We start from the raw sequence: 55,649 nt of genomic DNA, 5'->3' as shown, positions 1-55,649 counted from the left end.
TCGCGCGCGCCTACTCGCCCGACCTGGCCGAAATCATCCGCGACATCAACAAATACAGTAACAACACCATGGCCCGGCAGCTTTTTCTCAGCATCGGCGAGAAATTCCGTGACAAGGCCGACGCCGACGATAGCAAGGCGGCGCAGCGCGCCATCCGCAGTTGGCTGGCGCGCAAGAACATCACCGCACCGCACCTGGTGATAGAGAACGGCTCCGGGCTGTCGCGGGATGAGCGCGTCAGCGTGCGCGAGATGAACACCATGCTCCAGGCTGCCTGGCAAAGCCCCTATGCGGCGGAATTCATCTCCTCGCTGCCCCTGGTGGCGATGGATGGGACCATGCGCAAGCGCCTGCGCAAGACCGGCATGGAAGGCCAGGCGCACATCAAGACCGGCACGCTGAACAACGTACGCGCCATTGCCGGCTTCAGCCGCGACGCCAAGGGCACGACCTGGGCCGTGGTCGCCATCCTCAATGACCCCAAGCCCTGGGGCGCGTCGGCGGCGCTGGACCAGATCCTGCTGGATATCTACCGCCAGCCGCGCTGAGCCACCATTGCCCAGCGCATAGCCAGCATCAAGCGCGCGCAGTGATCCGCCAGGCGCGGTGGATCTTTGCATTACGGGCGAAATCCTGATCCAGGGTTTCGCCGCTGATTTCCTCAACCCCGTAGCGCGCCGCCAACGCTTCCGCGAGCTGGAATTTGCGGAAGTTGTTGGAGAAATACAGCACGCCGCCAGGCGCCAGTCGGTTCATCGCCAGATCGAGCAGTTCGACGTGGTCACGCTGTATGTCGAACACGCCTTCCATGCGCTTGGAGTTGGAGAAGGTCGGCGGATCGATGAAGATCAGGTCGTATTCGCCCCGGTCGTCAGCCAGCCAGGCCATCACATCGCCTTGCTCCAGGCGCTGCTTGTCCGAGAAACCATTGAGCGACAGATTGCGCCGCGCCCAATCCAGGTAGGTCTTCGACAGGTCGACGCTGGTCGTGCTGCGCGCGCCGCCCTTGGCCGCATGCACGGTGGCCGTGGCGGTATAGCAGAATAGATTGAGGAAACGCTTGCCCGCCGCCTCCTTCTGGATACGCAGACGCAACGGTCGATGGTCGAGAAACAGCCCGGTATCCAGGTAATCGGTGAGGTTGACCAGCAAGCGCACTCCGCCCTCCTGCACCTCCATGAACTGGCCCTGGGTGGCCTGGCGCTCGTACTGGCGGCTGCCGCTCTGGCGCTCACGGCGCTTGATCACCACCTTGTCCTGGGCAATACCGAGGGCTACCGGGATCGCCGCCAGCGCGTCGAGCAGGCGAGCCTGGGCCTTGTCCGGGTCGATGGAGCGTGGCGGCGCGTATTCCTGTACGTGAACCCAATCGCGGTAGAGGTCGATAGCCAGCGCGTACTCCGGCATGTCGGCATCGTACAAGCGGTAGCACTCGATCTGCTCGCGACGCGCCCACTTGCCAAGCTGCTTGAGGTTCTTCTGCAGGCGGTTGGCGAACATCTGCCCGCCCTCCGAGAGCCTGGCCGGCTCGCTCGCCACCGCTGCGCTGGCCGAATCGGCGCCGCGTCGCTCCCCGGTTACGAACTGCTCGGGCAACACCTTGAACAGCAGCAACTTGCACGGCAGCGCGCCGTTCCAGAAGGCGTATTGCTTATGGCTGCGCAGGCCCATGCGCTTGCCCAGCTCGGGTGCACCAGTGAACACCGCCGCCTCCCAGTTCAGGCAGCTCTGGCGCAGACGCTCGCCCAGATTCTGGTAGAGATAGAGCAGGCTCGCCTCGTCTCCCAGGCGTTCGCCGTAAGGCGGGTTGCTGACCACCAGGCCACGCTGGTTCTGATCCGGGCGTGGCTCGAAGGTCGCCAGCTCGCCCTGGTAGATCTTTACCCAGTTACCGAGACCGGCACGCTCGATGTTGTTGCGCGCCGGCTGGATCAGGCGCGGATCGGCTTCGTAGCCACGAATCCACAGCGCGGGCTTGGCCAAGCCATCTGCGGCACGCTGTTCGGCTTCGGCCTGCAGCTTCTTCCAGAGCGCCGGCACATGGCCGAGCCAGCTGGAAAAACCCCAGCGCTCGCGCCGCAGGTTGGGGGCGACGTCCGCCGCCATCAGGGCGGCCTCGACGAGGAAGGTACCGACGCCGCACATGGGGTCGGCCAGCGCGCCGCCTTCGGCAGCGATGCGTGGCCAGCCAGAGCGAATCAGGATCGCCGCCGCCAGGTTCTCCTTGAGTGGTGCCGCCCCCTGCTGCAGGCGATAGCCACGCTGGTGCAGGCTATGCCCCGAAAGATCGAGTGACAGCACCGCTTCGCCACGATCCAGGCGCAGGTGGACACGGATATCGGGATTGAGCTTGTCCACCGAAGGTCGCGTGCCATCGTCACGGCGCAGCACATCGACGATGGCATCCTTGACCTTCAGCGCGCCGAAATGGGTATTGTCGATGCCAGAGCCATGGCCGCTGAACTCCACCGCCAGGCTGCCGGTCGCCTCCAGGTGTTCCGCCCAGTCGACGCTTTTGACGCCCAGGTACAGGCTTTCGGCGTCCTGCACCGGGAAGCGCCGCAACACCAGCAACACCCGGTTGGCCAGACGCGACCAGAGGCACAGCCGATACGCCACCTCCATGCTGGCAAAGCCCCTGACCGCGGCAGTCTGCTCTCGCACTTCTTCCAGGCCCAGGCCGGCAGCCTCTTCGGCCAGCAATCCTTCCAGGCTTTTCGGGCAGGTCAGGATCAGTTCGTAACGGTCCAGCATGAATCACCTAATCGTTTCAGGGGCAGTCGGGCTGCCCGGCATGTGTGACACAAGGTCGCGAAGCAACCCTTTGTCGGAATAAGTACAACCCGCAATCGCGAGTCTTTCGCAGTGGCAATGTGCCGTTCCATCCGACACAACCCCCATCACAAGGGGCCTGGCTGCCTGAACATGAGCGACGTAGAGCGAAAGCTTATGGCCCATACAGATGGGAGGTTACTGCGTTATGACAAAATGATCATTCACAGCGCCTGAACCATTCGCTAGAACTCTCTCCAGGCCGTTGTCGCAATGATAGCGGCAGGTGATCGCCACGCCGGCAGCGATCCGAACGCAGAACCCTGTTTCTGCACCGGTCCCCAAGCGGACCCACAGGACATAACAGTCAACAAGTGAGGGCAATACCCTATGAGAAGACTTAAGCGTGATCCTTTGGAACGAGCTTTCTTGCGCGGTTATCAGCACGGCATACACGGCAAATCCCGCGACTTGTGCCCTTTCACCCATGCTTCCACACGGCAGGCCTGGATCAACGGCTGGCGTGAGGGTCGCGGCGACAACTGGGACGGACTGACCGGCACGGCCGGCATCCATAGACTCAACGAACTCAACGCCGTCGGCTGACCAGGATCACCCCCGACTTCACCATGCCGTCACATCCAGGCGGCGGGCGCAAGCCCAAGGGCTCCCACAGGGAGCCCTTTTTATTTCCCTGATGCAGACGCGATGGCATCGACCGATTCGCGAATCAACGCCGGCCCCTTGTAGATGAAACCCGAATAGACTTGCACCAGGCTGGCACCCGCGGCGATTTTCTCGGCCGCATGGCGCCCTTCAGTGATGCCACCCGCCGCGATGATTGGCAGGCGGCCGGCCAGCTCACCGGCCAGCACCGCAACCGTATGGGTGCTCTTTTCCCGCACCGGCGCGCCAGACAAACCGCCGGCCTCATTGCCGAAGGGCAATCCCTCGACACCTTCGCGACCCAGTGTCGTATTGGTGGCGATCACCGCATCCATGCCGGTCTCCAGCAGGGCACGGGCGACTTCCACGGTTTCTTCGTCGGTCATGTCCGGGGCGATCTTGATCGCCAGTGGTACGTGCTTGCCATGGGCAGCGGTCAACTGCTCCTGGCGCTGGCGCAGTGCCGCGAGCAATTGCTTGAGCGAATCGCCGAACTGCAGGCTGCGCAGCCCGGGTGTATTGGGCGAGCTGACGTTGACCGTGACATAACTGGCGTGGGCATAGACCTTGTCCAGGCAGATCAGGTAATCATCCACCGCGCGCTCGACTGGCGTATCGAAGTTCTTGCCGATGTTGATCCCCAGCACACCCCGGTAATGCGTGGCCTTTACCCGCTCCAGCAGATGATCGACCCCCAGGTTGTTGAAGCCCATGCGATTGATCACCGCCGTCGCCTCCGGCAGGCGGAACAGGCGCGGCTTGGGGTTGCCTGGTTGCGGACGCGGGGTCACCGTGCCGATCTCGACGAAACCGAAACCCAGTTGAGCGAAGCCGTCGATGGCATCGCCATTCTTGTCCAGGCCAGCAGCCAGACCCACCGGATTGGCGAACTCCAGGCCCATGACCGTCACCGGCAGGCTGGCCGGCGCGCGGCACAGCAGCTTGTTGAGCCCCAGGCGACCGCCTGCCCCGATCAGGTCGATGGACAACTCGTGGGAAGTTTCCGGGGACAGCTTGAACAGCAGGGCGCGGGCCAGGTCATACATGACGAATCAGCTCGGAGTCATAAAATGCGGGCCGCGATTATAGCCACCAGGCCACACTCAGAGCGAGGCGCTCGACATCAGAGCGGCCGCAGTTCGAGCAATTCACCCTGATTATTGAACTCCAGCTCGAAACTGCCATGGATTCCATCATGACGCAGGAATGGCTTAAGGTGATGGGCCGGCAGGCTGACCTTGCGCCCGTCGCGGCTATGCAGCAATACCCGATTCGCCCGCCCCTGGTAGACCGCCAGAAAGCGTTCTGTGGTCAGGGCGATGTCCAGGACCAGACTCGGCATGGAGGCTACCTCATTGATGTTCGTTGAAATCTTGCCATACGTCGTTCGCGCCATGGCACGCCAAATGATCGCGTCCAGATGGATGGATGCACTTGCAGCCGGCCTCTGCCACACTACTCTCCGGGCTCATGGAGTACGCAGCGAGTCATGACCACTTCCAACACCTCCGGCACGCTCAGCTCGAAACTTTCGGCGCTGGTTCAGCGCTTTGGCTTGAGCGAGCGTGTCTCGCGCATGGTGTTCGAACGCTCGCGTCAGTTGCAACTACCATTTCGCGCGCTTCCGCCGTTCAAGGAGTGCATCTGGTGGCACGAAGGCACGCCTCTGCATCGCCTGGCGAACCTCCCCCGCGACGCTTTTTCCGGGCCGGTGCAAGAAGACAAGGCCGCCGCCCGCGCCGCGCTGATGCCGGTCATCGAAATGCATGAGGAACATGTCGAGCAGCTCGACCTGCGCCGGATCGACGGCCTGTGCGCGCCGCGTCCCGCCGACGTCGATGCCGCCCATGAAGCCAGCCTCGACCTGTTCGCCGCTGGCCCCTGCTGCCGCAAGGTGCGCATCATCAGCTACAAGGATTTCCTGCGCAGCATCGGCAAGGCACTGCCACGCTTCGCCGCCGGCGAGGCCGTCGAACTGCGCCAGGCCGACTGGCGCGGCGGGCGCCTGTTCTGGACCGGCGAGCAACATATCGAAGAATTCGCCAGCGCCCTCGCTTACGCCCGCCTGCGCGGCCTAGAAACCAACCTGCCGGCAGTCATCAGCCGCTACAGCATCAGCACGCCAGGCCTGGCCCAGTTGCGCCAGCGCTACCACGTACTGGCGATGCCGAGTGAGGCCTGGAGCGACCCGGCGTTCATGGGCCTGCTACTGGACAATGGCCTGCCCTATGCACGCCTGAACCTGCTGCGCATGCCAGGTGCTCCGGAAATCCTCATGCTGCCGAAAACCACGCCGGCATCGAACGCGCTGGGCGAAGGTCTGCGCCTCACCGGCGCACCTGACGTGGCCAGCTATCTCGAAGACCTGCTCGAGGCTCGCTAGGGCAAACAGATTGTGCACAGGTTCTAACGAAAACGGCCGCCATCGGGCGGCCGCATCTGCGCGATCGATCGTCAACAGGCGTGATGCACCTCCTGCGTGACGCCCCAGCCATCGAGTACCCCATCCAGCGGCGTGACCAGGGATTCGAGGTCCTGCTCGAAGTCATCGATACCGGCATGGGTCGCATACATCACCTTGCTCACCATCAGGTGCCAGGCTCCGTCCTCCCGCGGATGCACCTGGGCGTTGAGTGATTCGCCACGAAACTGTCGTGCGGCTTTCCTGGCCCGCGTCTCGTCCGGGAAAATGGCATGGAACTCGATCGGATGTACCCGTGCAAAGTCGAACCCGCCCTCCTTCATCCGCAACAGAACGTTGGTGCTGACATCATCTTGGAAGATTGTGCCCATGGTACGACCTCCTCTCAGGCGATGGATCGAACGCGGTCGCTGCTGCGACCTCGCGACACCGTACGCAGCCGGTGCCGCCCGAGAACCGGTGGTGCAAGTCCGGCCTGTCACGTCTGGTCTCAAGTACACCAGCATTGCTAGCTTAGCCTCACTGCTCGGCCCTTGCGCCTGAGCTCAAGGACCGGACGACAGATGGAGCCTATCACTCATTCTTGCGACCCACTGCGCCCGTGGTGTTTTCCAGCAGGCTTTGCGTGGCGATTTGCAGGAACGACTCCAGGCGTTTCTGCAACTGCGCCTGCTGCGGGTCGCCCTGGACCTTCTCGACCGTAGCGTTGGCGCCCAGCCGATAGTTGTAGAGACGCGGTTCTAGCCCCTTGGGCTGGATCAGGATCTTCGAGCCACTGACAATGGCCACCGTCTGGTCGCTGCCTGACGGCTTGATCACGCCCTCCCCCTGGTCGCCGTCAGGCAAACCGAGGATATCGCGGCCCCAGCACTGATGCTGCACAGCGCCCCCCAGTCGACCCATGATGGTCGGCACCACGTCGATCTGCGTACCGACGGTATCGCGCTGGCTGCCGAACTTGTCCTGGATACCCGGTGCGATCAGCAGCAGGGGTACATTGAAGCGGAACAGGTCCATCTCGGTCAGTTGTTCCGGGCTGCCAAAGCCATGATCACCGACCACGACGAACAAGGTGTCCTTGTAGTACGGCTCGCGCTTGGCCTTCTCGAAGAACTGACCAAGCGCCCAATCGGAATAACGCATGGCGGTCAGGTGCTCGTTATAGGAGCCCTGGTCGGTCACAGGCTGTACCGGCAAGTCTTTCGGCAAGGCATAAGGCGTGTGGTTGGAAAGCGTCTGCAACAGTGCGTAGAACGGTTTTTGAGGGTCCAGCTTGGCCAGTTCTACAGCACCACGATCGAACATGTCCTGGTCGGAAACGCCCCAGGTCGGATCGATGTACACCGGGTCGACGAAATCCTCGCGACCGATGAAGCGGCGCATGCCCTGGTTGCTGAAGAAACCGGACTGGTTATCCCACTGGAAATTGCCGTTGTAGACATACAGGTCATCGTAGCCACGCGCACTGAGCAACTGCGGCAGCCCGGAGAACTGGTGGCCCCCTTCCGGGGTGCGCATCAGGTACTCGAAGCTCGGCAGGTTGGGGAAACAGGCCATGGTGGCGAACATGCCCTGGTGGGTATGGGTGCCATTGGAGAAGAAGCGGGTGAACAGCAGCCCCTCCTTGCTCAGGCGATCGAAATTGGGCGTGATGTTCGCATCGCTGCCCAGCGCGCCGACCCAGCGGCCGGCGAAGCTCTCCATCAGGATCACCACCACGTTGCGGATCGGCAAGGTGCCATCGGCCGGCACAGCATAGTCCCGGCGTACCGCTGCGCTATCCGCGTCGACCAGTGTGTCGTGCTGGCCAAGCAGCATGTCGCGGGTGGTCTGCAACGCCTCGGCTTCAGGCAGGGTGGCCTTCCAGGCGTTGTCGCGATGGTCGGAGAAACTGTTCTTCGCCGCATCCACCAGGGTCAGGGTGCCATTCAATCCCAGGTGGTTGGCGAACATCGAATCAGTGGTGTAGGCATCGCCCCAACGCAGCGGGGGGCCTTGCTTGAGCGTGCCACGGGCGGCGATCACGCAGAACACGACGCACACCAGCAGCACTGGCAGGCGTGCGAACCAGACGGGAAACCTGCCGGCGGCGATACCGCGGGTGGCACGCTCGATCAGCACGAACAACCAGCCCAGAAGCGCCGTGGCCGCCGCCCAGGCCAACAGGTAGCGAACGACCGGGAAGCCGTACCAGATCATGCTCAGGACCGTGTGCAAATCCTCTTCCATGTACTGGAACACCAGGCTGTTGAGGCGCTGGTGGAACTCGCGGTAGAAGTCCATTTCGGCCACGCCGAGGAACAGGGTCAGGCTGGCGAACAGCGTCAGCCAGGCCACTTGCAGTCGCCGTGACGCCATCGCCCGGGGACTCAGCAGGGCCAGCAACAGCGGCGCGCAGGCATACACCACCAGGCGCAGGTCGAAACGCAGGCCATTGCCGAAAGCCTCGGCGAATGCCTGCCAGGGCGTGCTGCCGATCTGCTCATGGTTATAGAGCAGCAAGGCCAGGCGCAACGCCGAGTACATCAGCATGAGCAGCAAGGCGCTACCGAGAGTGAAAGCCAGGTGGCTGGAAATGGAGGGTGGCGTGCGACGGGCTGATTTCGACTGCGGGTTGAAAGGCATGCACAACGATCCGATCAGTGAGGGAATCCGCCAGACACAGCTCCGGCGGCCGGGCGCCGGATGATGAGGCAGGCAATGTGAAATTTCCGTTGAGAAACATCCTCATTCGAAATGGTGGAAATATCCAGCCACGATTACTCGTCACGCGGAACTTTCTACCCGCCCTTTTCTGTCATACAACCTCATCCCCAACGCCTGACCCAGAGCGGCCGGGCCCGGACCTGCCCCGTAAGGATCGCCAGCATGAAACCACTACTTCTCTGCCTTGCCCTGGTCGCCACCGGTACGGCGCAGGCAGCAGCCAACTACGGCGAGCGCCTGGAAGGCTTCGATTACCCCTACCCGCAACAGCGTTTCGATTTCCGCTCCCAGGGCCAGGCATTATCCATGGGCTACATGGACGTACCGGCCGCCGGCAAGGCCAATGGCCGAACCGCCGTACTGCTACACGGCAAGAACTTCTGCGGGGCCACCTGGGACAGCAGCATCAAGGTTCTCAGCGAGGCGGGCTACCGGGTCATCGCCGTAGACCAGATTGGCTTTTGTACGTCCTCCAAGCCCAGGGGCTATCAGTTCAGCCTGAACCAGTTGGCTGCCAATACCCATGCGCTACTCGCAGCCAAGGGAATCGGCAAGGTCACTCTGATCGGGCATTCGATGGGCGGCATGCTCGGTATCCGCTACGCCCTGAGCTACCCCGACGCTGTCGAACGGTTGTTGCTGGTCGATCCCATCGGCCTGGAGGACTGGCAGGCCGCTGGGGTGCCCTACGCCAGCATCGACCAGCTCTATCAGGGCGAACTCAAGACCAGCGCCGAGAGCATCAAGAACTACCAATTGAAGTACTACTACGACGGCCAGTGGAAACCCGAGTACCAGCGCTGGGTCGACATGCAGGCAGGCCTCTACGCCGGGCCTGGCAAGGAGATCGTGGCCTGGAACCAGGCCCAGACCTCGGAGATGATCTTCACCCAACCGGTGGTCCACGAACTGCAGAATCTGCAAGTTCCGACCATGCTCTTCATCGGCGGCAAGGACCGTACGGCACCTGGCGCCAATCGCGCGCCGAAAGCCATCGCCGACACCCTGGGTAACTACCCCGAGCTGGGCAAGGCGGCCGCAAAAGCCATTCCCCAGGCGACATTGGTGGAATTCCCGGCGCTGGGCCATTCGCCTCAGGTGGAAGACCCCGAGGCCTTTCACCAAGCCCTGCTGAAGGCGCTGGGGGCACGCTGATCCTCAACCTGCGGCCAGTTGACAGGTGGGCTGAAGCCCACCCCAACACAGCTCGAACCCCGCAAGAACCTGCAAGTTTGCTCAAAGCCCCCCGCCATTCGTCACCTCGCGCCAAGAATCCATGCCGCCAAGGAACATCGGCCGCGCGGCGTATTCAAAGCAGTGCGAACGCCCCCCGGCACGCTAAATCTTTGTAAAAACCGCAGCATGCGACGTTTTCCTATGTTTTTACGACAACTTGTGACTTTTCTGTCATCTGCCGCCATCAATGCACCACAGGCCGCGGCGAACCAGCCTTGAAGGCCTTCCAGCAGATTGGGCATCCATCGGAGACCAGACCCATGACCACGCTCCGCGTAAACGAAGCACTCCTCATCGCCGGCGGCGCCTTCCAGCCCTTCCAGTGCATCGCCTGGTCGCAACAGCAGGATGGCAGCGGCGAGTTGACCCTGACCGTCATTGACCGCACCAGTACTCGCGTCGGCTCCACCAATATCGACAGCAGTGCCTGCCGCGACCCCAAGCAACTGGCCAGCGCGCTGCTCAAGTCCCGCGAGCAACTGAGCCTGCAGGGCTACCGCCTCGAACCCTGGAGCATGCCGGAGTGATTCGGACACGGCGGGCAGAACGCTGCCCGCCGTGTTGATTACAGCCAGAACCTGATTCTCATGCCCCTTCCGCAACCGGCCGGATAAGCCGAGGACGCCAGCTTCGCTTTTCGCGTCCCCCCCTGGCAGCATTGATAGAGCGCTCTCGGCAGCGACATGGCCAAGGCCTGATTGGCAAGATCCGTGCGATGACTGTCCTTGTGGCCAATCACACCCGGCGCCACACTGCGTCCATCTTCTCGCGAGCGCTTGAACATGGATGCCTCCAGAACCATTGCCTCCCTCATTTATCCGAATGTGATGAGTCTCGACGTGGTCGGGCCTTTGCAAGTCTTCGCCTCGGCCAATGTCGAACGCCAGCGCCAGGGCCTGTCTACGCCCTATAACCTGGTGTTGCTGGCAGAACAGGCCGGCCCGGTACCGACATCGGCGGGCCTACGCCTGATCGCCGATCGCGCCTGGCGCGACGTCGAACCAGGCTTGCTGGATACCCTGCTGATTCCCGGTGGCCTTGGCGAAACCGAGCAATGCCACAACACGCCCCTGCTCGAGTGGCTCGGCCAGGTCGAGCCACGGATTCGCCGCCTTGGCTCGGTCTGTTCGGGAGCGCTGATCCTTGCCAGTGCCGGTCTGCTCGATGGGCGCCGGGCCACCACGCACTGGGCCGATGTCGAAGCGTTGCGCAGCCATGGCCGCATACACGTGGATGGCAACTGCCTGCACACCTTCGACCCGGCCGATGCCGACGACAATCATGTGTTCACCTCGGCCGGCGTGACCGCCGGCATCGACCTTGCGCTGGCCCTGGTCGAAGCGGACTTCGGCCGGAGCCTGGCACTCGCGGTCGCCCGGCGCCTGGTGCTGTTCCTGCGCCGCCCAGGAAATCAGGCCCAGTTCAGCGCATTGCTCGTTCCCGAGCCCAGCCGCACACCGAAGCTGGCCGATCTGCTGGCCTGGATTCCCGCCAATCTGGGCGCCAGCCTCTCGCACGAAGACCTGGCCCGGCAGGCCGGCATGTCTGCGCGCAGCCTGTCCCGCGCCTTCAGCAACGAACTCGGTATCAGCCCCGGCCAATATGTCGAACGCGTTCGCCTCGAAGCCGCGCGTGCCCTGCTTCAGGACGCCCAGGCCTCGATCGGCACCGTGGCCCGCCTGACCGGCTTCGGCCATCCGGAAAACCTGCGCCGTACCTTTCACAAACACCTGTCCATCAGCCCGCAGGAATACGCCGAACGTTTTGGCCGCTTGCCCTAGGAGACCGCCCATGCTTGAACTGCGCCCCAACTGCGAACGCTGCGGCTGCGATCTGCCAGCCGACGCCCGTAACGCCTTGATCTGCTCATTCGAATGCACATTCTGCCAGGACTGCGCTCAAGAGCACCTGCATGGTGCCTGCCCCAACTGCGACGGAGAACTGGTCCGCCGGCCGGTTCGTCCGGCGGTGAAGCTGGAGCGTTTCCCGGCTTCGACCACCCGTGTCGGGGGCACGCCATGATGCTGTTGCGCCACCCTGCCTTGCTGAAACTGTTCATCGCCCAGACGCTGTACTGGAGCTGTTCGATGATCGGCATCACCCTGACCGCGCTGATCGGCCTGCAACTGGCGCCGAGCAACAGCCTGGCCAGCCTGCCGCTGGCGCTGCTGGTGCTCGGCAATCTGCTGGCGGTACAACCGCTGTCTTCGTTCATGCAGAAGCGGGGTCGTCGCCCAGGACTGATGCTCGGTGCTGCGGCCGGGGTTATCGGCGGCCTGCTGTTCGCCGCGGGAGTCTGGCTGCAATCCTTCGAACTGTTCTGCCTGGCCGCCCTGCCAGTAGGGGTCTACCAGGCATCGGCGATGTACTATCGCTTCGCCGCCCTGGAGACGGTCGATGCCCAGCACAAAGGGCGCGCTGCCGCCTGGGTGATAGGCGGCGGGGTCTGTGCGGCCTTGATCGCTCCCAGCCTGACCCTGTGGGCGCGTAACCTGCTGCCCACGCCCTTCGTCGGCGCCTACTTGCTGCTCGCGGTACTGGCGCTGCTGGCCCTGGCGCTGCTGGCAAGCCTGCGCGAGGGTGCCGTTCCCGTTACCCCGCGCGGCGAAATAGGTGCCTTGCTGTCCAGGCCGGCGATACGCTCGGCGCTGGCGATTACCGCGATCGGCCACGGCCTGATGATCCTGGTGATGAATGCCACGCCGCTGGCCATGAGTTTCTGCGGCCTGTCGCTGGAGAACGGCGCCCGGGTGATCCAGTGGCACATGCTCGGCATGTTCCTGCCCGCGTTCATTGCCGGCCCCTTGGTCGACCGCCTGGGCGGACGGCGTGTCGCCCTGGCTGGCATCCTCATCCTCGCTGGCAGTTCGGCCATCGCCCTGAGCGGCCAGGCCATGACCCATTTCCTGGTTTCCTCATTGCTGCTGGGGACGGGCTGGAACCTGATGCTGGTAGCCGGCACCACGCTGCTCGGCAGCGCCCATACCGCAGAAGAACGAGGGCGGGCCCAGGGCCTGATGGAGTTGGCCAATGGCAGTGTGGCCGCCTGTGCCTCGTTCGCCTCCGGCGCCTTGATCGCCGGCTGGGGCTGGAGCCCATTGAACCTGGCCATGTTGCCGCTGCTGGTCATTACCCTGCTGGCCTTGCGCGGCGCGAAAGCCCATCAGGGAGTCGCTCTGTGATCCGAGGATCAGCACAACGGCAGCGCAGCCCGTGGACAAAGACTGGAGCCTGAAACGCACAGGGCGACCGAAGTCGCCCTGTTTCATCGCCTCACTGCATGACACTCAGTAGTAAGCATTCTCGCGATTGGTGTGGTCGGTGACGTCACGCACGCCCTTGAGCTCCGGAATGCGTTCGAGCAGGGTCCTCTCGATGCCTTCCTTGAGGGTGTAGTCGGCCTGGCCGCAGCCCTGGCAACCGCCGCCGAAACGCAGCACGGCAATGCCCTCTTCCACCACGTCCACCAGGCTGACCTGGCCGCCATGGCCCGCCAGTCCAGGGTTGATCTCGGTCTGCAGATAGTAGTTGACCCGCTCGTTCAGCGGGCTGTCCTCGTTGACCATCGGCACCTTGGCGTTCGGCGCCTTGATGGTCAGTTGGCCGCCCATGCGGTCGGTGGCGTAGTCGACCACCGCATCATCGAGGAATGGCTCGCTGACCGCGTCGATCCAGGCGGTAAAGCTGGCCAGTGCGACCGGCGTGTCTTCGGCCTTGGCTTCACCAGGCTTGCAGTAGGCAATGCAGGTTTCCGCGTATTGGGTGCCTGGCTGAGTGATGAACACACGGATGCCGATACCCGGCGTGTTCTGCTTGCTCAACAGATCGGCCAGGTAGGCTTCTGCCGCTTCGGTAATGGTGATGGCGCTCATGGTGACTCCTCGCAAACATGCACAAAGTGTACGCCAGTCCCGATGAGGGATAAAGCCCTAGTAATTTAGTAGGAATAATTCTGATTTGCTGGAAAAAGCAGCTGAAAGCCTCGAACTGCACGCAAGAGCCGTTCGCACGGATTCGGCTTTTACGTGCAGCTCGAGGCTTGAGGCCGCTCCTAGAGGTTCTCGTAGCGATTCATGTCGAGCACCCCGGACTCCACGGGCTCGGTCTCGTTGATGTAGACCGTCAGGTCATGGAAGTAGCGCCAGAACTCCGGGTTGCTGCGGCGAATGCCCCAGCGCTCGACGATTCGCTCGAAGCTTGCCTGGTCGCGGGACTGCTCCAGCGCCTCGACGAAACCTGGAACTTCCAGCGCGGGCACGTTGAACATGAAGTTGGGGTAGCTGCTGAACACTCCCGGATAGACTGTCACGGTATCGAGCCCGGGCTGGTAACGCAGCGACTCGCCCGTGAGGAACGCCACGTTGCTGTGCGCCCGGTTGCGCAGCAGGCTGTAGACCACGCGTGAACCGTCAGACATCTGCACGCGCAACATGGTCGCTTCCGGCAACTGGTGAATCACCTTCAGCCCCGCCGCTGGCCGCCCTGGCAGGCGGCTCAAGGCCTGCTCGGCATTGCGCAGCTCGGGTGGCAGGCCATTGCGATAGCAATGCGCACCCAGGCAGCGATTCAGCGGGTCGGATCGCACGTTGAGGCCGTCGTAGCGCTTGAGAAGCTGGTTGGCGAATACGCGCTTGGCGCCCTCCGTCGGCAGGAACAGGCCGGTCGGCGTCTTGAAGTCAGCCTGGCTGTAGTCCCACCACATCTTCAGCTTGCCGCTGTTCTGGTACCAGTCGTCCAGGTAGCCCTGGCGCGACTTGGGCGGCATCAGGCGGAGGAAGTTGAGCTCCGCGCCATTGCGGATCAGGTCGAAATACAGGCGTGTCTGGGCCTGGTGCGAAACGTTGCCGAACACATCGAAGTTGACCACCAGTTGGTAATAGGTGCGCTCCAGCAGCGGATAGTCCATCAGCCAGAGGGTCTGCGGGATTTCGCCGATCAGGCCTTTGCGCACTGTGGCACTGTCGTGATGGCGGAAGATCGACAACAGCGCATTGTCGTTACCGCTCCAGATCGTCGACCAGTCCGGTGCCGTGGCATCGGCGTAGGCATCGCGACGCAGGTCTTCGTAGGCGTTGCGCTTGTCCCGATAGGCCGCCCACAGCCCCAGCAGATCGCCAATGTCGTCGATCTGCCCCGGCATCGCCAGCAGTGGCGTGGCCTCGCCACGGTAGCTGGCATCGGTGATGTAGAGGTCGTGATCCGGGTCCTGGAACAGCGTCCAGAAGTTGTCACGGATTACGTCGGTGGCGATCTGCCCACGGCATACCGGGCCACGGATGAACGTGCGCACGAAGTATTCGGCGTTATCCAGCATGAACTGGTAGCGGGCGCGCACTGGAATCGCCTGGAAGGTCTCGAACGGGTTGGCCCTGCGCTGCAGGCCGTAGCCGGGCACCTGGTCGGTGTTCCAGTCACCGGAGTAGAACAGCTCCTTGACCCGTGCCATCTTCTTCGCGCTGAGCGGATAAGTGATGTGGGTCTTGTGCACGATCACGCCCTGGATCGGCCACAGGCGGTAATAGATAGTGGTGCCCGGGTCATCATTGGGCCGCCTGCTGGCAATCGGGTCGATAGGCTGGCCGCTGGGAGTGCGCGAACGCACCAGTTGGAAGAAATGCCCTGGCTGGCCACCTTCGAAGTACAGGTGGGCGAGGAACAGGTGCTCGAACAGCCAGCGTCCGACCAGCGCCTCGCGCGCGCCCGGTGAATTGAGCAGGTTCTCCCACTGCAGCAGTTGCGCCTGTTCCGCCGCACTGGGCTGTAGCGTCAACTCCTCGACCGGCGCCCCTTGCGCGCCCCAGGCTTGCAAGGTGGCATATTCGGCGTCGGTCAGGCCCGCCACGGCGAAGGGCATGCCGGCATGGGCGAAGCGCTTGGCATAGGCCTCGAACTCGCCGGGCAGCGGGCACTGGTTGTCGCGATTGATGGAGATATCCAGGTCGGCAGGCAGCTTGGCATTGGCCTCGGGCGGGTTGGCCCGTCCCAACTCAAGCATGCGCGCGATCAACGCCGCCTGGCCCTGCTGCGGATCGAGTACCGAGGTGAAGCCCTTGCGTCGCCAGGCCTCCTCGCCCAGGGCATCGAAGTACAGGCGCGTGGTGGGCTGCGCTTGCGTACGGGCGCCATCGTATACCGGTGACTTGTTCGCGCCGCGCAAAACGCCCTCGCCGCTGCCCAGGTTGAGCTGGCAAGGCGAGTCATAGCAGGCATGGCAGGCCACGCATTTATTGGTAAGGATCGGCTGGATATCCTGGCTGTAGGAAATCTCCCCGGCCCGCGCCACGGTGAAAACCCCACAAGCCACCAAGGCGAACAATGCGCGAAACCACATGAATCCGTTCTCCGCTAATCGAAGCGGCGATTCTAGCGAGATCGACGCATACGTGCTGGCCGGCTTTGCATTTACCCCCCGCCAGCAACATGAGCCAAATTCATACAAAGGCACGAGACGCCGCGCAGGCATCGGTCTTTGCTATCATCGCGCCCCTCGTTTTCCGCTGCTCCCCAGGTAGTTTCCATGTCCGACCGTGCCGCCCGCCTCGCTTCCCTTCAGCAAGCCCTCAAGGAACGCATCCTGATCCTCGATGGCGGCATGGGCACCATGATCCAGAGCTACAAGCTGGAGGAAGCCGATTACCGTGGCGAGCGCTTCGCCGACTGGCCGAGCGACGTGAAAGGCAACAACGACCTGCTGCTGCTGACCCAGCCGCAGATCATCGCCGCCATCGAGAAGGCCTACCTGGATGCTGGTGCCGATATCCTGGAAACCAACACCTTCAACGCCACCCAGGTGTCCCAGGCCGACTACGACATGCAGGCGCTGGTCTACGAGCTGAACGTCGCCGGCGCCCGCGTCGCCCGTGAAGTGGCCGATGCCAAGACCCTGGAAACCCCGGACCGTCCGCGCTTCGTCGCCGGCGTGCTCGGCCCGACCAGCCGCACCTGCTCGATCTCCCCGGACGTCAACGATCCCGGCTACCGCAACGTCACCTTCGACGAACTGGTGGACAACTACACCGAGGCCACCCGTGGCCTGATCGAAGGCGGCGCCGACCTGATCCTGATCGAGACCATCTTCGATACGCTCAACGCCAAGGCGGCGATCTTCGCCGTGCAGCAGGTGTTCGACGAAGACAACGTCGAGCTGCCGATCATGATTTCCGGCACCATCACCGACGCTTCCGGCCGCACCCTGTCGGGCCAGACCACAGAAGCGTTCTGGAACTCGGTGGCCCACGCCAAGCCGATTTCCGTCGGCCTGAACTGCGCCCTCGGCGCCGCCGACCTGCGCCCGTACCTGGAAGAACTGGCGAACAAGGCCGGCACCCACGTTTCCGCGCACCCCAACGCCGGCCTGCCCAACGCCTTCGGCGAATACGACGAAACCCCGGCGCAGATGGCCACGGTGGTCGAGGAGTTCGCTGCCAGCGGCTTCCTCAACATCATCGGCGGTTGCTGCGGCACCACGCCAGGGCACATCCAGGCCATTGCCGAGGCGGTCGCCAAGTATCCGCCGCGCGTGATCCCGGACATCCCCAAGGCCTGCCGCCTGTCCGGCCTGGAGCCGTTCACCATCGACCGCAAGTCGCTGTTCGTCAACGTCGGCGAGCGCACCAACATCACCGGTTCGGCCAAGTTCGCCCGGCTGATCCGCGAGGAGAACTACACCGAGGCCCTGGAAGTCGCCCTGCAGCAGGTGGAAGCCGGCGCCCAGGTGATCGACATCAACATGGACGAGGGCATGCTCGACTCCAAGGCGGCCATGGTGCGCTTCTTGAACCTGATCGCTGGCGAGCCGGACATCTCCCGCGTACCGATCATGATCGACTCCTCGAAATGGGAGGTGATCGAGGCCGGCCTGAAGTGCATCCAGGGCAAGGGCATCGTCAACTCGATCTCGATGAAGGAAGGTGTCGAGCAGTTCAAGCACCACGCCAAGCTGTGCAAACGCTACGGCGCCGCCGTGGTGGTGATGGCCTTCGACGAGGTCGGCCAGGCCGACACCGCCGTGCGCAAGAAGGAAATCTGCCAGCGCAGCTACGACATCCTGGTCAATGAAGTGGGCTTCCCGCCGGAAGACATCATCTTCGACCCGAACATCTTCGCCGTCGCCACCGGCATCGAGGAACACAACAACTACGCGGTGGACTTCATCGAGGCCTGCGCCTTCATTCGCGACAACCTGCCCTACGCCTTGAGCTCGGGCGGCGTGTCCAACGTGTCGTTCTCGTTCCGTGGCAACAACCCGGTGCGCGAAGCGATCCACTCGGTGTTCCTCTACTATGCGATCCAGAACGGCCTGACCATGGGCATCGTCAACGCCGGCCAGCTGGAAATCTACGACGAGATTCCCAAGGAACTGCGCGACAAGGTCGAGGACGTGGTGCTCAACCGCACGCCGGGCGGCACTGACGCCCTGCTGGCGATCGCCGACAACTACCGCGGCGGCGGCGCGGCCAAGGAAGTCGAGAACGAAGAATGGCGCTCGCTGCCGGTCGACAAGCGCCTGGAACACGCGCTGGTCAAGGGCATCACCGCGTTCATCGTCGAAGACACCGAGCAATGCCGCCAGCAATGCGCACGCCCCATCGAGGTCATCGAAGGGCCGCTGATGAGCGGCATGAACATCGTTGGCGACCTGTTCGGCTCGGGCAAGATGTTCCTGCCCCAGGTCGTGAAATCCGCCCGCGTGATGAAGCAAGCGGTCGCGCACCTGATTCCCTTCATCGAACTGGAAAAAGGCGACAAGCCGGAAGCCAAGGGCAAGATCCTCATGGCGACCGTTAAAGGCGACGTGCACGACATCGGCAAGAACATTGTCGGCGTGGTCCTCGGCTGTAACGGCTACGACATCGTCGACCTCGGCGTGATGGTGCCGGCGGAAAAGATCCTGCAGACCGCCATCGCCGAGAAGTGCGACATCATTGGCTTGTCGGGCCTGATCACGCCATCGCTGGACGAGATGGTCCACGTCGCCAAGGAAATGCAGCGCCAGGGCTTCACGCTGCCGCTGATGATCGGCGGCGCCACCACCTCCAAGGCGCATACGGCGGTGAAGATCGACCCACAGTACAACAACGACGCAGTGGTCTACGTCACCGATGCCTCGCGCGCCGTGGGTGTGGCCACGCAGTTGCTGTCCAAGGAACTGAAAGCCGACTTCGTGCAGCGCACTCGCGACGAATACGTGGTCGTGCGCGAGCGCACCGCCGCCCGTGCGACCCGCACCGAGCGCCTGTCCTACCTTGACGCCATCGCCAACAAACCCAAGTTCGACTGGGCCGCCTACAACGCGCCGAAGCCGAGCTTCACCGGCGTGAAAGTGCTGGATGACATCGACCTCAACGTGCTGGCCGAGTACATCGACTGGACGCCGTTCTTCATCTCCTGGGACCTGGCCGGCAAGTACCCGCGCATCCTCAGCGACGAGGTGGTCGGCGAGGCGGCGACCAGCCTGTTCAACGACGCCCAGGCGATCCTGCGCACGCTGATCGACGAGAAGCTGATCAAGGCCCGCGCCGTGCTCGGCTTCTGGCCGGCCAACCAGGTGCGTGACGACGATATCGAGGTCTACGGCGCTAACGGCGAGCCACTGGCCACCCTGCACCACCTGCGCCAGCAGACCATCAAGCCGGACGGCAAGCCGAACCTGTCGCTGGCCGACTTCGTCGCGCCTAAGGCAAGTGGCAAGACCGACTACGTCGGCGGTTTCATCACTACCGCCGGCATCGGCGCCGAGGAAGTGGCCAAGGCCTACGAGGCCAAGGGCGACGACTACAACGCGATCATGGTCAAGGCGCTGGCCGACCGCCTCGCCGAAGCCTGCGCCGAGTGGCTGCACGAACAGGTGCGCAAGGAGCACTGGGGCTACCAGCCGGACGAACACCTGAGCAACGAGGAACTGATCAAGGAAGCCTACAAAGGCATCCGCCCCGCTCCCGGCTACCCGGCCTGCCCGGACCACACCGAGAAGGCCACGCTGTTCAAATTGCTCGACCCCGAGGCTGATTACCACAAGGCCGGCCAGAGCGGCGTGTTCCTCACCGAGCACTACGCCATGTTCCCGGCGGCGGCCGTCAGCGGCTGGTATTTCGCCCATCCCGAGGCCCAGTACTTCGCCGTCGGCAAGGTCGACAAGGACCAGATCGAAAGCTACACCGAGCGCAAGGCGCAGGACATCGCCATCAGCGAACGCTGGCTGGCGCCCAACCTGGGCTATGAGGAATAGCGGCACAAGCACAATGCCTGGGCCACGGCCATTGGCCCTATCGCAAAGGAACCCACATGAGCGAACACTCGCCCTACCTGCTCGACCAGCTCGAATCCGCTGACCTGCTGGAAATCGACGGCCTGCATGCCTTCGACTTCAGCCTCGATGACGACCTGCTCGACCAGGCCGATGCTGCCGCCGAGGCCGACGAATCGTTCGCCAGCGACGCAATCGCCCTGCGCATCGACGTGCGCGACGGCCGCGACCTGAAGCACTGGGCCTTCAGCTACAACAGCCTGATGGAAGCCAGCCATGATGCTGCTAGCGATAGCTGGCTGATCGATGGCAAGCACCGCCTGAGCTGCCTGCAAGGTGTTGGCGTAGAAACGGATATCGAGTGAAAGCCTTCGACCAAGAGCGCTGAACGCTCTGCCTCCAACACGTTTTTCGGTTTTCCTGCGTTACTGAAACTGCGCGATCAACCACTCGACGAGCCGAGCGCAGGCCGCTTCCTTGGCCTTCTCCTCGTTGACGATCAGGTAATGCAGCGTATCCCTGAGCAACAACGCCTCCTCCACCGGGCGCACCAGCCGTCCTTCCTGCACCAGGTGGCCGACCAGGTGATGCCAGCCCAGGGCGACGCCCTGACCGTCGAGGACCATCTGCATCAACAGGTGATAGTCATTGCTGCTGAAACCGTGCGGGCTGTCGCTGGAGCGCATCTCGATACCCGGCGAGTTCAGCGCCAGCCAGACGTTCCAGTCGAGATGCTCGGTCATCTGCGCCCGGCCATAGGGATTGAGATCCAGCAATACGCTCTCACGCAGCCCCTCCAGCGAGCGCAGTTGGGGATGCGCCTGCAGGTAGTCCGGCGTGCACACCGGGTAGACATGCTCGTGGAACAGCGGGATACGCCGGTAGCCCGGAAGCAGGTCGAGCGTCTGGGTGATGAAGATATCAGGCTGGGTGCCAGGCTCCAGGGCCAGGAAATTCTGCGTGGTGATGACATTCAAGTCGATGTCGGGATGGGCACTGAAAAACTCCCGTAGCCGGCTGGACAGGCGCATGGCGGACAGCGCGGGCGAGCAGTACAGGGTCAGTGCCTGGCGGTCGACCCGCTCTCGCCGGATTCGCTCGGTCGCCTGGAAGATATTGAGGAACGACAGTTGCGCCGCATTGAACAGGCTTGCGCCAGCAGTCGTCAGCTCCATGCCGCGCCCCGTGCGCACGAACAACTCCGCGCCAAGGTACTGCTCCAGCTCACGGATTTGCCGGCTGATCGCCGCCTGGGTCACGCACAAGGCCTGCGCGGCGCGGGTGAAACTCTTGTAGCGGGCAGCCGCGACAAACGACCTCATCGCCTTGAACGAAGGCATCCCGATCAACGCCTGATCGGGCGGAGCATTTCTGGCCATAACTAAATCTACCGGACCGACCTGACGAAAAAGTCGATTCTACGCACTCGCGCCCAGCCCTTACACTTCAGCTACTGCCCACGAGCCATGCGAATCTGGCCAGGGCCTTTTAATAACAAGGGAGAACACATGCAGTACCGCAATGCGATGGAGGCCTTTGTCGGAGGCATCCGAGCGCTCCTGCCGCTGACGCCTGGCGTCGTCCCGTTCGGCCTGGTCGCCGGCATCCTGACCACCAACATGGGCATGTCGCCCGGCACCAGCCTGGGCATGACCGCACTGTTCTACTCCGGCTCGGCGCAGATGGTCGCGCTGCAATTGATGAACGACCAGGTGATTCCGCTGGCCATCGTGCTCACCTGCCTGGTCATCAACCTGCGCTTCATGATGTACAGCGCGTCCCTGGCCCCGCATTTCAAGCACCTGCCGCGACGCCTGACCTGGCCACTGGCCTACCTGAGTTCGGACCAGTCCTTCGCGATTTGCATCATCAAGCTGAGCTCGGGAGAGCTGGGGCGATTCGCCCATCAGTTCTATGCCGGAACCGCCGTCAGCATGTGGCTGGCCTGGATGCTGTCGGTGGCGGCCGGTGTGTTCCTCGGCAGTGGCGTACCACCGAGTTGGTCCCTGGAGTTCGCCATCCCATTGTCCTTCCTCGCGCTGCTGGTGCCGTCGATACGCAACTCGGCAGGCCTGGCCGCCGCCGTGGTCGGCGGGTTGGTCGCAGTGCTCGCCATCCATCTACCCTACAACCTGGGCATGATCCTGGCGTCGCTGTGCGGTATCGCCAGCGGCGTGATCGTCGAACGGCTGCGCCCCGCGCCAGCGCCGGTCCCGGTCGGCAAGGAGAGCGCAGAATGAGCACTGCCGCCCAATGGGCCCTGTTCGCCGCCGTCGGCCTGGGCACGTTCGCCATCCGCCTGTCGTTCATCGAACTGTCCGGCTGGCTGCGCCTGCCGCCGCTGCTCAATCGCGCCCTGGCCTACGTGCCCGCCAGCGTGCTGGCCGCCCTGGTACTGCCAGCGGTGGTCTTCCCCGGCGCTGGCGCCGAGGCCGATCTGCTCAACCCACGCGTCCCGGCGGCGATACTCGCCGCCATCGTCGCCTGGTTCAGCAAAAGCACACTCATGGCCCTGGGCGCCGGCATGGGCGCGTTGTGGCTGCTGCAATACCTGGGCGCATGACCGGAATGGGGCTTTCCACGCCTGAGCGCCCTGCAACTGGGCCTCGACGCCAATGGCCTGGCGAGCGGAGTAAATAGTTCGAACTCCCGTCGAGCCGGTCCGCTCCAACTTTTACAGGGCCGGACCGGCCCGTTCGACGGAGCGATACCCGCATGATCAAGCAAACCCTATCGGTACTCTTCGTGACCGCGGCCATAAGTGGCTGCTCGACCACCGTGGAAAACCCCGCGGACTACGTCACCTACCGCCATGAGCCGCTGGTCAAGCAGGTCAAGGACGGCATGACCAAGGAGCAGGTGCTGACCTTGGGTGGCCCACCGTCGAGCGAAGTGAACAACACCGTGACCCCGGGCACTTGCAACAATTACGTGCTCAATGTCGAAGGCAAGGAGCAGCCCTACTACGTCAGCTTCGACAGCAATGGACTGGTCGACAGCAAGGGCTTCATGACCTGCAAGGAACATCAGGTCAACAAGAAGAATCTATGACCCCAGCGCTGGCTACCAATGGAAACCGCTGCCAGGCAGCGGTTTTCATTGGTAGCGACAGCGCACTGTCGTTCAACGCGCCCCAGAGCGAACAATGCGGATCTTGTGGGTGAAGCCGACCTTGCGCGTCACACTGATCGCCCGGCGTGTCACCGTGTCGATGGTGATGTTCCAGAAACCGTCGCTGGGCACTTTGATCTTCGCCGGGAACTTGTCGAATGCGCCGCCGTGATAGGTGTGGCGACCGCCGTTCTTGAAGCTGCGAAAGTTGGCGTCATTCATCAGGCGGATGTTGCAGGATTGCGAGCACTCGATGACGACCACGTCATCCTCATTGAGATTCTCGCGCTGGTGTACGAATTTCATGGTGTTTCCGAGCGGTTGCGACTGAGGCGCGACAATATCACGCCTGTCCTTTGCCCGCCGTAGGCGTTAGGTTCCAAGCATTGCGAACGCATAAGGACATCCATCATGAGTAGGACGATCAGCAGCATCGCCATTCCCGCCGACAGCCGCATCGCCCGCTTCCTGCCCGATGCCGGCTTCCACGATTGCCATGCCCTGACCATACCACCGGTCCAGGGTAGCGCCCTGGCGCTCTACCTGCGCACGGTCAGCCTGACGCCAGGCTGGATCAACGCCCTGATGGGCCTGCGCAACCGCCTGGTGAGCCTGGTCGGGCTGAAAAATCTCGGTCATCTGGGCGACATCGATCCGTACAAGCCGGCTTCGGCCTATCGGGTAGGCGACCGGGTCGGCATCTTCACCCTGGTACACCTGAGCGAGGAGGAAGTGATCCTTGGCGACAGTGATCGCCACCTGGATGTCTGGGTCTCGTTCAGCAAACAACTCGGCAGCGCGGGCGAACGGCTGGCCGTGTCCACCGTGGTGCACCTGAACAACCGGCTCGGGCGCCTGTACATGAGGTTCGTCGCCCCGCTGCATCGGCGTATCGTCCCGGCCTCGCTGAGGCAACTGGCCGCCGACCTGAAGTGAGCGCCTCGCCACGGCGGTGACGCCCATCCGGGCCAGTGGTAGGATGCGCGCCCCATGCGCATCCATGAAATCCACCAACGCCTCGCCGATGTCGGCGCCAAACCCTGCCACAGCGGACGGATCAGCCGTGCCTGGCTGCAAGGCCAGCCACTGGACACCGGCACCCGGCGCAACCAGACCAAGGACTTCCTGCCGCTGAGCGTGCGCAACGCCCTGCCAGAGCTATCTGCGGAACTCGACGGGTTGGTGCGCCTGCGTTCCGAGCACCCGGCCGAGGACGGTTCCGCCCGCCTGCTGGTGGAACTGCGCGACGGCCAGATGGTGGAAAGCGTGCTGCTACCGCGCGGTGGGCTGTGCGTGTCCAGCCAGGTCGGTTGCGCAGTGGCCTGCGTGTTCTGCATGACCGGCAAGAGCGGCCTGCTGCGCCAGCTCGGCAGTGCCGAGATCGTTGCCCAGGTCGCGCTGGCACGGCGTTTCCGGGCGGTGAAAAAGGTCGTGTTCATGGGCATGGGCGAGCCGGCGCACAACCTCGACAACGTGCTGGAAGCCATCGACATGCTCGGCACCGACGGTGGCATCGGCCACAAGAACCTGGTGTTCTCTACCGTCGGCGACCCACGGGTGTTCGAGCGCCTGCCCCGGCAACGGATCAAGCCGGCGCTGGCACTGTCGCTGCACACCACCGATGCCGCCCTGCGCCAGCGTCTATTGCCCAAGGCGCCCCGGATCGATCCAGAGGAACTGGTGGCGCTCGGCGAGGACTACGCGCGCCGCTTCGACTATCCGATCCAGTACCAGTGGACCCTGCTCGACGGCATCAACGACAGCCAGGAAGAACTCGACGGCATCCTGCGCCTGCTCAGCGGCAAGTTCGCCGTGCTCAACCTGATCCCCTACAACAGCCTGCCGGACGATAGCTATGCCCGGCCGGCCGGCGAGCGCATCGTGCACATGGTGCGCTACCTGCACAGCCGCGGCATCCTGACCAAGGTACGCAACTCGGCCGGCCAGGACATCGACGGCGGCTGCGGCCAGTTGCGCGCCCGCGCCGTGGACGTGATCAACACCCGGCACCTGCACAAGGCCTGACCCAGGCTTGCGCTACAGCCTCAGCCAACGCGCCGAGATCGCCACGGCGAGCAACATGACGGCCACCAGGATGAATGCCGTCAGCAGGCTGGAGGCGTGGGCAATAAAACCGATTGCCGCCGGCCCCGCCAGGACGCCCATATAGCCCAACGTCGTGACGGCCGGAATGGCGATGCTGGGTGGCATGCTGCGCTGCTGACCGGCCATGGAAAACAGCGCCGGAACGATGTTCGAGCAGCCCAGGCCAACCAGCCCGTAGCCCAGCAACGCCACTTCCCAGACGGGAACCAGAGTCGCCACGCCGAAGCCGATACCGCCACATACGCTGCCCAGGATGATCGAGCGATGACGACCGAAGCGCGCGACCAGGCGATCGCCGAACAGCCTTGCCGTGGTCATCGTCAGCGAAAACACAACGAACCCCGTCCCCGCGAGCGATGCGTCCACCCCACGAACTTGGGATAGGAATACCGCGCTCCAGTCCAGCATGGTGCCTTCGGCGAGGAAGACGATGAAGGTCAACACGCCGATGAACAGCACGACGCCCCGGGGCCAGGCCAGTAAAGGCCCCTCGTGGGTAATGCGTTCACGGTGCCAGTGTCGCGCCGAGAAAAACGCCAGTGGCGCAATCACACCGACGCTCAGCAGCAGAGCCATGCCCGGGCCAATCCCGAAGCCCAGCAATAACGTCATGGCGGCCGCGCCGGCCAGTCCACCGATACTGTAGAAGGCATGGAATCCGGACATCATCACCTTGCCGCTGTCGCGTTCTACAGCAACGGCCTGCATGTTCATTGCACAATCCATCGCCCCCATGCCTGCACCGAAGACGAAAAGAACCATACCAAGGCCGAATGCTGAATGCGCCAGGCCAAGCAACGGTAAGGCCAAGCACATCACCAGCAAGCTGATGAGCATTACGCGGCGACAGCCGAGCCGCGCGGTCCAGGCACCAGCCAACGGCATGGCCAGCAGCGACCCGACACCCAGGCACAACAACACGATGCCGAGCGATGCTTCGTCGAGACTCGCATTCGCCTTGGCAAAGGGGACAATCGGCGCCCAGGCCGCGATGGCGAAGCCAGGCATGAAAAACGCAGCGCGCGTGGCATGTTGCTCCGCGCGAGGAGACGACGAGTGAGACATGGTTATTCCAATATGAAGCGAATACTCGAGGCATTCCCGTCCAGGTATGCCTACGGCCAGAAGCCAGCCAAACCTCAGACAGGGATGGGACCCATTCGATCACCGACACGTGCGCCCCGACAGATCGTTGCATCACGAAAGAGAGCATGACCGCGAAGTGAACGCTACGGCCCGGGGCGCAGCGCATCCTAGTCGAGCAAGGCCTCCAGTACCACGCGAATACGCTCCCGAGTCAGCGCGCCGCAGGTTTGCATGGGCTCGCGCAGCTCATCGCGAATCATGCCCTGCTGCGCCAAGGCCTCCTTCACCGCCGCAGGATTGGCTTCGGCGAACGCGGCCTGGATCCACGGCAGGAGAAGGAAGAAGGTGCGCCGCGCGGCATTCAGGTCGCCCGTCTCGACCTGGCGGTGCAGGCGCACGAACAGGTCGGCACGCACATGGGCCGAAGCCGAGATCGCACCGCTGCCGCCCAGGCACAAGGTGGAAAATATCTGCGTGTCCTCGCCGGTCAGGACGTCGACATGGTCATCGGCGATCAGCGCCATGGTGGTCTCGGGGTCGCCAGCACAATCCTTGATCGCGACGATCCGTGGATGACGGACGATACGTCGCAACGTTTCGCGCTCGATTCGCACGCCGCTGCGATAAGGAATGTCGTAGAGCACCACTGGCAGCCGAGCGGCATCGGCGACCCGCTGGAAGAAGACTTCCAGCCCCTGCTGGGACGGCCGGATGTAATAGGGTGCGGGCACCAGAACCCCGGCCAGGGGCCGCTGCTGCACATGCTGCTGGAAGTCCAGCAGCTCATCCAGGTTGTTACCGGCCAGGCCCATGATCACCCGCTGCGGCTCGACCCATTGCAGCACGGCATCGAGCACCGCCAGTTGTTCCTGGCGACTCAGGGCTGCCGCTTCGCCGGTGCTGCCACAGACCACGAAGCCAGCGACCTCGTCGGCCAGCAAACGACCGACGAGATCGCGCAGCGCGGGGAAATCGATTTCTCCTGCGTGAAAGGGAGTGACCAGGGCCACCCAGATACCGGTAATGCGAGACATGCGAAAACTCCTAGCGACTGACCGTCTGGTCGCCGTCAGGGAGGGTGCGGGAATCGAGCGAGGGAATGTTGCTACCTGGCGCCTGGTGTCCTGTCAGCCCATCTGACGGGACAGCGCGCCCCGGTCAAATGAGCGACTGTTTCTTCGATTTATCGGCAACGGCGACCCACGCGCAAGCCTGGGCAGCGAGGCCCGCAAGCGATGGCGAGTGGTCGAGGCTGGGGAACATGAGGTTTCCGTTGCGAAGTTCAGGATCGGGATGGTGCTCAATCCTGGCCGAACCTGTCAACCGCCGTTTACGCCATCAGGGCCGGGAGTTTTTGCGACGCGCGGGAAAGGCTTTATCATGGCCGCTCCTGCAAGCCGGACCGACCATGAAATTCGCCATCGCCCTCTTCGCGCCTCCCCATGCGCCCGCCTCGCGGCGCGCGTTGCGCTTCGCTCAGGCCGCCCTGGCCGGCGGGCACGAGCTCGTACGCCTGTTCTTCTACCAGGACGGCGTGCACAACGCCTCGGGCAATACCGTGAGCGAACAAGGCACGCTGGATGTGGCAGCCGAGTGGCGAGCCTTCATCGAAGCGAATCGCCTCGACGCCGTGGTGTGTATCGCCGCGGCGCTCAAGCGTGGCGTGCTCGACGCGGATGAAGCGGCGCGTTACCAGCGCCCGGCGGCCAACGTTCAGGCGCCCTGGACACTGTCGGGACTTGGCCAGTTGCACGAAGCCAATCAGCTTGCCGACCGCCTGATCTGTTTCGGAGGCCAGGCATGAGCCGTTCATTACTGATCATCAGTCGCCAGGCGCCCTGGGCCGGTCCGAGTGCCCGCGAAGCCCTGGACATCGCCCTGGCTGGCGGTGCCTTCGACCTGCCGCTGGGCCTGCTGTTTCTCGACGACGGCGTGTTCCAGCTCGTCGGCGAGCAAAACGCGGCCAGCCTGGAGCAGAAAGACCTCATGGCCAACCTGCAGGCCCTGCCGATGTTCGGTGTCGAATCGCTGTATGCCTGTGAACACAGCCTCGCGCAGCGCGGCCTGGTCGGTACTGCCCTCGCTCTGCCAGTGAAGACGCTCGCCAGCGCCGACATCGCCGCACTCATCGACCGTTACGATCAGGCGATTACCCTCTGATGGCCACCTTGCACATGCTTTCCCACTCCCCCTTCGGCGACGAGCGCTTCGCCTCGTGCCTCAGGCTGCTCGGCGCCCACGACGGTTTGTTGCTGACCGGCGATGCGGTCTATGCCCTGCAACCTGGAACAGCGCCAGCGCAGGCACTGCTGGCGTTGCCCATACCGGTCCACGCCCTGGCCGAAGATCTGCAGGCCCGGAACATCACAGCATCGGAGACGGTCATCGCCATCGACTACCCGGCCTTCGTCGCTCTGTGCGGCCACTACGACAAGGTCAACAGCTGGCTATGAATGCCCTCGATGTCAACGGCCGACAGGTCGCCCTGGACCAGGACGGCTACCTGCTCGAACTGAGCGACTGGAGCGTCGAAACGGCCGAAGCCCTGGCCCAACGCGAGCCGCTGCAACTGACCGCCGAGCACTGGCAGATCATCGAACTGCTGCGCGCGTTCTACGACGAATTCCAGTTGTCCCCGGCGACCCGTCCGCTGGTCAAGTACGTGGCGCTCAAGCTAGGCCCCGACAAGGGCAACAGCCAGCACCTCAACCGCCTCTTCAATGGCACCCCCGCCAAACTGGCTGCGAAGCTGGCGGGCCTGCCCAAACCGACCAATTGCCTATGAATCTCGTAACCCCAGCGGAACACCCCTTCGCCGCCTTCGTGCGCATCCTCGGCAAAGGCAAGCGCGGCGCCCGCGACATGACCCGTGAAGAAGCCCGTGAAGCCATGGGCATGCTGCTCGACGGCAAGGTCGAAGACACCCAGTTGGGCGCCTTCCTGATGCTGCTGCGGCACAAGGAAGAATCCGCCGAGGAACTGGCCGGCTTCACCGAAGCTCTGCGCGAACGCCTGGATGCCCCGCCTATCGCGGTAGACCTGGACTGGCCGAGCTACGCCGGCAAGAAGCGCCACCTGCCCTGGTTCCTCCTGGCCATCAAGGCGCTCGCCGCCAGCGGTGTGCGTATCCACCTGCATGGTGGCGGCGCCCATACGGCGGGCCGCCTGTATACCGAACAACTGCTGGGCAGCCTGGAGATTCCGCTGTGCCAGTCCTGGGATGAAGTCGGCAAGGCCCTGGATACGCACAACCTGGCATTCTCGCCACTGGGCACCTGGGCACCCTTGCTGCAAAGGATGATCGACCTGCGCAACACCCTCGGCCTGCGCTCGCCGATCCACTCCCTGGCCCGCCTGCTCAACCCGCTCGGGGCGCAATGCATCATGCAGAGCATCTTTCACCCCGGCTACCAGGCGGTACACCGGGAAGCCAGTCGCCTGCTCAGCGACACCGCCATCGTGATCAAGGGCGAAGGCGGCGAGATCGAGGTCAATCCCGATGGCAGCAGCCATCTGTACGGCACCGCCGGCGGGGAAAACTGGGACGAAGAGTGGCCGGCGCTGTCGGCACAACGACACGTCAAACCGCTATCCCTCGAACCCGAGCACCTGGTAGCAGTCTGGTCTGGGGCGGCGCATGACGCTTATGGCGAGCTGGCGATCCTGTCGACCATCGCCCTCGCGCTCAGGGCGCAAGGCATGGAGCGTGAACAGGCGTTGGAGAACGCCCGCAGCATCTGGGCCGACCGCCAGCCATCGATTTGATTGATAGTTGGCCTCAAGGCTTTTCGCTTCCTCATCGAACGCCAGCCACGCACACTCACGCCAAACCGAACAAACAGCACGGAGTGACGAGCATGGGCTTGCTGGTGGAGGGTAAATGGCAGGACAGGTGGTACGAGTCCCGCGACGGCCGCTTCAAGCGTGAAGATGCCCAGCGCCGCAGTGCGATCAGTGCCGACGGCGAATTCAAACCGGAAGCCGGTCGTTACCATCTCTACGTCTCACTGGCCTGCCCATGGGCCCATCGCACCCTGATCCTGCGCAAACTCAAAGGTCTGGAAGCGCTGATCGACGTTTCCGTGGTCAGTTGGCTGATGCTCGAACATGGCTGGAGCTTCGACAAGCTGAACGGCTCCACCGGCGACAGGCTGGACGGCCTGACCTACCTGCATCAGCGCTATACCCGTGACGATCCCCATTACAGCGGGCGCGTCACGGTGCCCGTGCTGTGGGATACCCGGACCCAGCGCATCGTCAACAACGAATCCTCGGAAATCATCCGCCTGTTCAACAGCGCATTCGATGACCTGACCGGCAACAGCCTGGACCTGGCGCCCCGACACTTGCTGAGCGAAATCGACGCGCTCAATGCGCGCATCTATCCACGCGTGAACAACGGCGTCTATCGCGCCGGCTTCGCCACTCGCCAGGATGCCTATGAAGAAGCGTTCAACGAAGTGTTCGCCGAGCTGGACTGGCTGGAGCAGCGCCTCGACTCACGCCGCTACCTGGCGGGGGAATGGTTGACCGAGGCCGATATCCGCCTGTTCACCACCCTGGTGCGCTTCGACGCCGTCTACCACGGCCACTTCAAGTGCAACCTCAAGCGCCTGGAGGACTACCCGAATCTGTCGAACTGGCTGCGTGAGCTCTATCAATGGCCTGGCGTGCGGGACACCGTGGACATGCAGCACATCCAGAACCACTACTACCTCAGCCACAAGACCATCAATCCCAATGGCATCGTCCCGGCCGGCCCGGCCCAGGATTTCGAACGTCCCCACGACCGCGAGCGCTTGCCAGGCAGTGGCGTCTATGGGAGCCGGCGATCCTTTGACTAGGCTCTGTTGACGTTTCGGCGCACGACGAAACCTCAACAGACCCTACGGGGAGTGGCCTGCCACGGCAGGCCAAGGGACATACAAGCGACGGCTGTATCAGTCGTCGTTGCTCATGATTCCGAAGATTTGCAGCAGGCTGACGAACAGGTTGTAGATGGAAACGTACAGGCTGATGGTCGCCATGATGTAGTTGCGCTCGCCGCCATGGATGATGGCACTGGTCTGGAACAGGATGCAGGCCGACGAGAACAGGACGAAGCCGGCGCTGATCGCCAGTTGCAGGCCGCTGATATTGGCGAACAGGCCTACCAGGGTGGCGCCGAGCAACACGAAGAAGCCCGCGACGATGAAGCCTGACAGGAAGCTCATGTCCTTGCGGGTCGTCAGCACATAGGCGGACAGGCCAAAGAACACCAGCGCAGTCATGGCGAAGGCCGAAGTGATGACCTCCGCGCCGTTGCTCATGCTCAGGTAGCGGTTGAGGATCGGGCCGAGCGTGTAGCCGAGCAGGCCGGTCAGGGCGAAAGTGGTCACCAGTCCCCAGCCGGAGTTGCGCAGCTTCATGGTGGCGAAGAACAGGCCGTAGAAACCGACCAGCATGACGATGATGCCTGGATAGGGCAGGTTCATCTGTTGCGAGACGAACGCCACGATACCGCTGAAAGCGAGCGTCAGAGCCAACAGCCCGTAGGTGTTGCGCAAAACCTTGCTGGTCTCCTGCTGGTCGACCTGCGCCGGTAGGTAAGCATAATCTCGCTCTTTCATGGCATCACTCCTGGGAACCGGTTTCGTGCTGATAATGGCTATGGATGATAACAGAGGCATCTGATCGTCAAGCTACAAGAGTTTGACAGTGTGTTGCATTCAAGTAATATGCCGCCCGCAAGTATGGAGGTGTGGCCGAGTGGTTGAAGGCAGCGGTCTTGAAAACCGCCGATGGGCAACTATCCGTGAGTTCGAATCTCACCGCCTCCGCCATATTGAATACGTTGAAAGCCCCGGTCTCGGGGCTTTCGCGTTTCTGGGCGCTGCAGGACCGGAACGGGGGTCAGCGGAAATGCATCTACGCCCCCTGCCCTGGGCAGGCCGGGCGCCCTCAAATCGCGAAGTGGTAAGTGCTGCGGCCTTTGCGCTTGGCCTCGTACATCGCCTGGTCGGCCTTGGCCAGAACGGCGTCGATGGTCAATTGCTCCGACGGCTGGTTGAAGGCAATCCCCACACTCACACCGACCTTGACCTCTGCCTTGCCGTTGATGGCAAAGGGTTGGGCCATGGCCTGGCAGAGCGTTTCGCCGAGCCTCTGCGCGGCTTCCGTCGACTCCAGGGATGGCGCGATTATCACGAATTCATCGCCTGCGAGGCGGCTCACCAGGTCGTTGGCACGAACGGAGGCCTTCATCCGCTTGCTGGCGGCGATCAGCAGGTCATCGCCCGCTTCGTGGCCATGTTCGTCGTTGACCGATTTGAAGCCATCGAGGTCGAGGAAGAAGATACAGAATGGCTTGCCGGCATCCATTTCCTCTTGCATGCGCACATGCAACGTCGCGCGGTTGGGCAGCCCGGTGAGCGAGTCGAGCGCGGCCCTGTCGAGCAGCGCTTTCTCCGTCGTCTTGCGTTCGGTGACGTCCTGCGACATCACGAAGAAGCCTTCGACCTTGCCGTGGCGGATATCCGGTGCATAGGTCGCACTCCAGACTCGCGGATCGTTCGGGTGATACTGGATGTTGTCCACGGTCACTCGCTTGCCGCTCAAAGCCTCTTCGAAGTACGGCAGCAGCCGCGCATAGACATCCGCACGCAGGGCCTCGGAAACCTTCTTGCCTTTCAGCTCCCGCGGGGCGACGCCCAGCAGGTCACGGTACATCTCATTGTTGAAGCGGTAGCGCAGGTCCGGCCCTATGTGGGCGATCAGGACGGGAAGGTTGTCCGCAATGGACTGCAGCGTTTGCTGGTTTTCCGCCAGTTGCAGCGTACGCTCGGAAACCTGGCGCTCCAGGGTTTCCTGATAATCGCGCATCACATCCTCGGCCCTCTTGCGCTCCGAGATATCGATCACCACCGCGACATAGTGCAGCGGCTTTCGCTGTTCGTCCCTTATCGCCGCCACGCTGATTTCTACCCAGATCAGTTCGCCGGAGCTGCGCAGGTAGCGCTTCTCGAGCATGTAGCTCTGGCGCTTGTCCCTGATCAGTTCATCAAGCAGTTCCAGGTCACGATCCAGGTCCTCGGGGTAGGTGATCTGCTGGAAGGTGCGCTCGATTAGTTCCTCCCGGCGATACCCGGTAATCGCGCACAGCTTGGAATTGACCTCGATGAAGCGCCCGTCCAGGCCAACGATCGCCTTGCCGGTGGGGGTTTGCTGGAACACTGTCTGGAACTGGCTGTCGCTCAGCAGCCTGGCCTTGCGCTCTTCCTGATGCAGGCTGGCGGCGTCGCTGACCAGGTTGCGCTGGGTAATCTCCGCCTCCACGATGCGGGCGAGATCCTTGAGAGCGTCCAGTTGAGCGCGGCTTATTTGCCTCGGTCGGGTATCGATGACGCACAGCGTGCCGATGGTCAAGCCGTTGGCGAAGCGCAAGGGGATGCCCGCATAGAACCTGACATGGGGCGGACCGGTGACGACCGGGTTGTCGAAGAATCGCTCGTCAGCCAATGTGTCCGCTACCACCAGGGCATCTTCGGCATTCAGGGCATGGGCACAGAACGCGAGGTCACGTGGCATTTCCGTCGCCGAGAGCCCCACGGCCGACTTGAACCACTGGCGATTGCAGTCCACCAGGGAAACCAGGGCCATGGGGGCATCCAGCAACGAAGCGGCCACCCGGGTGATCCTGTCGAAGGCTTCCTCTGGAGGCGTATCGAGGATACGCAGGCGCTCGAGAAAGCTTATTCGGGCGGTTTCGTTGAGGGGCTCGGGGGCTGATTGCAAAATGACCTCGACTGATCAGAGGGCCGCTGCCGACTCCAGCGCCACGACACAAGCGAAAGCTTAGTATCGGTCGCCGCTACCAGCCATTTCAGTCGATCAGAAGCCTCCGGACATGCGCGCCAGGCGCGATCTTCGCTTACCTGCAGGCAAAGAAAAGCCCGCACGAGGCGGGCTGAATAACTAAACACCAATAGGAGCATCGGATGGGGAGCCGATGGGTGAACGATATGCCGTGTCTTGTGAAAAGCATGTCCGCGGAATGTGAAAAAATCGTAATGCCCGATATCGTCGCACGCTGGGGCTGGCCGCGAGCCCCGCCACGCCACATGGCACAACTCTCGCACCCCGGGCACGTTCGCCGGCAACTGGCGCTGTCGCGGCCTTGACGTAGCTGTCGGCTAGCGCCCCGAACTCCCAGCCGAGGCATCCTGCTCCGCCCATTCGCGGCGCTTCTGCTCGTCAGGGGCGTCGGGGTCGAGGTAGCGCTGCAGCGCATGCCCCACTGGAGCGGCCATGGCCGGTGCAGGTTCGGTGCCCTGCTGCAACTCAGAGGAGCGCTCTACCATGCGCATCAGGTTCAGCGCATTGGCGCAACCCGGTGGTAGCTGCGCCGAGGCGCCCTCTCCCGCCCGCTCCAGGCAGGCATCGGCAAACGGCGAATGACGGCCCAGGTTGACCTGATAGTGCGGCGAATACGCCGGCTGGCGCAGTTCGGTTTCACATCCGCCGAGCAGGAGCATGGCCGCTGCCAGCGTCGCCCCGAGGATTCGATCAGTCCACATTGAAACCGAACTCCGATTGATTGAGGCCATGGCCGGACCGGGCGATGCGCCAGGCGGGGTTGTCGTCTTCGCCATCCAGCGGTGTCGCCAGGTTGCGCTCGCGGGTCGGTTGCACCAGGTACGGCGTGATCAGGATCACCAGTTCGGTCTCGTTCTGCTGGAAGCGCTTGGAACGGAACAGCGCGCCAAGCACCGGCACGTCACCGAGCAGCGGCAGCTTGTCCAGGTCCTGGCTGTTGTCACGCTGGAACAGGCCGGCGATGGCGAAGGTCTGGCCACTGCCGACCTCGACACTGGTGTCGGCACGGCGCACCTGGAACGCCGGTACGCTGATGCCCAATACGTCGACCGATGTGCTGCCGGCCAGCGAACTGACTTCCGGACGGACCTGCAAGGCGATGCGCCGGCCTGGGAGCAGGGTCGGCGTGAACATCAGCGAGACGCCGTAGTGCTTGTATTCGATGCCGACCAGATCACGGTTGACCGGCACCGGCACGGGAATCTCGCCACCGGCCAGGAAGCTCGCGGTCTTGCCGGTGGTGGCCGTGATATTGGGTTCGGCCAGCACCTCCAGGATACCGTTGCTTTGCAAGGCGTCGAGCAACACGTCGATATTCGCGCTGCCGCTGGCAAAGCCCGCTGAAACCAGGTTGGTCGCGCCGCTGCTGGCCGCCTGGGACAGCGGCCCGCCGCTGATCAAGCCGAAGGAGAAGTTGCCGGTATTGACCAGGGCGTTCCAGTTGACGCCATAGCTCAGCAACTTCTGCCGCGAAACCTCGGCGAAGCGCACACGGATATTCACCTGCGGCGTGCCGCTGTAGGTTGCCAGGTTGGTGGCCGGCGACGCTGGCGTCGACTGGCTGTCGAGGCTGGCGCTCAGGCGCGTGGCCTGCGCCACGTCATCGACCTGGCCGAACGCCAGCGGGCTGCGCCCGGCCATGCCCGGCACCACGCCAGCGGCCTCGACGCCATTCAACGATGGCGTGACGTCCAGATGCACCGAACCACGGGGCTGCTGGTCGTCGCCCAGGGCCACCAGGTTGGTAGCGCCCGTGGCCTTGCCGTAGACATAGGCCACGCCTCGGGAGACCACGCGCACATCGGCGACGCTCGGGTCCGCGACCAGCAGCGACTCGACGGGCGTGGCGAAGCGCAACACCCTGCCCTCACCCTGGACCAAGGCCACACGCTGGCGGCTGCCCATGTCGATGGTCACCTCCTCGGCGGCACTCAGGCCCGACAACAGCACCAGGCCAAGCGCCCAGGCATGCAGCTTCCTTATCCTCACAGCGACTCCTGAAACGAGGCTCATGACGCGGCCGCAATGGCCGTGGTGGTGCGCTCGGCAACGGCGCGATAGCCCGCCGACGGTTCGATGCTCGCCAGCGGTTGCACGCTGTATTCGCGGGACAGGTCCTGATAGCAGAGCACCGGCACCTCCAGTTCGTGGCGCACCAGCAACTGGCGAACGTAGCGGCGGATATCCGGCGAGCACATCACCACCGCCGCCACACCGCCCTGGATTTCGTTGTAGTGGTTCTGCAACTGGCCAACCAGGCCGCGGGTAAGTCCTTCCGGCAACGCCAGGCTCCCGGTGGATCGACGCAAGGCCTGGCGGATCGCTTCCTCCAGCGGCCGGGAAAGGGTAAAGGCTGCGATCATGCGGTTGGAATCGGCATGGCGATGGCAGATGTGCCGGCTCAGCGCAGCCCGGGCGTGCTCGCTGAGCACATGCACCTCCAGCTCGCGCGGGCCGCATTCGACGAAGGTTTCCAGCAAGGCGCGCATATTGCGCAGGGAAATCCCTTCATCGAGCAGGCGGCGGAACACCTCGGAGATTTTCTGCAGTGAGTTGCTGCGCTGCGCCTCCTTGACCAGGTCGGCGTATTCGCTCTCCATGCGCGCCAGCAACTGCCGGGTTTCCTGAATGCCGGTGAATTCGGCGGCATACCGGCTGAGCGTACGGGCCAGGTAAGCGCCCATCACCGTCAGCGGCTCCTGGAAGACCACACCGGCCGCCTCCAGCCTGGTACGTTGCCCCTCCTCGACCCAGAGCGATGGCTGGCGACCGTCCAGGGCACCGCCTTCGTCGCTGTCGATTTGCAGCATCTGCAAGGTCGACAGGTCATCCAGGACGCACAGATGCTGGGCGGGCACCGCGACTTCGCATACCGGCACCCCCTCGATATCGACACCGAAGCGCCCCTCGCTGGCGGCTGGATCGACCCGCACGCCGACCCGTGGCAGGTCGATGCCCAGCTCGTCCATCACCCGTGCCCGCGCCTGCTCGGCTTCCTGGCGCAGGCGTGCCAGCGCAGTGCACTCGTGCAGCGCCTCGCTGATCCACAACGTCACCCGGCAGTCGAGGTCGCCGCTGTCGCGCTGCGCCTCGGGCGCCACCACGGTCGCGTCCTGCAGGTCCTCGTGCAGCGCAACCGGAGCGTCTGCAAGGCGGTCGTGCTTGCGGCCAAGCAGGTAGGCAGCAACCGCCAGCGCCGTGCCGATGAGCAGAAACACGGCGCTGGGAAAGCCAGGGATGAAGGCGATGATGCACAGCACCGCCGCCGTCACGGCCAGGGCCTGGTGATTGGCGCCGAGCTGGCTGACGATTTCCGTACCCAGGTCGCGCCGATCATCCGAAGCCACGCGGGTAACCACGGTACCGGCAGCCACGGCGATCAACAGCGCTGGAATCTGCGCGATCAGGCCATCGCCAACGGTGAGCAGCGAATAGGCATGCACCGCATCGGCAAATGCCATGTCACGCTTGAGCATGCCGATCAGCAGGCCGCCGAACAGGTTGACGAAGAGGATCACCAGGCCAGCGATGGCGTCCCCCTTGACGAACTTCATCGCCCCATCCATGGCGCCGTACAACTGGCTTTCGCGCTCCAGCAGCGAACGGCGCCTGCGCGCCTCGACCTGGTCGATGTCGCCGTTGCGCAGGTCGTTGTCGATGCTCATCTGCTTGCCGGGCATGGCATCGAGGGTAAAACGCGCCGCCACCTCGGCCACCCGCTCGGCGCCCTTGGTGATCACCAGGAACTGGGCCACGGTGATGATCAGGAACACCACCAGACCGATCACCACCTCGCCGGCGATGACGAAATCACCGAAGGCGGCGACGATCTCGCCGGCATCGCCGTCGAGCAGGATCAGGCGGGTGGTGGCGATGGACAGGGCCAGGCGAAACAGCGTACTGAGCAGGATCACCGGCGGCAGCGCCGAGAAATCCACGGCCCGCGCCAGGTAGAACGCGACGAACAGCACCAGCACGCCGAAGGAAATGTTCAGCCCGATCAGCACATCGAGCAGCGCCGTGGGCAACGGGATGATCATCATGATCACTGCCATGATCATGAAGGCCGCGACGACCACGCCACTGCTGCGGGCCGCCAGGCTGGCCAGGCGGTTCAACGGGGTCAGCGTCACGCTTGCGCCCTCCTCTTCAGATAGCTGCGCAGGCAGTCCCGTGCCTGTTGCCGCTCGCCCAGCAACCAGAAGGCACGGCTACGCAGCAGCAGGTGATCGTGTTGTTCGCTTTCCAACTGGCCCAGCCGTTCCAGGCCAAGCAAGGCACGACGGCCATCGCCGCTGGCGAGAAAACTGCCGATCAGGGTGCGCATGATGCCGGCGTCGGCCGGTGCCAGTTGCGTGGCCAGCAGCAGCAAGGCCAGGCCACGGCGGGGCTGGCCTGCGCGCGAATAGAGATCGCCCTTGACCTGCAGCCAGCGGGCCGCGTCCTGCTCAGAGCGCGCCATGCTCGACCTCCACTTCAGGCTGCATCAGGAGCAGCAGTTCGCCCTGCTGCTGCAACTCCTCGCCCAGCAGGCGCGCGAGCACAGCGGCGGTGTCCTGGTCGTGGCCGAGAAATGGCAACACCTCATCGATCAGGTATTCGAGGATTTCCATCGAACGGGCGTTGCCGAGGATCGAGGCGTCTTCCAGATGGGGCTGCGTGGCGTCCTGGATCTCGCGCAGGATCGCCCGCGCATCGACGAAACGACGCGCGCGGATGGCCCGCTCGAACGACTCGCGCACGGCCCCTTCGGTGGCAGGAACCAGGCGCCGGACGCCCTCGGCCTGGGCAGGCCCTTCGGGCTGCAGGCGCCGCGCGCCGCCGTGCGATTCGACCCTCACGGGAGATTGGTCTCGATCGGCTTCATAACGTCAGGCTGAACTCCTGGCCGTCACGGGCAAGAATGATCCGCTCGGCCTCGATGCGTTCCAGCAGCCAGCCGTCACTGAGCGCCGCCCCTGGATACAGGCGCTGGCCACGCTCGCCGATCACGTAAGGTTTGTCGCCGTTCCAGACCGCCTGGAAACGTACGCGTGGCGCGGCGGGAGCGCTACGCAGGCTGACCGCGCCGTGCAGCAGGTGGGTGCGTCCGTAGGTTTCGTCGAACCAGCGCTGGGTGGCGCGCCACTGTTCCATTTCACGCACACCCACCTCGCCACTGACCTGCAGGTAACTGCCCTGGGCGTCGAGTTGCAGATGCTGCAGGCCGGCTTGATCGAGGTGGCCCCTGAGTGCCTGGGCGGCGTTCTCTGGCGCAGTGTTGTCGGCCATGGCGACAGGCGCTGTCAGCATGGCTTGCACGGAAGCGGAAGCATCCGCCTCGCGCATGCCGATGAAGGGATACGCCAGCAGACAGGCAACGACTACGCCAGCGCCCACGACCGCCGCGTTGCCCTTGAACCAGGCGGCCAGCGGCGGCAAACGCAATGGTAGGCGGCCGCGCTGCGCGGGCCCTTGCAATTCGATGATCATGTCGGCGACGCGCACACGCACCGGCAGGTGCGCACGGTAGCCGCTGCCCCGAGCGACTTCGACCTCATCGACCCACAGGTCGCCCCCCGTGGCTTCGAGGGTGACCGCATGCCGCTTGCCGAGACAGATCCGGAAATGCCGCGCGGCAAGGCCTGGATCGCTCAGTACCACGTCGCATTCGGTGCTCGAACCCACGTGCCACTCGGGCTGGTCGATGGGCAACGATGCCCCGGCGTGGACCCCGGCCACGACGAGCAGGCGCGGCATCGCCAACGGCACCAGCCCGGTTCGGAGGGAAGCAGTCATCGATTCGGAACCCTGGCAGAAGCATCACGAAGCCAGGGCCATCGGAACGACCCGTAGCGAGGCTGCGTGAGGAGAATTCGGGATGGAACGAAGAGGCGACGCCGAAGCGTCGCCTCGCCGCGAATCAGTTCTGAGGACGCTGTTTGGTGGCGTCGAGCTCAGTCTTCTTCTCGGTGGTGATCTCGGTGATCTTGGCCGACTTCTCGATGGCCGCGTCGAAGGCAGCTTCCATCTTGGCGATTGCGGCGTCGGAGCTGCTGCTGGTGGCGGAAGATACTTCACTCATATCAATGTCTCCTTTGAGGGGATAAATAGACATGCGCAAACGAGCGACTACACGGCTGCAAACGCTGCACAACGACCGAAGCGAGGACCTTGCGGCAACCTTGTCTTCGGTAGTTTCAGGTTGCCCGGCGAACGTGACGTTTTAATGGCGAGTCGAAGGTGAGAGACGGGTTTTTGTCTTATTTGTACGAAAGGTTCACGAAAACCATGTTTTATCGAGACTCCTAGATACGAAACAACACAGATAGCCATGAACGGACCAGCGCGCCCATGACGAACCGGTCGCTTGGCATTCAGATCAGCCGCGCCGCCACCAGAATGTCGGCGACGCGCTGGAAATAGCGATCAGGCAGCGGGCTGCCGGCCGGTGCGCGCTGGGCAATACCCTCTGCCAACTCAGCATCCTGGGATTGCGGCAAGCCCAGTTCGTTGGCCCTGGCCAGCATCGCAGCGGACTGCTCGGGTGACGCACGGCAGACCACCACCGGCACTGGCGTCTTGCCGCGCTCGTAGCACAGGCCCACGGCCCAGCCGCCGGCACGACCGATGACGAAGGTGGCCTGCTCGACACCGATCCGCGTCGTGGAGCGCTGCATCTCCTGGCGCAGCTTGCGTCGCTCGCGCTTGATCAGCGGATCGCCTTCGCTGTCCTTGTGCTCGCGCTTCTGCTCGCTCTTGGTCATGCGCATGTCGCGCTCGAACAACCAGCGCTGCACCAGCAGGTCGATGGCGCCAACGATCAGGAAGGCCAGCACGGCGGTGACCAGCAACGGTGTCAGCAGGCTGGAAAAGGACGAATGCAGGCAACCCAGGCCACAGCGCGAAGCCTCCAGCAGGCTCTGCAGACCGCTGCGGTAGACGATGACGAAGGCCACCGAAACGCTGCCGACCTTGAACAGGGTCTTGAGGAACTCGGTGACACTGCGCATCGAGAACATGCGTTTGAGCCCCTCCACCGGGTTGATGTGCCTGGGCTCCGGCTTGATCGGCTCGGCGCTGAAGACCATGCCACGCATGATGGCGATGTTGGTGAGGATCACCGTGACCACGGTAACCGCCAGGATCGGCAGGCACGAAACCAGCAGCAAGCCCACGGCCTCGCCCCGCAATTGCGGCCAGATCGTCGCGAAAGGTTCTACATAGAGGCGTCCGACCAGGAACAGGAAGCTGCGCACACGCGCCTCGATATCGCCCGCCAGCCAGGCCACGCACAGGGTACAGACCAGCATCAGCATGCCGGTAACCATATCCTGGCTCTTCGACAACTGGCCTTTCTTGCGGGCCTCGCGCAGCTTCTTGTCGGAGGCTGGCTGGGACTTCTCTTCGCTCCTGTCGCTCATCGGCCTTCGCTGAAGTGAATTACCAGGGATGCCCTGGCAGCGCTCGTTCGGCGACCTCGCCAGAAGCCACGACGAGCTTGCCGGGCCATGACTATGCAGAGCCTGGATGACGGAGTTATTGCAGGAGGCTCAAAGCCATCGCCCTTGTATCGGGCAGCAAACCTTCACGTACATGTCATGCAGTCGGCCGATGATGCCAGGACCTACCCCTCAACAAGGAGAGCAAGGATGTCTACTGTCGCCTCACTCGGCAATACCGCAGTCCCGGTCCAGAACCCCGCGGCGTTCGACGCGAAACTGGATATCGCCAAGTCCAGCAAGATCATCGCCGACTACCTGAAACAGAAAGGCAAGTCCGCCATCGACGCCAAGGAACTCCAGCAACTGGCGCAGAACCCGTCGCAGGTGCCGGCCGAGGTATCGGCCGCCGCCGCGTACATGGTCACTCACCAGGACGTATTCACCGCCATCGAGACCCACGACGTCGCCGGCGCCGATGGTCTTTCCGGCACCTGGAACTTCGAGTGGGCAGCCGAAGGCGGCCTCAAGGGCAGCGATATCGAAGCCATCGCCGCTATGACCGATGCCTTCGACCGCGCCATCGCCAAGTCCGCGCAGATCACCGAGATCACCACCGGCAAGAAGACCGAGCTGGACGCCACCAAGCAACGTGCGCAGAACTGATCGCGCTGCTATTTACGGCCTGATACTCGGCAGGCCCGCTTACCGCGCCCAGGGTGCGAACATCCAGGTTCGTTGCATTCCTTGGGTCTCCTGATCACGGCGAGCCGCCGGGTCTACCGTTCCAATATTTTGAAAGCCCTTTTCATCATTCGATATAAGCTAACGCTCATCCTTCGACGAGCGCCTTCCTATGATGACCCTGCGCCAGATCCGTCATTTCATCGCCGTGGCGGAAACCGGATCGATCTCCGCGGCCGCTCAAGCGGTGTTCATTTCCCAATCGACGCTGACCCAGGCGATCCAGCAGTTGGAAGAAGAAATCGGCGTCAGCCTGTTCAATCGCCACGCCAAAGGCATGAGCCTGACCCACCAGGGGCACCAGTTCCTGCGCCAGGCGCACTTGATCCTGGCCACCGTGGACAACGCCAAGCGCAGCCTGCAGCAGAGCACCGATCAAGTCGAAGGCCAGCTCACCATCGGTGTCACCAGCCTGGTGGCCGGCTATTACCTGGCCGACCTGATCACCCGCTTCCAGCGCGCCTATCCCAACGTGCGCACCCGCGTGGTCGAGGACGAGCGACCGTATATCGAGCACTTGCTGGTTTCCGGTGAAATCGACGTCGGTGTGCTGATCCTTTCCAATCTTGAAGACCGTCACGCCCTCCAGACCGAGGTACTGACCCACTCGCCGCACCGCCTGTGGCTACCGGCACGCCATCCGTTGCTGGAGCGCGACAGCATCAGCCTGGCTGACGTCGCCAGCGAGCCGCTGATCCAGCTGAATGCCGACGAAATGGGCCTACACACCCAGCGCATCTGGAGCCGTGCCGGCCTGACGCCACAGGTGACGTTGCGCACCGCCTCGGTGGAAGCGGTGCGCAGCCTGGTCGCGGCCGGCCTGGGCGTTTCGATCCAGCCGGACATGACCTACCGCCCCTGGTCGCTGGAAGGCGACATCATCGAGGCACGCCCATTGGCCGATCTCGGCGAGCCGCTGGATGTGGGCCTGGCCTGGCGCCGTGGCAGCGCAAGACCGGCCTTGGTCGATCCCTTCCTGACCCTCGCGCGGGAACAACCGGCAAACCGCAAGGTTTCGATTTAATCGAACGCTGCTTTTGATATTTAGAATTTGTATCGCTCGGCGTCGGAATCTAGTCTCGTTTCGTATGGACGCAGGCACTCCGAGTCGATCAGGAGTCGCCATGCCAACCGAGACGAGAAAAAGAAGAAGTCCGAACATGTCCGCAAGCCTCCCCACCCTGCATGATGCCCTGCTGATCGACGGCCAACTGGTCAACGGCGAGGGCGTTGCCGAGTCGATCATCAACCCGGCCAGCGGCGAATTGCTGGGCAGCGTCGCCGAAGCCTCCGTGGATCAGGTTGAAGCTGCGGTACAGGCGTCACAACGCGCATTCTGCGGCTGGTCGCGCACCACGCCGGCACAACGCGCCACGGCCCTGCTGGCCATCGCCGACAGCATCGAGGCGAACGCCGATCTGCTCGCCCGCCTGGAGTCGCTGAACTGCGGCAAACCCTTGCACCTGGCTCGCCAGGACGACATCCCCGCGACCGCCGATGTATTCCGCTTCTTCGCCGGTGCGGTGCGTTGCCAGACGGGCCAGTTGGCCGGCGAATACGTACCCGGCCACACCAGCATGGTACGCCGCGACCCGGTCGGCGTGGTCGCCTCCATCGCGCCCTGGAACTATCCGCTGATGATGGCGGCCTGGAAGATCGCGCCGGCCCTCGCCGCTGGCAACACGCTGGTGTTCAAACCGTCCGAACACACGCCGTTGTCGATTCTCGCCCTGGCGCCACACCTCGCGCAGATACTGCCGGCTGGCGTGCTCAACATCGTCTGCGGCGGCGGCGAAGGCGTCGGCAGCCACCTCGTCGGCCATCCCAGGGTGCGCATGGTGTCGCTGACCGGCGATATCGTCACCGGCCAGAAGATTCTTCAGGCCGCCTCGCGCACACTGAAACGCACCCACCTGGAATTGGGCGGCAAGGCGCCGGTGATCGTCTGCAACGACGCCGACCTCGACGCAGTGGTAGAAGGCATCCGCACCCACGGTTACTACAACGCCGGCCAGGACTGCACCGCGGCCTGCCGTATCTACGCCGAGAAAGGCATTCATGATCGCCTGGTGGCCGAGTTGGGCGATGCCGTTTCCGGTATCCGTTTTGCGCGCAAGAAAGACGCCGACAACGAGATCGGCCCGCTGATCAGCGCCCGCCAGCGCGACCGGGTAGCGAGTTTCGTCGAACGCGCCCTCGGCCAGCCGCACATCGAACGGGTCACCGGCGCGGCCGTGCATTCCGGCGCCGGCTTCTACTATCAGCCGACCCTGCTCGCCGGCTGCCGGCAGATCGATGAGATCGTCCAGCGCGAAGTGTTCGGCCCGGTGGTTACGGTGACCCGTTTCGAACAGCTCAGCCAGGCCGTGGACTGGGCCAACGACTCCGAATACGGGCTGGCCAGCTCGGTGTGGACGCAGAACCTGGACAAGGCCATGCAGGTGGCGGCCCGTCTGCAATACGGCTGCACCTGGATCAACACCCACTTCATGCTGGCCAGCGAAATGCCCCACGGCGGGCTCAAACGCTCAGGCTACGGCAAGGACCTGTCCAGCGACTCGCTGCAGGATTACAGCGTGGTGCGTCACATCATGGCGCGCCACGGACAACAACTAGACTGACTCCAGCTCGGCGGTTGCGCCGACGACATTTCACTGCCCCGAACAACTCGTCCAAGAAAGAGGGATTCATGATGTCAGCGCACAAAACCGCAGTGCTCAGCGCACTGACCACCGCTCTGCTCGCCAGCACCGCGATCAACGCCGCCGAACCGCTCAAGGCCCTGGGCCAGGGCGAAGGCCAGCTCGATATCATCGCCTGGCCCGGCTACATCGAGCGCGGCGAGAGCGACAAGAGCTACGACTGGGTGACCCGCTTCGAGCAGGACAGCGGCTGCAAGGTCAACGTCAAGACCGCCGCCACCTCCGACGAAATGGTCAGCCTGATGAGCAAGGGAGGCTACGACCTGGTCACCGCCTCGGGCGATGCCTCGCTGCGCCTGGTCGCCGGCAAGCGTGTACAGCCGATCAATATCGACCTGATCCCCAACTGGAAGAACGTCGACCCGCGCCTGAAGGATGCCGCCTGGCACACGGTCGCCGGCCAGCACTACGGCACGCCCTACCAGTGGGGACCGAACGTGCTGATGTACAACACCGAGGTGTTCAAGCAGGCGCCCACCAGTTGGAAGGTCTTGTTCGAAGCGCAAACCCTGGCTGACGGCAAGAGCAACAAAGGCCGTGTGCAGGCCTACGACGGCCCGATCTACATTGCCGACGCGGCCCTCTACCTCAAGGCCCACAAGCCTGAGCTGGGCATCCAGGACCCATACCTGCTGACCGAGGAGCAATATGCGGCCGTACTCGACCTGCTGCGCCAGCAGCAACCGCTGATCCATCGCTACTGGCACGACGTCACCGTGCAGATGAACGACTTCAAGAACGAGGGCGTGGTCGCCTCCAGCGCCTGGCCGTATCAGGTCAACGCCCTGCAACTGGAGAAACAGCCCATCGCCTCCACCGTGCCCAGCGAAGGTGCCACGGGCTGGGCCGACACCACCATGTTGCATGCCGAGGCCAAGCACCCGGTGTGCGCCTACAAGTGGATGGACTGGTCGCTGACCGCCAAGGTCCAGGGTGACGTGGCCGCCTGGTTCGGCTCCCTGCCGGCAGTCCCCGCCGCCTGCAACAACAACGAACTGCTCGGTGCCGAAGGCTGCAAGACCAACGGCTTCGACAACTTCGACAAGATCGCCTTCTGGAAAACCCCGCAGGCCGAGGGCGGCAAGTACGTGCCCTACAGCCGCTGGACCCAGGACTACATCGCGATCATGGGCGGGCGGTAAGGGTCCCGCGCTGGCGGCGCGGTCCGTGGGCGGCGTGGTGTGCTCGCACGACGCACGCCTAACCGCAGGCATGTCTCGCTTCGTGCTGCGGGACGCCTTGCCCACGAACCGCTCGCCAGTGCTGCCGCCACATAGCCAACGGGCACGACCGAGTTCCTCGTACAGCCGCCCATTCCACGTAATGGGTTCTACCGTCGTACACCTGCCACCCACGCTCCTCACCTTGTCGGGAGCGGTGGCCGGTGGCTTTCCCTGGAGTGTTAGAGATGACCCTTGCAGTGCAATTCACCGATGTGTCCCGCGTGTTCGGCGAGGTCAAGGCCGTCGACCGGGTGTCCATCGACATCCAGGATGGCGAATTCTTTTCCATGCTCGGCCCCTCCGGCTCGGGCAAGACCACCTGCCTGCGCCTGATCGCCGGCTTCGAGCAACCCAGCACCGGCTCCATTCGCATCCATGGAGAGGAAGCCGCTGGCCTGCCGCCCTATCGCCGCGACGTCAACACGGTGTTCCAGGACTACGCGCTGTTCCCGCACATGAGCGTGCTGGAAAACGTCGCCTATGGCCTCAAGGTCAAGGGGGTGGCCAAGGCCGAGCGCCTGGCCCGTGCCGAAGAAGCGCTGGGCATGGTCGCCCTCGCCGGCTTCGGCAGCCGCAAACCGGCCGCCATGTCCGGTGGCCAGCGCCAGCGCGTGGCCCTGGCTCGCGCCTTGGTCAATCGTCCGCGCGTTTTGCTGCTCGACGAACCACTGGGCGCGCTGGACCTGAAGTTGCGCGAACAGATGCAAGGCGAGCTTAAAAAGCTGCAGCGCCAGCTTGGCATCACCTTCATCTTCGTCACCCACGACCAGAGCGAAGCGCTGTCGATGTCCGACCGCGTCGCGGTGTTCAACAAGGGCCGCATCGAGCAGGTCGACACGCCACGCAACCTTTACATGCAACCGGCCACGGCCTTCGTCGCCGAGTTCGTCGGCACCTCCAACGTGCTGCGCGGAGAGCTGGCCCGACGCTTCACCGGTAGCGACAAGCCACTGTCGATCCGCCCCGAGCACATCCGCCTGGCCGGCGCCGAGCCGGCCGGCAGCGACGAGGTGGAGATCAGCGGCCTGCTGCACGATATCCAGTACCAGGGCGCCGCCACCCGCTACGAGTTGCGCCTGGACAACGGCCAGAGCTTCGCCGTGAGCCAGGCCAACAACGCCTGGCAGGTCAGCGAGAGCCACGTGCAGCCCGGCCAGAGCGTGATCGCCCGCTGGGCTCGCGGCGCCATGACCGCCCTGCGCGAGGACGCCTGAAATGAGCCAGTCACTCGCCCTGCGGCCAGCCACGGGCGGCGCGTTGCGGCGCCTGTCCGACCTGCTCTACCGCAAGCCCGTGCTGTACCTGTCGCTGCTGCTGATACCGCCGCTGCTATGGTTCGGCGCGGTCTACCTGGGCTCGTTGCTGACCTTGCTGTGGCAGGGTTTCTACACCTTCGACGACTTCAGCATGACGGTCACCCCGGACCTGACCCTGGGCAACTTCCGCGCACTGCTGCAGCCGGCCAATTTCGACATCATCCTGCGCACCCTGGGCATGGCGGTGGCGGTGTCGATTGCCAGCGCCATGCTGGCCTTCCCCATCGCCTACTACATGGCGCGCTACACCACGGGCAGGACCAAGGCCTTCTTCTACATCGCGGTGATGCTGCCGATGTGGGCCAGCTACATCGTCAAGGCCTATGCCTGGACCCTGCTGCTGGCCAAGGGCGGCGTGGCCATGTGGTTCGTCCAGGCCCTGCACCTGCAGCCCGTGCTGGAGTTCATCCTTGGCATTCCGGGTGTAGGCGGCAATACCCTGTCGACCTCGCACCTCGGGCGCTTCCTGGTGTTCGTCTATATCTGGCTGCCGTTCATGATCCTGCCGATCCAGGCCTCGCTGGAGCGCCTGCCGCCCTCCTTGCTGCAAGCCTCGGCGGACCTGGGCGCGCGTCCGGCACAGAGCTTCCTGAACGTGATCCTGCCACTGTCGATCCCCGGCATCGCCGCCGGCTCGATCTTCACCTTCAGCCTGACCCTCGGTGATTTCATCGTCCCGCAACTGGTCGGCCCGCCCGGCTTCTTCATCGGCAACATGGTGTATTCCCAGCAGGGTTCGATCGGCAACATGCCGATGGCCGCCGCCTTCACCCTGGTGCCGATCGTGCTGATCGCCATCTACCTGACCATCGTCAAACGCCTGGGGGCCTTCGATGCACTCTGACTCCTCACGGGCCTCGTGGCCGCTGAAGATCGCCGCCTGGGGCGGGCTGGTGTTCCTACACTTCCCGATCCTGATCATCTTCCTCTACGCCTTCAACACCGAGAGCGCCGGCTTCAGCTTCCCGCCCAAGGGCTTCACCCTGGACTGGTTCAGCGTGGCCTTCGCCCGCCCGGACGTGCTCGAGGCGATCAAGCTGTCGTTGCAGATCGCCGCCGTTGCCACGTTCGTCGCCCTGCTGCTCGGCACCCTGGCCGCAGCGGCGCTGTACCGGCGCGACTTCTTCGGCAAGGAAAGCATCTCCATGCTGCTGATCCTGCCCATCGCCCTGCCCGGCATCATCACCGGCATCGCCCTGCTCTCGGCGTTCAAGCGCTTCGGCATAGAACCGGGCATGCTGACCATCATCGTCGGCCACGCCACCTTCTGCGTGGTGATCGTCTACAACAACGTCATCGCCCGCTTTCGCCGGATCAACCACAGCCTGCTCGAAGCAAGCATGGACCTGGGTGCCGATGGCTGGCAGACCTTCCGCTACATCGTCCTGCCCAATCTCGGCTCGGCGTTGCTGGCTGGCGGCATGCTGGCCTTCGCCCTGTCCTTCGACGAGATCATCGTCACCACCTTCACCGCCGGCCACGAACGCACCCTGCCGTTGTGGCTGCTCAATCAACTGTCTCGCCCACGCGACGTACCGGTGACCAACGTGGTGGCGATGGCGGTGATGCTGGTGACCATGCTGCCGATCCTCGGCGCCTACTACCTGACCCGTGACGGCGAGAACATCGCCGGCGGCGGCAAGTGACTTCATGCCGTGCCAGCCGGCGCGGCTCCACGGATGAACACCGATAGCGAGGTTCTAGCGATGCAAACCAAACTGCTGATCAACGGCGAACTGGTCGCCGGCCTGGGTGCCAGCCAACCCGTGCTCAATCCCTCTCTGGGAAGCACGCTGATAGACATCCCCGAAGCCACCGCCGAGCAGATCGACGCGGCCGTACGCGCCGCCGATGCGGCTTTCGGCGACTGGTCGCAAACCACCCCCGGCCAGCGCTCGGCCATGCTGCTGGCCCTGGCCGAGGCCATCGACGCCAATGCCGATGAACTGGCGCGACTGGAGTCGCAGAACTGCGGCAAACCGTACAGCGCCGCACGCAACGACGAGTTGCCGGCCATCGCCGACGTGTTCCGTTTCTTCGCCGGCGCCGTACGCTGCCTGCAAGGTTCCGCCGCTGGGGAATACCTGCCCGGCCACACCTCGATGATCCGCCGCGACCCGATTGGCGTGGTCGCCTCCATCGCCCCCTGGAACTACCCGCTGATGATGGCCGCGTGGAAGCTCGCGCCAGCCCTGGCCGCCGGCAACTGCGTGGTGCTCAAGCCTTCCGAGCAGACGCCGCTGACCGCCCTGCGCCTCGGCCAACTGATCGCCGCTATCTTCCCTGCCGGCGTAGTCAACATCGTCTTCGGCCGTGGCGCGGCGGTGGGCGAGCCGCTGGTCAACCATGAGAAAGTGCGCATGGTGTCCCTTACCGGCTCCATTCCTACCGGCTCGAAGATCATCTCCAGCACCGCCAGCAGCGTGAAACGCATGCACATGGAACTGGGCGGCAAGGCGCCGGTGATCATCTTCGACGACGCCGATATCGACGCCGCCGTCGAAGGCATCCGCACCTTCGGCTTCTACAACGCCGGCCAGGACTGTACCGCCGCCTGCCGCATCTATGCGCAGAAAGGCATCTACGAGAAGTTCGTGGCCAGGCTCGGCGAGGCCGTCGGCTCGATCAAGCATGGCCTGCAGGATGACGCCGCCACCGAACTCGGCCCGTTGATCACCGAAGTGCACCGCCAACGCGTGGCCGGTTTCGTCGAGCGTGCCAGTGCCCTGTCCCATATCGAGGTGGTCACTGGCGGCAAGGCGCCCGCTGGCAATGGTTTCTTCTTCCTGCCCACGCTGTTGGCCGGTGCGCGGCAGAGCGACGAGATCGTCCAGCGCGAAGTGTTCGGTCCGGTGGTTTCGGTCACGCCGTTCGACGATGAAGCGCAGGTGCTGGCCTGGGCCAACGCCTCGGACTACGGCCTGGCCAGCTCGGTCTGGACCCGCGACGTGGGCCGCGCCCATCGCCTCTCGGCACGCCTGCAGTACGGCTGCACCTGGGTAAACACCCATTTCATGCTGGTCAGCGAAATGCCCCACGGCGGCCTGAAACACTCCGGCTACGGCAAGGACATGTCCATGTACGGGCTGGAGGACTACACCGCCATCCGCCACGTGATGATCAAGCACTGACCGCTGCCGTGACTGCTACATAAGTTCCGACAAGCGATAGCGAGCCCTTCCGGGAAGTCGGCGGACACGTCATGAAAGGGCGATAACGACCGCTCCCGGCCTGGGCTCGAATGGCCCATCGCAACGCCTTGTAGTGGATTATCCTTGGCACTCCAAAAGACAGATTTATATCCGACCAAATAACTAAGTTATTACAGGGTCCTATGCCAACTAAACGTCCAGTCGTAAAAGTCCGTGGAGAGTTACCCAGAAACACTCAAGAAACAGCCAGCTAATAATATTTATTCTTATTTGAGAATCATTCAAAAACTCTCTTCAATAAATCCCCGCTATACGACTAAAGCATGAAAACCGCTCAAGACCGCTAGTTTCAAGGCTTACATGTAACTCCCGCCTCGTTTGTGAATAACATCAGCCTGTTTTTTTATTCAGAAAAATTTACTTACAGCCATTAACGGGCATAAAATCCCGGACATAATTTACGGGCGTGACCTATCCTGTTCACGACCAACCCATATTAAAAGCCGTCCCCCTTTAACCAAGGAGTATCGGCATGCCTGATGCGGTAAGTACTATGTCTCACAACTGGGCTTTCGCCATTTTCCTGCTCGGAGTCGTCGGGCTCATCGCTTTCATGCTCGGCCTCTCCAGCTTGCTTGGCAGCAAGGCCTGGGGACGTAGCAAGAACGAACCCTTCGAATCCGGCATGTTGCCCACCGGCAGCGCCCGCCTCCGCCTCTCAGCAAAGTTCTATCTGGTCGCGATGCTCTTCGTGATCTTCGACGTCGAAGCCCTCTTTCTCTTCGCTTGGTCCGTCTCCGTCCGCGAAAGCGGCTGGGCCGGTCTGATCGAAGCTACAGTTTTCATAGCAATTCTGTTGGCTGGTCTTGTCTATCTATGGCGGATCGGTGCGCTCGACTGGGCGCCCGAAGGCCGTCGCAATCGGCAGGCGAAGCTAAAACAATGAGGCTTTGGCGATGCACTACAACCTTACTCGGATCGATCCGGATGCTCCCAACGAGCAGTATCCGATCGGCAAACGGGAGACCGTTGCCGATCCACTGCTAGAAGGGCAAGTCCACAAGAACATCTTCATGGGCAAACTTGAAGATGTACTGAGCGGTGCGGTGAACTGGGGACGCAAGAACTCCCTGTGGCCGTACAACTTCGGTCTGTCCTGCTGTTATGTGGAAATGACCACAGCCTTCACCGCACCGCACGACGTTGCGCGCTTTGGCGCGGAAGTCATTCGTGCGTCTCCGCGCCAGGCCGACTTCATGGTCGTCGCGGGTACCTGCTTCATCAAGATGGCGCCCATCATCCAGCGCCTCTATGAGCAGATGCTCGAACCCAAGTGGGTCATCTCCATGGGCTCATGCGCCAACTCCGGCGGCATGTACGACATCTATTCCGTGGTCCAGGGGGTCGACAAGTTCCTCCCGGTCGACGTCTACATCCCCGGCTGCCCGCCCCGTCCCGAAGCGTTCCTGCAAGGCCTGATGCTGCTGCAGGAGTCCATCGGACAGGAGCGTCGCCCGTTGTCCTGGGTCGTTGGCGATCAAGGCATCTACCGTGCCGACATGCCTTCGCAGAAAGAACAGCGCCGCGAACAGCGTATCGCTGTAACCAACCTGCGCAGCCCCGACGAAGTGTGATCAGCGGCTCCCGACGAGCCACGCTTTTCATTGACGCCGTTGACCGATAGCGACCGAGATCATGACTGCAGACAGCGTTCTGTCCATACCGCCGTACAAGGCCGACGACCAAGATGTGGTCGCCGAGCTGAATTCCCGTTTTGGTGCCGAGGCCTTCACCGCCCAGGCCACCCGCACCGGCATGCCGGTTCTCTGGGTTGCCCGCGAGCACCTGGTCGAAGTGCTGCGCTTCCTGCGCAACCTGCCCCGCCCCTACGTCATGCTGTACGACCTGCATGGCGTCGACGAGCGCCTGCGTACTCATCGCCGTGGCCTGCCGGGTGCGGACTTCACCGTTTTCTACCACCTCATGTCGCTGGAGCGTAACAGCGACGTGATGATCAAGGTCGCCCTCGACGAGCGCGACCTGACCCTGCCCAGCGTCACCGGCATCTGGCCCAACGCCAACTGGTACGAGCGCGAAGTCTGGGACCTCTACGGCATCACCTTCACCGGCCACCCGCACCTGTCGCGCATCATGATGCCGCCGACTTGGGAAGGTCACCCGCTGCGCAAGGACTACCCGGCGCGCGCCACCGAGTTCGACCCGTTCAGCCTGACCCTGGCCAAGCAGCAGCACGAAGAAGAAGCAGCGCGCTTCAACCCGGAAGACTGGGGCATGAAGCGCGGCGGCGCCCACGAGGACTACATGTTCCTCAACCTGGGCCCGAACCACCCCTCCGCGCACGGTGCGTTCCGTATCATCCTGCAGCTCGACGGCGAAGAGATCGTCGATTGCGTGCCGGAGATCGGTTACCACCACCGGGGTGCCGAGAAAATGGCCGAGCGCCAGAGCTGGCACAGCTTCATCCCCTACACCGACCGCATCGACTACCTCGGCGGGGTGATGAACAACCTGCCCTACGTGCTCTCGGTGGAGAAACTGGCCGGGATCAAGGTGCCGCAGAAGGTCGACACCATCCGCATCATGATGGCCGAGTTCTTCCGCATCACCAGCCACCTGCTGTTCCTGGGTACCTATATCCAGGACGTCGGCGCCATGACCCCGGTGTTCTTCACCTTCACCGACCGCCAGCGGGCCTACAAGGTGATCGAGGCCATCACCGGCTTCCGCCTGCACCCGGCCTGGTACCGCATCGGTGGCGTCGCCCACGACCTGCCGCGCGGCTGGGACAAGCTGGTCAAGGAATTCGTCGACTGGCTGCCCAAGCGCCTCGACGAGTACACCAAGGCCGCGCTGAAGAACAGCATCCTCAAGGGCCGTACCATCGGCGTTGCGCAATACAACACCAAGGAAGCCCTGGAATGGGGCACCACCGGTGCCGGCCTGCGCTCCACCGGCTGCGACTTCGACCTGCGCAAGGCTCGCCCCTATTCCGGCTACGAAAACTTCGAGTTCGAAGTGCCGCTGGCCCACAACGGCGATGCCTATGACCGCTGCATGGTCCGTGTCGAAGAGATGCGCCAGAGCATCCGCATCATCGACCAGTGCCTGAAGAACATGCCGGAAGGCCCGTACAAGGCGGATCACCCGCTGACCACGCCGCCGCCGAAAGAACGCACCCTGCAACACATCGAAACCCTGATCACCCACTTCCTGCAGGTTTCCTGGGGCCCGGTCATGCCGGCCAACGAAGCCTTCCAGATGATCGAGGCGACCAAGGGCATCAACAGCTATTACCTGACCAGCGACGGCAGCACCATGAGCTACCGCACGCGCATCCGTACGCCGAGCTTCGCCCACCTGCAGCAGATCCCTTCGGTGATCCGCGGCAGCATGGTCGCCGACCTGATCGCGTACCTGGGCAGTATCGACTTCGTCATGGCCGACGTGGATCGCTGAGGAGAACACCATGAGCAACGCAGCCCTGATCCAGACCGACCGTTTCGTCCTCAGCGAAACCGAACGCTCGGCCATCGAGCACGAAATGCACCACTACGAGGACCCGCGTGCGGCGTCCATCGAAGCCCTGAAGATCGTCCAGAAGCAGCGAGGCTGGGTGCCAGACGGCGCCGCCGATGCGATCGGCGCGATCCTCGGCATCCCGGCCAGCGACGTCGAAGGCGTCGCTACGTTCTACAGCCAGATCTTCCGCCAGCCGGTCGGCCGCCACGTGATCCGCGTGTGCGACAGCATGACCTGCTACGTCGGCGGCCACGAAAGCGTGCTGGACAGCATCAAGAACCAGCTCGGCATCGTGCCCGGGCAGACTACCGCCGACGGCCGCTTCACCCTGCTGCCGGTGTGCTGCCTGGGCAACTGCGACAAGGCGCCGGCGATGATGATCGACGACGAAACCTTCGGCGACGTCCAGCCGGGCAGCGTCGCCAACCTGCTGGAGAGCTTCCAATGACCAGCCGCAGCTCGACCATCCTCACCTCCCACGGGCCGATCAACCACATCGCCCGCACCGAGGAAAGCCACCCGCTGACCTGGCGCCTGCGCGACGACGCCCAGCCGGTGTGGCTCGACGAATACCAGCAGAAGAACGGCTACGCCGCCGCGCGCAAGGCCCTGGGCGAGATGGCCCAGGCCGACATCGTGCAGACGGTCAAGGATTCCGGCCTCAAGGGCCGTGGCGGTGCGGGCTTCCCCACCGGCGTCAAATGGGGCCTGATGCCCAACGACGAGTCCATGAATATCCGCTACCTGCTGTGCAACGCGGACGAAATGGAGCCCAACACCTGGAAGGACCGCATGCTCATGGAGCAGCTGCCGCACCTGTTGGTGGAAGGCATGCTGATCAGCGCCCGCGCGCTGAAGGCCTACCGTGGCTACATCTTCCTGCGCGGCGAATACGTCGACGCGGCGCGCAACCTCAACCGCGCCATCGACGAAGCCAAGGCCGCCGGCCTGCTGGGCAAGAACATCCTCGGCAGCGGCTTCGATTTCGAGCTGTTCGTACACACCGGCGCCGGGCGTTACATCTGCGGCGAGGAAACCGCGCTGATCAACTCCCTCGAAGGCCGCCGCGCCAACCCGCGCTCCAAGCCACCGTTCCCGGCTGCCGTCGGCGTGTGGGGCAAGCCGACCTGCGTGAACAACGTCGAGACCCTGTGCAACGTGCCGGCCATCGTCGCCAACGGCGTGGACTGGTACAAATCCCTGGCCCGCGAAGGCAGCGAAGACCACGGCACCAAACTGATGGGCTTCTCCGGCAAGGTCAAGAACCCCGGCATCTGGGAACTGCCCTTCGGCATCCAGGCCCGCGAGCTGTTCGAGGACTACGCCGGCGGCATGCGCGACGGCTA

55 protein-coding genes and 1 tRNA gene (2 of these 56 only partly in view) are annotated in these 55,649 nt (G+C 63.5%); 35 read left to right on the top strand and 21 right to left on the bottom strand.

All coding sequences use genetic code 11. The features are described from left to right. A protein-coding gene (dacB, locus tag ACSZPK_RS07745; RefSeq protein ID WP_437880852.1) for a D-alanyl-D-alanine carboxypeptidase/D-alanyl-D-alanine endopeptidase crosses the window boundary here: on the top strand, positions 1–548 show its end. The gene continues 889 nt to the left of window position 1, outside the view; 548 of the gene's 1,437 nt are visible here — the last part of the coding sequence; its start codon lies beyond the left edge, outside the window; its stop codon occupies positions 546–548. Positions 549–576: 28 nt separating this feature from the next. Here the strand turns inward: dacB and rlmKL are convergent, their stop codons facing one another. Beyond that, positions 577–2,754, bottom strand: a complete 2,178-nt coding sequence (gene rlmKL, locus ACSZPK_RS07740) for a bifunctional 23S rRNA (guanine(2069)-N(7))-methyltransferase RlmK/23S rRNA (guanine(2445)-N(2))-methyltransferase RlmL (RefSeq protein ID WP_437880851.1) — start codon at positions 2,752–2,754, stop codon at positions 577–579. Between the two features lie 408 nt (positions 2,755–3,162). On the opposite strand from rlmKL, the gene rmf reads away from it, so the two are divergent. Beyond that, positions 3,163–3,378 carry a ribosome modulation factor gene (gene rmf, locus ACSZPK_RS07735; RefSeq protein WP_437880850.1) on the top strand — a complete coding sequence of 72 codons (216 nt, stop codon included), beginning with the start codon at positions 3,163–3,165 and terminating at the stop codon, positions 3,376–3,378. An 80-nt stretch (positions 3,379–3,458) separates the two neighbouring features. Here the strand turns inward: rmf and ACSZPK_RS07730 are convergent, their stop codons facing one another. Both ACSZPK_RS07730 and ACSZPK_RS07725 read right to left on the bottom strand, forming a co-directional pair. Continuing rightward, positions 3,459–4,484, bottom strand: a complete 1,026-nt coding sequence (locus ACSZPK_RS07730; protein ID WP_437880849.1) for a quinone-dependent dihydroorotate dehydrogenase — start codon at positions 4,482–4,484, stop codon at positions 3,459–3,461. 77 nt (positions 4,485–4,561) lie between these two features. Continuing rightward, positions 4,562–4,780: a DUF2835 domain-containing protein gene (locus tag ACSZPK_RS07725; RefSeq protein WP_437880848.1), complete on the bottom strand. Its 219-nt coding sequence runs from the start codon at positions 4,778–4,780 to the stop codon at positions 4,562–4,564. A 147-nt stretch (positions 4,781–4,927) separates the two neighbouring features. Here ACSZPK_RS07725 and ACSZPK_RS07720 point away from each other — a divergent pair, with 147 nt between their 5' ends. Beyond that, positions 4,928–5,821, top strand: coding sequence for a DUF6685 family protein (locus ACSZPK_RS07720; protein ID WP_437880847.1), 894 nt, complete (start codon positions 4,928–4,930; stop codon positions 5,819–5,821). Between the two features lie 71 nt (positions 5,822–5,892). Here ACSZPK_RS07720 and ACSZPK_RS07715 read toward each other — a convergent pair whose 3' ends face one another. Both ACSZPK_RS07715 and ACSZPK_RS07710 read right to left on the bottom strand, forming a co-directional pair. Continuing rightward, positions 5,893–6,231 (bottom strand): ribonuclease E inhibitor RraB, encoded by a 339-nt coding sequence (locus ACSZPK_RS07715; RefSeq protein ID WP_437880846.1) that lies wholly within the window; start codon positions 6,229–6,231, stop codon positions 5,893–5,895. Positions 6,232–6,433: 202 nt separating this feature from the next. Further along, the gene (locus ACSZPK_RS07710) at positions 6,434–8,485 is read right to left on the bottom strand and encodes an LTA synthase family protein (protein ID WP_437880845.1); all 2,052 of its coding nucleotides are present in this window, start codon (positions 8,483–8,485) and stop codon (positions 6,434–6,436) included. Positions 8,486–8,728: 243 nt separating this feature from the next. On the opposite strand from ACSZPK_RS07710, the gene ACSZPK_RS07705 reads away from it, so the two are divergent. The 5 genes from ACSZPK_RS07705 (at position 8,729) to ACSZPK_RS07685 (ending at position 12,984) form a co-directional block, all read left to right on the top strand. Further along, positions 8,729–9,721, top strand: coding sequence for an alpha/beta fold hydrolase (locus tag ACSZPK_RS07705; RefSeq protein WP_437880844.1), 993 nt, complete (start codon positions 8,729–8,731; stop codon positions 9,719–9,721). A 341-nt stretch (positions 9,722–10,062) separates the two neighbouring features. Continuing rightward, a complete protein-coding gene (locus ACSZPK_RS07700; protein WP_437880843.1) occupies positions 10,063–10,329 on the top strand; it encodes a hypothetical protein in 267 nt (88 codons plus the stop codon). Positions 10,330–10,584: 255 nt separating this feature from the next. Continuing rightward, on the top strand, positions 10,585–11,583 hold the full coding sequence (locus tag ACSZPK_RS07695) for a GlxA family transcriptional regulator (protein WP_437880842.1): 999 nt from the start codon (positions 10,585–10,587) through the stop codon (positions 11,581–11,583). Positions 11,584–11,593: 10 nt separating this feature from the next. Continuing rightward, complete coding sequence (locus tag ACSZPK_RS07690; protein WP_437880841.1) at positions 11,594–11,824, top strand: DUF1272 domain-containing protein; 231 nt, start codon at positions 11,594–11,596, stop codon at positions 11,822–11,824. After that, positions 11,824–12,984 carry an MFS transporter gene (locus ACSZPK_RS07685; protein ID WP_437881014.1) on the top strand — a complete coding sequence of 387 codons (1,161 nt, stop codon included), beginning with the start codon at positions 11,824–11,826 and terminating at the stop codon, positions 12,982–12,984. Before ACSZPK_RS07690 ends, ACSZPK_RS07685 begins: the two co-directional genes overlap by 1 nt. 105 nt (positions 12,985–13,089) lie before the next feature. On the opposite strand, the gene nfuA is transcribed toward ACSZPK_RS07685, so the two are convergent. Continuing rightward, a complete protein-coding gene (gene nfuA, locus ACSZPK_RS07680) occupies positions 13,090–13,674 on the bottom strand; it encodes a Fe-S biogenesis protein NfuA (protein ID WP_437880840.1) in 585 nt (194 codons plus the stop codon). Between the two features lie 179 nt (positions 13,675–13,853). Further along, a complete protein-coding gene (locus tag ACSZPK_RS07675; RefSeq protein ID WP_437880839.1) occupies positions 13,854–16,133 on the bottom strand; it encodes a fatty acid cis/trans isomerase in 2,280 nt (759 codons plus the stop codon). 186 nt (positions 16,134–16,319) lie between these two features. On the opposite strand from ACSZPK_RS07675, the gene metH reads away from it, so the two are divergent. Together metH and ACSZPK_RS07665 are read left to right on the top strand one after the other, a co-directional pair. Continuing rightward, complete coding sequence (gene metH / locus ACSZPK_RS07670; protein ID WP_437880838.1) at positions 16,320–20,030, top strand: methionine synthase; 3,711 nt, start codon at positions 16,320–16,322, stop codon at positions 20,028–20,030. Positions 20,031–20,086: 56 nt separating this feature from the next. Beyond that, a complete protein-coding gene (locus ACSZPK_RS07665) occupies positions 20,087–20,413 on the top strand; it encodes a DUF5629 family protein (protein WP_437880837.1) in 327 nt (108 codons plus the stop codon). A gap of 60 nt (positions 20,414–20,473) precedes the next feature. Here ACSZPK_RS07665 and ACSZPK_RS07660 read toward each other — a convergent pair whose 3' ends face one another. Continuing rightward, positions 20,474–21,427: a LysR family transcriptional regulator gene (locus ACSZPK_RS07660; protein ID WP_437880836.1), complete on the bottom strand. Its 954-nt coding sequence runs from the start codon at positions 21,425–21,427 to the stop codon at positions 20,474–20,476. Between the two features lie 129 nt (positions 21,428–21,556). Between ACSZPK_RS07660 and ACSZPK_RS07655 the strand changes: the two genes are divergently transcribed. The 3 genes from ACSZPK_RS07655 (at position 21,557) to osmE (ending at position 23,099) form a co-directional block, all read left to right on the top strand. Continuing rightward, a complete protein-coding gene (locus tag ACSZPK_RS07655; RefSeq protein WP_437880835.1) occupies positions 21,557–22,288 on the top strand; it encodes an AzlC family ABC transporter permease in 732 nt (243 codons plus the stop codon). Next, positions 22,285–22,611, top strand: a complete 327-nt coding sequence (locus ACSZPK_RS07650; protein WP_437880834.1) for an AzlD domain-containing protein — start codon at positions 22,285–22,287, stop codon at positions 22,609–22,611. Before ACSZPK_RS07655 ends, ACSZPK_RS07650 begins: the two co-directional genes overlap by 4 nt. A 152-nt stretch (positions 22,612–22,763) precedes the next feature. Next, the gene (gene osmE, locus ACSZPK_RS07645) at positions 22,764–23,099 is read left to right on the top strand and encodes an osmotically-inducible lipoprotein OsmE (protein WP_437880833.1); all 336 of its coding nucleotides are present in this window, start codon (positions 22,764–22,766) and stop codon (positions 23,097–23,099) included. Between the two features lie 72 nt (positions 23,100–23,171). On the opposite strand, the gene ACSZPK_RS07640 is transcribed toward osmE, so the two are convergent. Beyond that, the gene (locus ACSZPK_RS07640; RefSeq protein WP_437880832.1) at positions 23,172–23,465 is read right to left on the bottom strand and encodes a DUF1883 domain-containing protein; all 294 of its coding nucleotides are present in this window, start codon (positions 23,463–23,465) and stop codon (positions 23,172–23,174) included. 105 nt (positions 23,466–23,570) lie between these two features. On the opposite strand from ACSZPK_RS07640, the gene ACSZPK_RS07635 reads away from it, so the two are divergent. Both ACSZPK_RS07635 and ACSZPK_RS07630 read left to right on the top strand, forming a co-directional pair. Continuing rightward, positions 23,571–24,095, top strand: a complete 525-nt coding sequence (locus ACSZPK_RS07635) for a DUF2867 domain-containing protein (RefSeq protein ID WP_437880831.1) — start codon at positions 23,571–23,573, stop codon at positions 24,093–24,095. Between the two features lie 54 nt (positions 24,096–24,149). Beyond that, positions 24,150–25,184 (top strand): RNA methyltransferase, encoded by a 1,035-nt coding sequence (locus tag ACSZPK_RS07630; protein WP_437880830.1) that lies wholly within the window; start codon positions 24,150–24,152, stop codon positions 25,182–25,184. Positions 25,185–25,196: 12 nt separating this feature from the next. Here the strand turns inward: ACSZPK_RS07630 and ACSZPK_RS07625 are convergent, their stop codons facing one another. Both ACSZPK_RS07625 and dapA read right to left on the bottom strand, forming a co-directional pair. After that, the gene (locus tag ACSZPK_RS07625; RefSeq protein WP_437880829.1) at positions 25,197–26,330 is read right to left on the bottom strand and encodes an MFS transporter; all 1,134 of its coding nucleotides are present in this window, start codon (positions 26,328–26,330) and stop codon (positions 25,197–25,199) included. Between the two features lie 188 nt (positions 26,331–26,518). After that, positions 26,519–27,385 (bottom strand): 4-hydroxy-tetrahydrodipicolinate synthase, encoded by an 867-nt coding sequence (gene dapA / locus ACSZPK_RS07620; RefSeq protein WP_437880828.1) that lies wholly within the window; start codon positions 27,383–27,385, stop codon positions 26,519–26,521. 374 nt (positions 27,386–27,759) lie between these two features. Between dapA and tusD the strand changes: the two genes are divergently transcribed. The 6 genes from tusD to ACSZPK_RS07590 all read left to right on the top strand — a co-directional run bounded on the left by tusD (position 27,760) and on the right by ACSZPK_RS07590 (position 31,195). Beyond that, positions 27,760–28,155, top strand: coding sequence for a sulfurtransferase complex subunit TusD (gene tusD / locus ACSZPK_RS07615; protein WP_437880827.1), 396 nt, complete (start codon positions 27,760–27,762; stop codon positions 28,153–28,155). After that, positions 28,152–28,511, top strand: a complete 360-nt coding sequence (tusC, locus tag ACSZPK_RS07610) for a sulfurtransferase complex subunit TusC (RefSeq protein WP_437880826.1) — start codon at positions 28,152–28,154, stop codon at positions 28,509–28,511. Before tusD ends, tusC begins: the two co-directional genes overlap by 4 nt. Continuing rightward, on the top strand, positions 28,511–28,804 hold the full coding sequence (tusB, locus tag ACSZPK_RS07605) for a sulfurtransferase complex subunit TusB (protein ID WP_437880825.1): 294 nt from the start codon (positions 28,511–28,513) through the stop codon (positions 28,802–28,804). The genes tusC and tusB overlap by 1 nt, the downstream gene beginning before the upstream one ends. Continuing rightward, positions 28,801–29,136, top strand: a complete 336-nt coding sequence (locus tag ACSZPK_RS07600; RefSeq protein WP_437880824.1) for a TusE/DsrC/DsvC family sulfur relay protein — start codon at positions 28,801–28,803, stop codon at positions 29,134–29,136. Before tusB ends, ACSZPK_RS07600 begins: the two co-directional genes overlap by 4 nt. Beyond that, positions 29,133–30,116: a glycosyl transferase family protein gene (locus ACSZPK_RS07595; protein ID WP_437880823.1), complete on the top strand. Its 984-nt coding sequence runs from the start codon at positions 29,133–29,135 to the stop codon at positions 30,114–30,116. Before ACSZPK_RS07600 ends, ACSZPK_RS07595 begins: the two co-directional genes overlap by 4 nt. A gap of 92 nt (positions 30,117–30,208) precedes the next feature. Then, the gene (locus ACSZPK_RS07590) at positions 30,209–31,195 is read left to right on the top strand and encodes a glutathione S-transferase family protein (RefSeq protein ID WP_437880822.1); all 987 of its coding nucleotides are present in this window, start codon (positions 30,209–30,211) and stop codon (positions 31,193–31,195) included. Between the two features lie 96 nt (positions 31,196–31,291). Here ACSZPK_RS07590 and ACSZPK_RS07585 read toward each other — a convergent pair whose 3' ends face one another. Beyond that, positions 31,292–31,960: a Bax inhibitor-1/YccA family protein gene (locus ACSZPK_RS07585; protein WP_437880821.1), complete on the bottom strand. Its 669-nt coding sequence runs from the start codon at positions 31,958–31,960 to the stop codon at positions 31,292–31,294. Between the two features lie 125 nt (positions 31,961–32,085). Here ACSZPK_RS07585 and ACSZPK_RS07580 point away from each other — a divergent pair. Next, a tRNA-Ser gene (locus tag ACSZPK_RS07580) sits at positions 32,086–32,173 on the top strand. 118 nt (positions 32,174–32,291) lie between these two features. Here ACSZPK_RS07580 and ACSZPK_RS07575 read toward each other — a convergent pair. From ACSZPK_RS07575 to ACSZPK_RS07535, 9 genes are all read right to left on the bottom strand, one after another. After that, positions 32,292–34,124: a PAS domain S-box protein gene (locus ACSZPK_RS07575; protein WP_437880820.1), complete on the bottom strand. Its 1,833-nt coding sequence runs from the start codon at positions 34,122–34,124 to the stop codon at positions 32,292–32,294. Between the two features lie 398 nt (positions 34,125–34,522). Then, positions 34,523–34,906 (bottom strand): hypothetical protein, encoded by a 384-nt coding sequence (locus tag ACSZPK_RS07570; RefSeq protein ID WP_437880819.1) that lies wholly within the window; start codon positions 34,904–34,906, stop codon positions 34,523–34,525. Further along, on the bottom strand, positions 34,896–36,218 hold the full coding sequence (locus tag ACSZPK_RS07565) for a type II and III secretion system protein family protein (RefSeq protein ID WP_437880818.1): 1,323 nt from the start codon (positions 36,216–36,218) through the stop codon (positions 34,896–34,898). The genes ACSZPK_RS07570 and ACSZPK_RS07565 overlap by 11 nt, the downstream gene beginning before the upstream one ends. Continuing rightward, positions 36,215–38,338 carry a type III secretion system export apparatus subunit SctV gene (sctV, locus tag ACSZPK_RS07560; protein WP_437880817.1) on the bottom strand — a complete coding sequence of 708 codons (2,124 nt, stop codon included), beginning with the start codon at positions 38,336–38,338 and terminating at the stop codon, positions 36,215–36,217. Before sctV ends, ACSZPK_RS07565 begins: the two co-directional genes overlap by 4 nt. Beyond that, the gene (locus ACSZPK_RS07555) at positions 38,335–38,667 is read right to left on the bottom strand and encodes a type III secretion protein (RefSeq protein WP_437880816.1); all 333 of its coding nucleotides are present in this window, start codon (positions 38,665–38,667) and stop codon (positions 38,335–38,337) included. The genes sctV and ACSZPK_RS07555 overlap by 4 nt, the downstream gene beginning before the upstream one ends. Beyond that, on the bottom strand, positions 38,654–39,046 hold the full coding sequence (locus tag ACSZPK_RS07550) for a hypothetical protein (RefSeq protein WP_437880815.1): 393 nt from the start codon (positions 39,044–39,046) through the stop codon (positions 38,654–38,656). Before ACSZPK_RS07550 ends, ACSZPK_RS07555 begins: the two co-directional genes overlap by 14 nt. 22 nt (positions 39,047–39,068) lie before the next feature. Beyond that, on the bottom strand, positions 39,069–39,983 hold the full coding sequence (locus tag ACSZPK_RS07545) for a SctD/MshK family protein (RefSeq protein ID WP_437880814.1): 915 nt from the start codon (positions 39,981–39,983) through the stop codon (positions 39,069–39,071). Positions 39,984–40,107: 124 nt separating this feature from the next. Further along, positions 40,108–40,269: a hypothetical protein gene (locus ACSZPK_RS07540; protein WP_437880813.1), complete on the bottom strand. Its 162-nt coding sequence runs from the start codon at positions 40,267–40,269 to the stop codon at positions 40,108–40,110. Positions 40,270–40,561: 292 nt separating this feature from the next. Further along, positions 40,562–41,608 carry an EscU/YscU/HrcU family type III secretion system export apparatus switch protein gene (locus tag ACSZPK_RS07535; RefSeq protein WP_437880812.1) on the bottom strand — a complete coding sequence of 349 codons (1,047 nt, stop codon included), beginning with the start codon at positions 41,606–41,608 and terminating at the stop codon, positions 40,562–40,564. Positions 41,609–41,836: 228 nt separating this feature from the next. Here ACSZPK_RS07535 and ACSZPK_RS07530 point away from each other — a divergent pair, with 228 nt between their 5' ends. The 13 genes from ACSZPK_RS07530 to nuoF all read left to right on the top strand — a co-directional run. Beyond that, positions 41,837–42,292: a hypothetical protein gene (locus tag ACSZPK_RS07530; protein WP_437880811.1), complete on the top strand. Its 456-nt coding sequence runs from the start codon at positions 41,837–41,839 to the stop codon at positions 42,290–42,292. Positions 42,293–42,482: 190 nt separating this feature from the next. Beyond that, complete coding sequence (locus tag ACSZPK_RS07525; protein WP_437880810.1) at positions 42,483–43,394, top strand: LysR family transcriptional regulator; 912 nt, start codon at positions 42,483–42,485, stop codon at positions 43,392–43,394. Positions 43,395–43,494: 100 nt separating this feature from the next. Further along, positions 43,495–44,991, top strand: coding sequence for a gamma-aminobutyraldehyde dehydrogenase (locus ACSZPK_RS07520; protein WP_437880809.1), 1,497 nt, complete (start codon positions 43,495–43,497; stop codon positions 44,989–44,991). A gap of 71 nt (positions 44,992–45,062) precedes the next feature. Beyond that, positions 45,063–46,214 carry a putative ABC transporter substrate-binding protein YdcS gene (ydcS, locus tag ACSZPK_RS07515; RefSeq protein WP_437881013.1) on the top strand — a complete coding sequence of 384 codons (1,152 nt, stop codon included), beginning with the start codon at positions 45,063–45,065 and terminating at the stop codon, positions 46,212–46,214. Between the two features lie 266 nt (positions 46,215–46,480). Beyond that, positions 46,481–47,509 (top strand): ABC transporter ATP-binding protein, encoded by a 1,029-nt coding sequence (locus ACSZPK_RS07510; RefSeq protein ID WP_437880808.1) that lies wholly within the window; start codon positions 46,481–46,483, stop codon positions 47,507–47,509. 1 nt (position 47,510) lies between these two features. Continuing rightward, the gene (locus ACSZPK_RS07505; protein ID WP_437880807.1) at positions 47,511–48,455 is read left to right on the top strand and encodes an ABC transporter permease; all 945 of its coding nucleotides are present in this window, start codon (positions 47,511–47,513) and stop codon (positions 48,453–48,455) included. Continuing rightward, a complete protein-coding gene (locus ACSZPK_RS07500; RefSeq protein WP_437880806.1) occupies positions 48,445–49,257 on the top strand; it encodes an ABC transporter permease in 813 nt (270 codons plus the stop codon). Before ACSZPK_RS07505 ends, ACSZPK_RS07500 begins: the two co-directional genes overlap by 11 nt. Positions 49,258–49,317: 60 nt before the next feature. Then, positions 49,318–50,742 carry a gamma-aminobutyraldehyde dehydrogenase gene (locus tag ACSZPK_RS07495; protein ID WP_437880805.1) on the top strand — a complete coding sequence of 475 codons (1,425 nt, stop codon included), beginning with the start codon at positions 49,318–49,320 and terminating at the stop codon, positions 50,740–50,742. 553 nt (positions 50,743–51,295) lie between these two features. Further along, entirely contained in the window at positions 51,296–51,709 is a 414-nt protein-coding gene (locus ACSZPK_RS07490) for an NADH-quinone oxidoreductase subunit A (RefSeq protein WP_437880804.1), read from the top strand. Between the two features lie 10 nt (positions 51,710–51,719). Further along, positions 51,720–52,397 carry a NuoB/complex I 20 kDa subunit family protein gene (locus tag ACSZPK_RS07485; RefSeq protein ID WP_437880803.1) on the top strand — a complete coding sequence of 226 codons (678 nt, stop codon included), beginning with the start codon at positions 51,720–51,722 and terminating at the stop codon, positions 52,395–52,397. 61 nt (positions 52,398–52,458) lie between these two features. Next, positions 52,459–54,240 (top strand): NADH-quinone oxidoreductase subunit C/D, encoded by a 1,782-nt coding sequence (gene nuoC, locus ACSZPK_RS07480; protein ID WP_437880802.1) that lies wholly within the window; start codon positions 52,459–52,461, stop codon positions 54,238–54,240. A 10-nt stretch (positions 54,241–54,250) separates the two neighbouring features. Then, positions 54,251–54,751: an NADH-quinone oxidoreductase subunit NuoE gene (gene nuoE, locus ACSZPK_RS07475; protein WP_437880801.1), complete on the top strand. Its 501-nt coding sequence runs from the start codon at positions 54,251–54,253 to the stop codon at positions 54,749–54,751. Beyond that, positions 54,748–55,649, top strand: partial view of an NADH-quinone oxidoreductase subunit NuoF gene (nuoF, locus tag ACSZPK_RS07470; RefSeq protein ID WP_437880800.1) — the 5' portion only. It continues 460 nt past the right edge of the window; 902 of the gene's 1,362 nt are visible here — the first part of the coding sequence; it begins with the start codon at positions 54,748–54,750; its stop codon lies off the right edge, out of view. Before nuoE ends, nuoF begins: the two co-directional genes overlap by 4 nt.

It is taken from the genome of Pseudomonas sp. LRF_L74 (assembly GCF_965644255.1).
GTDB lineage: Bacteria > Pseudomonadota > Gammaproteobacteria > Pseudomonadales > Pseudomonadaceae > Aquipseudomonas.
Note: the sequence above shows the minus strand (reverse complement) of the source record. Positions and strands in the feature narration are given on the sequence as shown.

Coding starts and splice junctions, on each gene's coding strand:
- rlmKL (WP_437880851.1), bottom strand. CDS start 2,754: ATGCTGGACCGTTACGAACTGATCCTGACCTGCCCGAAAAGCCTGGAA.
- rmf (WP_437880850.1), top strand. CDS start 3,163: ATGAGAAGACTTAAGCGTGATCCTTTGGAACGAGCTTTCTTGCGCGGT.
- ACSZPK_RS07730 (WP_437880849.1), bottom strand. CDS start 4,484: ATGTATGACCTGGCCCGCGCCCTGCTGTTCAAGCTGTCCCCGGAAACT.
- ACSZPK_RS07725 (WP_437880848.1), bottom strand. CDS start 4,780: ATGCCGAGTCTGGTCCTGGACATCGCCCTGACCACAGAACGCTTTCTG.
- ACSZPK_RS07720 (WP_437880847.1), top strand. CDS start 4,928: ATGACCACTTCCAACACCTCCGGCACGCTCAGCTCGAAACTTTCGGCG.
- ACSZPK_RS07715 (WP_437880846.1), bottom strand. CDS start 6,231: ATGGGCACAATCTTCCAAGATGATGTCAGCACCAACGTTCTGTTGCGG.
- ACSZPK_RS07710 (WP_437880845.1), bottom strand. CDS start 8,485: ATGCCTTTCAACCCGCAGTCGAAATCAGCCCGTCGCACGCCACCCTCC.
- ACSZPK_RS07705 (WP_437880844.1), top strand. CDS start 8,729: ATGAAACCACTACTTCTCTGCCTTGCCCTGGTCGCCACCGGTACGGCG.
- ACSZPK_RS07700 (WP_437880843.1), top strand. CDS start 10,063: ATGACCACGCTCCGCGTAAACGAAGCACTCCTCATCGCCGGCGGCGCC.
- ACSZPK_RS07695 (WP_437880842.1), top strand. CDS start 10,585: ATGGATGCCTCCAGAACCATTGCCTCCCTCATTTATCCGAATGTGATG.
- ACSZPK_RS07690 (WP_437880841.1), top strand. CDS start 11,594: ATGCTTGAACTGCGCCCCAACTGCGAACGCTGCGGCTGCGATCTGCCA.
- ACSZPK_RS07685 (WP_437881014.1), top strand. CDS start 11,824: ATGCTGTTGCGCCACCCTGCCTTGCTGAAACTGTTCATCGCCCAGACG.
- nfuA (WP_437880840.1), bottom strand. CDS start 13,674: ATGAGCGCCATCACCATTACCGAAGCGGCAGAAGCCTACCTGGCCGAT.
- ACSZPK_RS07675 (WP_437880839.1), bottom strand. CDS start 16,133: ATGTGGTTTCGCGCATTGTTCGCCTTGGTGGCTTGTGGGGTTTTCACC.
- metH (WP_437880838.1), top strand. CDS start 16,320: ATGTCCGACCGTGCCGCCCGCCTCGCTTCCCTTCAGCAAGCCCTCAAG.
- ACSZPK_RS07665 (WP_437880837.1), top strand. CDS start 20,087: ATGAGCGAACACTCGCCCTACCTGCTCGACCAGCTCGAATCCGCTGAC.
- ACSZPK_RS07660 (WP_437880836.1), bottom strand. CDS start 21,427: ATGGCCAGAAATGCTCCGCCCGATCAGGCGTTGATCGGGATGCCTTCG.
- ACSZPK_RS07655 (WP_437880835.1), top strand. CDS start 21,557: ATGCAGTACCGCAATGCGATGGAGGCCTTTGTCGGAGGCATCCGAGCG.
- ACSZPK_RS07650 (WP_437880834.1), top strand. CDS start 22,285: ATGAGCACTGCCGCCCAATGGGCCCTGTTCGCCGCCGTCGGCCTGGGC.
- osmE (WP_437880833.1), top strand. CDS start 22,764: ATGATCAAGCAAACCCTATCGGTACTCTTCGTGACCGCGGCCATAAGT.
- ACSZPK_RS07640 (WP_437880832.1), bottom strand. CDS start 23,465: ATGAAATTCGTACACCAGCGCGAGAATCTCAATGAGGATGACGTGGTC.
- ACSZPK_RS07635 (WP_437880831.1), top strand. CDS start 23,571: ATGAGTAGGACGATCAGCAGCATCGCCATTCCCGCCGACAGCCGCATC.
- ACSZPK_RS07630 (WP_437880830.1), top strand. CDS start 24,150: ATGCGCATCCATGAAATCCACCAACGCCTCGCCGATGTCGGCGCCAAA.
- ACSZPK_RS07625 (WP_437880829.1), bottom strand. CDS start 26,330: ATGTCTCACTCGTCGTCTCCTCGCGCGGAGCAACATGCCACGCGCGCT.
- dapA (WP_437880828.1), bottom strand. CDS start 27,385: ATGTCTCGCATTACCGGTATCTGGGTGGCCCTGGTCACTCCCTTTCAC.
- tusD (WP_437880827.1), top strand. CDS start 27,760: ATGAAATTCGCCATCGCCCTCTTCGCGCCTCCCCATGCGCCCGCCTCG.
- tusC (WP_437880826.1), top strand. CDS start 28,152: ATGAGCCGTTCATTACTGATCATCAGTCGCCAGGCGCCCTGGGCCGGT.
- tusB (WP_437880825.1), top strand. CDS start 28,511: ATGGCCACCTTGCACATGCTTTCCCACTCCCCCTTCGGCGACGAGCGC.
- ACSZPK_RS07600 (WP_437880824.1), top strand. CDS start 28,801: ATGAATGCCCTCGATGTCAACGGCCGACAGGTCGCCCTGGACCAGGAC.
- ACSZPK_RS07595 (WP_437880823.1), top strand. CDS start 29,133: ATGAATCTCGTAACCCCAGCGGAACACCCCTTCGCCGCCTTCGTGCGC.
- ACSZPK_RS07590 (WP_437880822.1), top strand. CDS start 30,209: ATGGGCTTGCTGGTGGAGGGTAAATGGCAGGACAGGTGGTACGAGTCC.
- ACSZPK_RS07585 (WP_437880821.1), bottom strand. CDS start 31,960: ATGAAAGAGCGAGATTATGCTTACCTACCGGCGCAGGTCGACCAGCAG.
- ACSZPK_RS07570 (WP_437880819.1), bottom strand. CDS start 34,906: ATGTGGACTGATCGAATCCTCGGGGCGACGCTGGCAGCGGCCATGCTC.
- ACSZPK_RS07565 (WP_437880818.1), bottom strand. CDS start 36,218: ATGAGCCTCGTTTCAGGAGTCGCTGTGAGGATAAGGAAGCTGCATGCC.
- ACSZPK_RS07555 (WP_437880816.1), bottom strand. CDS start 38,667: ATGGCGCGCTCTGAGCAGGACGCGGCCCGCTGGCTGCAGGTCAAGGGC.
- ACSZPK_RS07545 (WP_437880814.1), bottom strand. CDS start 39,983: ATGACTGCTTCCCTCCGAACCGGGCTGGTGCCGTTGGCGATGCCGCGC.
- ACSZPK_RS07540 (WP_437880813.1), bottom strand. CDS start 40,269: ATGAGTGAAGTATCTTCCGCCACCAGCAGCAGCTCCGACGCCGCAATC.
- ACSZPK_RS07535 (WP_437880812.1), bottom strand. CDS start 41,608: ATGAGCGACAGGAGCGAAGAGAAGTCCCAGCCAGCCTCCGACAAGAAG.
- ACSZPK_RS07530 (WP_437880811.1), top strand. CDS start 41,837: ATGTCTACTGTCGCCTCACTCGGCAATACCGCAGTCCCGGTCCAGAAC.
- ACSZPK_RS07525 (WP_437880810.1), top strand. CDS start 42,483: ATGATGACCCTGCGCCAGATCCGTCATTTCATCGCCGTGGCGGAAACC.
- ACSZPK_RS07520 (WP_437880809.1), top strand. CDS start 43,495: ATGCCAACCGAGACGAGAAAAAGAAGAAGTCCGAACATGTCCGCAAGC.
- ydcS (WP_437881013.1), top strand. CDS start 45,063: ATGTCAGCGCACAAAACCGCAGTGCTCAGCGCACTGACCACCGCTCTG.
- ACSZPK_RS07510 (WP_437880808.1), top strand. CDS start 46,481: ATGACCCTTGCAGTGCAATTCACCGATGTGTCCCGCGTGTTCGGCGAG.
- ACSZPK_RS07505 (WP_437880807.1), top strand. CDS start 47,511: ATGAGCCAGTCACTCGCCCTGCGGCCAGCCACGGGCGGCGCGTTGCGG.
- ACSZPK_RS07500 (WP_437880806.1), top strand. CDS start 48,445: ATGCACTCTGACTCCTCACGGGCCTCGTGGCCGCTGAAGATCGCCGCC.
- ACSZPK_RS07495 (WP_437880805.1), top strand. CDS start 49,318: ATGCAAACCAAACTGCTGATCAACGGCGAACTGGTCGCCGGCCTGGGT.
- ACSZPK_RS07490 (WP_437880804.1), top strand. CDS start 51,296: ATGCCTGATGCGGTAAGTACTATGTCTCACAACTGGGCTTTCGCCATT.
- ACSZPK_RS07485 (WP_437880803.1), top strand. CDS start 51,720: ATGCACTACAACCTTACTCGGATCGATCCGGATGCTCCCAACGAGCAG.
- nuoC (WP_437880802.1), top strand. CDS start 52,459: ATGACTGCAGACAGCGTTCTGTCCATACCGCCGTACAAGGCCGACGAC.
- nuoE (WP_437880801.1), top strand. CDS start 54,251: ATGAGCAACGCAGCCCTGATCCAGACCGACCGTTTCGTCCTCAGCGAA.